Source organism: Denitratimonas tolerans (assembly GCF_037203605.1).
GTDB classification, from domain to species: Bacteria; Pseudomonadota; Gammaproteobacteria; order Xanthomonadales; family Xanthomonadaceae; genus Denitratimonas; species Denitratimonas tolerans.
This window is the reverse complement of the sequence record NZ_JBBDHC010000004.1, coordinates 1-57,671: the sequence shown is the minus strand read 5'-3', so window position 1 is coordinate 57,671 and position 57,671 is coordinate 1. Positions and strand designations below refer to the sequence as shown.

Sequence of the window (57,671 nt, the reverse complement as noted above, 5' to 3'; positions counted from 1 at the left end):
GAAAAGCACAGCGTGATGCCGGTCCATGACACCCAGGCCATCGGCAGCCCGAGGCTTTCGCCGGCGACCTGCACGCAGGCGGCGAGCAGGGCGGCGGAAGCGTAGATTTCCTTGCGCAGGATCAGCGGCAGGCGGTTGAGCAGCACGTCGCGCAGCACGCCGCCGCCGACCGCGCTGACCACGCCGAGCGCGATCGCCACCTGCGCGTTGTGGCCGAAGACCAGGCTCTTGTGTGCGCCGAACACGGCAAAGAAACCCAGACCCAGCGCATCGAACATCTGCACCGGATGGGCAAGCCGCCGCAGTACCGGATAGGCCACGATGGCCAGGATCGAGGCGGTCAGCGCAAGCAGCAGGTAGCGCCAGTCGGCCAGCCCGGCCGGCGGCACCGCGCCGATGCTGAGATCGCGGATGATGCCGCCGCCGCAGGCCACCAGCCAGGCGATGGCGATCACGCCGAACAGATCGAGGTTCTTCTGCCGTGCCGCGAGCGCGCCGCTGATGGCGAAGGCGAAAGTGCCCACCAGGTCGAGCAGGGTGAACAGCGGGATGTCGTCGCTCATGGTGGGGCCGGGGTCTCGGGTGGCGGTGGTGGTTCGGCGTCATTGTGCCGGCGAAGCCCCGCCGCGTGGCGTGCCTGCCCGCGCCCGAAGACGCCCGTATCCGGTGCGCGGCGCAGGCGCGGCACGTGATGTCTGGAATGTGAACCGCGCCTGCCCGACGCCTGGCTTCCTCAATATACTGGCCCCATGACCCAGGACCCGACCCCAGACCCCGGACAGGAGCACGAGGAAGGCTACGGCATCGCGCTGGCTCCGGCGCGGCCGGAGGTGAAACCGCCGCCGCTCTACCGCGTGCTTCTGCTCAATGACGACTACACCCCGATGGATTTCGTGGTGGAGGTGCTGCAGGTGTTCTTCAGCATGAACCGGGAAGGCGCCACCCAGGTGATGCTGCACGTCCACACCCGCGGGCGCGGCGTTTGCGGCGTTTTCACCCGGGAAGTGGCGGAAACCAAGGTGGCGCAGGTGAACGAATTCTCACGCGCGCACCATCATCCGTTGATGTGCACTATGGAGCAGGCATGAGCATCCCCATGTTCAGCCCATTGCGGCCCCGCAGGACGGCCGCCCACGCATAGGGAGATTGCGATGTTCAGCAAGGACCTCGAGTTCACCATCGGCCAGTGCTACAAGCAGGCGCGCGAGAGCCGGCATGAGTTCATGACGGTCGAACACCTGCTGCTGGCGCTTCTGGACAACCCGTCCGCCGCCGGCGTGCTGCGGGTTTGCGGCGCGGATCTTCCGCGCCTGGCCAGCGAATTGCGCAGCGTGATTGCCGAGACGGTGCCGGTGCTGCCCAAGGAGGACAGCCGCGACACCCAGCCCACGCTGGGCTTCCAGCGCGTGCTGCAGCGGGCGGTCTACCACGTGCAGTCGTCCGGCCGGAAGGAAGTCACCGGGGCCAACGTGCTGGTGGCGATCTTCGGCGAGAAGGATTCGCACGCGGTCTATCACCTCAACCAGCAGGAGATCACCCGTCTGGACGTGGTGAACTACATCTCCCACGGTGTCGCCAAGGTGGGGCAGGACGCGCCCAAGGCCGAACCGGAAGCCGGCAAGGAAGGCGAGACCATCGACGAGAAGGCCACCAGTCCGCTCGCCGAGTTCACCAGCAACCTCAACGAGCTCGCGCGCGAGGGCAAGATCGATCCCCTGATCGGGCGCAAGGACGAGGTCGAGCGCACCATCCAGGTGCTTTGCCGCCGGCGCAAGAACAACCCGCTCTACGTCGGTGAAGCCGGCGTGGGCAAGACCGCGCTGGCCGAAGGCCTGGCCAAGCGCATCGTCGATGGCGACGTTCCCGAGGTGCTCAAGGGTGCCACGATCTACGCGCTCGACCTGGGAGCGCTGGTGGCCGGCACCAAGTACCGCGGCGACTTCGAGAAGCGCCTCAAGGGCGTGCTGGCGCAGCTGCGCAAGGAAGACGAGGCGATCCTCTTCATCGACGAAATCCACACCATCATCGGTGCCGGTTCGGCCTCGGGCGGTACCATGGATGCGTCCAACCTGATCAAGCCGGCGCTGGCCTCGGGCGAGCTGCGCTGCATCGGCTCGACCACGTTCCAGGAATACCGCGGCGTGTTCGAGAAGGATCACGCGCTGGCGCGGCGCTTCCAGAAGATCGACGTGGTGGAGCCGTCCGTGGCCGAAGCGGTGGAAATCCTGCTCGGGCTCAAGTCGCGCTTCGAGGAGCATCATCGCGTCGAATACAGCAACGACGCGATCCGCGCGGCCGTGGATCTTTCGGTCAAGCACATCGGCGAGCGCCTGCTGCCGGACAAGGCCATCGACGTGATCGACGAAGCCGGCGCGCGCCAGCGCGTGGTGCCCGAATCCGAGCGAAAGGCCCTGATCGACGTGCCCGAGATCGAGCTGATCGTGGCCAAGATGGCGCGCATCCCCGCCAAGCAGGTGTCGGCCTCGGACAAGGACGTGCTCAAGAGCCTGGAACGCAACCTCAAGATGGTGGTGTTCGGGCAGGACGAAGCCATCGACACGCTCACCGCCGCCATCAAGATGGCGCGCTCGGGCCTGGCCCAGCCGGACAAGCCGATCGGCAGCTTCCTGTTCGCCGGCCCGACCGGCGTGGGCAAGACCGAGGTCACCCGCCAGCTCGCGATGCAGCTCGGGATCGAGCTGATCCGCTTCGACATGAGCGAGTACATGGAACCGCACTCGGTGTCGCGCCTGATCGGCGCGCCTCCGGGCTACGTCGGCTTCGACCAGGGCGGCCTGCTGACCGAGAAGATCGTCAAGACGCCGCACTGCGTGCTGCTGCTGGACGAGATCGAGAAAGCCCATCCGGACATCTTCAACATCCTGCTGCAGGTGATGGACCGCGGCGTGCTCACCGATACCAACGGGCGCGAAGCCAACTTCCGCAACGTGGTGCTGGTGATGACCACCAACGCCGGCGCGCAGCAGGCGGCGCGGCGCACCATGGGCTTCGTCGAGCAGAACCACAGCACCGATGCGATGGAAGTGATCCGCCGCAGCTTCTCGCCCGAGTTCCGCAACCGGCTCGATGCGGTGGTGCAGTTCGGCGGGCTGGATTTCGACCACATCCTGCGCGTGGTGGACAAGTTCATCATCGAGCTGGAAACCCAGCTGCAGGAAAAGCACGTCAGCTTCAGCGTCGATCCCGAAGCGCGGCGCTGGCTGGCCGAGCACGGCTTCGATCCGCAGATGGGCGCGCGCCCGATGGCGCGCGTGCTGCAGGAGAAGATCAAGCGCCCGCTCGCCGATGAACTCCTGTTCGGCGCGCTGGTTGGCGGCGGTCGGGTCGAAGTGACGGTGCGCGACGGCGAGTTGGCGGTCGCGGCCCAGCCCGAACCCGCGCGACTGCTGCCGGCAACGATCGAGGATTGATCCTTGCAGATGGCCGGCGTTGGGGGGGGGGTGGGCCCCCCCCCCCCCCGGCCCGGGCGCCCCGCTGGCGCCCCCCCCCGGGCCCCCCGCGGGGGCCGGGGGGGGGCCCCGCCCCCCCGCCCCCCCCCCCGCCGGGGGCGCGGGCGTCGGCAGGGCCGGTGGGGGGGGGGGGGGGGGGGGGGGGGGGGGGGGCCCCCCCCCCCCCCCCCCCCCCCCCGGGACCGGCCTGAACTGATGCCGCGATCCCGGTGACGCGGCGCTGGTCAAGGCGGGCGCAAGCGCGTACAGTACGCGAAGATTGCTGCGCCGCATCACGCCATCCCGGGCGTTCGGCGCACGGCGCTGCGTACTCTGCGCGCCGCCGACGGCCGATCCCGGCCAGCGCGTTCCGCCCAATCCCTGTCGCGCCACGGTTGCGGGAAACCCGTGGCGTGCGACCCCCAAGGAGTCACCATGTCCTTCACTTCGCTCGGGCTTGCGCCCGGGATCGTCCGTGCGCTGGATGCGCTCGGCTACCAGTCCCCCACGCCGATCCAGGAACGCGCCATTCCGCTGGTGCTGGAAGGCCGCGACCTTCTCGCCGGCGCACAGACCGGCACCGGCAAGACCGCCGCGTTCGCGCTGCCGCTGATCCAGCGCCTGTCGGCCACGCCCGCGCGTCCGCTCTCGCGCACGCCGCGCGCGCTCATCCTCACGCCGACGCGCGAACTGGCCCTGCAGGTACACGAAAACCTGCGCGAATACGCCCGCCATGCGCGCGTGTCGAGCACGGTCATCTTCGGCGGCGTCGGCATGGGACCGCAGACCGAGGCGCTGCGCCGCGGCGTGGACGTGCTGGTGGCCACGCCCGGTCGCCTGATCGACCACGTCGAGCAGCGCCATCTGGACCTGTCGCGCATCGAGGTGCTGGTGCTGGACGAGGCCGACCGGATGCTCGACATGGGCTTTTTGCCGGCGATCCGCCGCATCCTGGCCATGCTGCCGACGCAGGGCCGCCAGACCCTGCTGTTCTCGGCCACCTTCGCCCAGGAAATCAAGGACATCGCCCACCGCTTCATGCGTGATCCGGCGGAAGTGCAGGTGACCCCGCAGAACAGCGTGGTGGCCACCATCGAACACCGCGCCCATCCGGTCGACACGGACCGCAAGCGCGATCTGCTGCTGCACCTGATCGCCGCCGACAGCCGCCGCCAGGCGCTGGTCTTCACCCGCACCAAGCACGGTGCCAACCGCCTGTCCGACTGGCTCGAAAAGGCCGGCGTGCGCAGCGCCGCAATCCACGGCAACAAGTCGCAGAGCGCGCGGGTCAAGGCGCTGGATGGATTCAAGGACGGCGGCGTCACCGTGCTGGTGGCCACCGACATCGCCGCGCGCGGCATCGATATCGACCAGCTCCCGCTGGTGGTCAACTTCGATCTGCCGACGCTGGCCGAAGACTACGTGCACCGCATCGGCCGCACCGGCCGCAACGGCAGCACCGGCGAGGCCATCTCGCTGGTGTCGCCGGAGGAAGGTCCACTGTTGCGCGACATCCAGCGCCTGCTCAAGCAGGACATCACGTTGATGCCGATCGCAGGCTACGAGGCCTCCAGGGCGCTGCAGATGGATGCCTCGCTCAAGGCCGCGCGCCGCCCCGGGCAGCCGCCGCAGCGCGGCCCGCGCCCGGCCGGAAAGCCCGGTTCGCCGCGCTCGGGCAAGCCCGCCTCGCGTCCTGCCCCCAAGCCCGCCCGCAGTGCCGGGCACGGCGGCAAGGACCACCGCGGCCAGGGCGGAAGCCGCGGGCGCGGGCAACAGGCGGTCTGAGGTTCGCGACAGGCGTGGCCTGTCGGCTCCCTTCGGCGAGGCGCGCGGCCGGCGTCCGCGCGCATTGGCGCGCGGCCAAGGCCGTGAGGCGCGATCCGGGAGTCGGCTGCGGCCGTTTGTCGTCAAGAATGCGGGCGGCGCGCCGTCCGGCACCTTGTGCCACGGCGCTGAGGGTTCTTGCCGCGTTTTCGCGTACTGGAGGGGTGCCCTTGCCCAGGAGTTGCCCCGATGCGCCGCAGTCTTGCCGCCACCTGCCTTCTTTCCTGCCTCGCCGCGCCGGCCGGCCATGCTGAAATCATGGTCGGCGGCCTGGGCGCGCCGGAAGGCGCGACGCACCCGCTGAGTGCGTTTACCAGCCTGGCGCAGGGCACGATGACGCCGTATCGCCAGATCGTCGGGCCGAACATCCAGGTCCGCGAGCCGATGTTCGGCAGCTACGAGCCCAACCAGCAGCTGATCTACGTGTCCGACTTTCGCGGGCAGGCGGTCCGGGTGTTCCCGGCGTTCGCCAGCGGTGACGTGGCTCCCATCCGCGTGATCAACCCGCCGCTGATCGGCCAGACCCGCGCCAATGCGCCCGTCTTTGACCACGGCGAACTGGGCGTGATCGTGAGCAACTGCTGCATCGGCACCTATCCGCTGGATGCCAGCGGCGATGCGGTGCCGCGTGTCCGGGCGGTAAGCTGGGGCGGCGGCAGCGGCGGCGTCACCGGGTTGAACAGCCCGCACCACCTTCACTACCTGCCGGCCAGCGACGAATACGCGGTGCTCGACTATGCGCCGGCCCCGTCCTACGCCTCGCGCATCGTGTTCCACCACCGCACCGCGAACGGCAACGTGCCGCCCTCGCGCATGATCACCGGCCCGTTTGTCGCCAACGCGCGCGGCATGGCCTACGACCCGACCTCACGGCGCATCTTCGTGCTGCGCATCACGCCGCAGTCGCCGCCGGCGGGCAACATCGGCCTCATCAGCGTATTCGACGACAGCGCCAGCGGTGATGCCGTTCCGCTGCACACGATCTACAGCAGCCAGCTGTACGAAGATCCGGGATACTATTTCGCCGGACTGGGATTCGACCCCTACACCGACCGCCTGATGGTCAGCATCACGCAGAGCGGCAGCCCGGCCGCCAACCGCCTCATGACGTTCGCTGCGACGGCCGTCGGCTCGACGTCCCCCATCCAGGATCTCAACGGCACGAACCTGAGCCCGTACAGCGTGGGCATTCCCTTCGGCGTGCCGCTGTCGCCGCCCGCGCCCATGCCGCTTCTGGCCGTCGCCCATCCCACCGCGATCGCCTACGGCGGCACCAGTGCGCTGTCATCGCAAGGCGGGCTGGGCGGTGGCGCGGTGGGCTTCAGCGTCACGAGCGGGGCAGGCACCTGCGCAATCAGCGCTGCCACGCTGACGGCCATCGGTACCGGCACCTGCACGGTCACCGCGACCAAGGCGGCGGATTTCCCCTTTCCCGAGCAGACCGCCACCGTCGACCTGAGCGTCGCCCTTGCCGAGCAGGCGGCCCTGACGGCCTTCGCTTCGCCGACCACGCTGCCGGTCGGCGACACCAGCGCACTCACGACCCAGGGCGGTTCGGGCACGGGTGCCGTGAGCTTCCAGGTTTCGAATGGTTTCGGCGCCTGCGCCATCCAGGGCAACACGCTCGATGCGCTGGCACCGGGCAGCTGCAGCCTTTACGCATTCAAGGCCGGCGATGCGCACTATTACCCCGCGATCAGCGCCGAGATCACGGTGACGGTCACGCCGAGCAACGACGTGTTCGCGGATGGTTTCGAGGAGCCGGCACCGGGACGGTGAGGCGGCGGTCGATGGCGTGATCCGCAGTGAACGCGCGGATTCCGGCGAATCGGTGGCCGGGCGCGGCGCGATGACCAGGTTGCGTTGGCCGGGTTTTGCAACGCGCCCGAAAGCTGGCACCATCCAAGTCCCGATGACTGCCGCAAGGAAAGGAACCATGGGACTGTTTTCTTCGATTCTCGACAAACTGGGTCTGGGCGGTGCCAAGGCGGCACCGGCACCTGAACCCGTACCCGAGGTGATCTTCGTCGATCCTGCGGACCTGCCGCCGACGGCTGCGGCCCCCGTGGCGATTCCGGTGGTCGACGTGATGAGCCAGCTGGAAGAAAAAGCCGCCGCCAGCGCGCAGAAGCTCAACTGGAAGACCTCCATCGTCGACCTGCTCAAGCTGCTCGACCTCGACAGCAGCTTCGGCGCGCGCAAGGAAATGGCGAAGGAGCTGGACTGCCCGGAGAAGCTCATGGGCGATTCGGCCCAGATGAACATGTGGCTGCACAAGGAAGTCCTGCGCCGCATCGCCGAAAACGGCGGCAACGTGCCGGCCGACCTCCTGGACTGATCCGGGCCGGCCAGGCAGGACAGCGGAACCGCCTGCGGCGGTTCCGCTCCGCTGCGCCCATGGCTCCGACCCCGCACGGCTCCGATGATCGCATCGGGCGCGACGGCCGGGATCAGGCGAAAACCTATGTTTCCAGCGTCGCCAGATCGCCCTTGGTTTCCAGCCAGGTCTTGCGGTCGGAGGCGCGCTTTTTCGACAGCAGCATGTCCATCAGCGCCGAGGTTTCGCCGCCGTCCTCCACGGTGAGCTGCACCAGCCGGCGCGTATCGGGGTGGATAGTGGATTCGCGCAGCTGCGAGGGGTTCATCTCGCCCAGGCCCTTGAAGCGGGTGACGCTGACCGCGCCCTTTATCTTCTCGCGCTCGATGCGCTCCAGCAGGATGCGGCGCTCGTCCTCGTCCAGCGCGTAGAACACCTGCTTGCCCACGTCCACGCGGAACAGTGGCGGCATGGCGACGAACACGTGACCTTCGCGCACCAGCGCGGGGAAGTGCTTGAGGAACAGCGCGGAGAGCAGGGTGGCGATGTGCAGGCCGTCCGAATCGGCATCGGCGAGGATGATGACCTTGCCGTAGCGCAGGCCATCGAGATTGTCAGAGCCCGGATCGCAGCCGATCGCCACGGCCAGATCGTGCACTTCCTGCGAGGCCAGCACGCCGCTGCTGGCGACCTCCCAGGTGTTCAGGATCTTGCCGCGCAGCGGCAGGATGGCCTGGAAGTCCTTGTCGCGCGCCTGCCGCGCGCTGCCGCCGGCCGAGTCGCCTTCCACCAGGAAGATCTCGGTGCGCGAGAGATCCTGCGAGGCGCAGTCGGCGAGCTTGCCGGGCAGGGCCGGACCCTGGGTGATCTTCTTGCGGACCACCTGCTTTTCGGTTTTCAGCCGCGCCGAGGCGCGCTCGATGGCGAGCTGCGCGATCTTTTCGCCCAGCTCGACGTTCTGGTTGAGCCACAGCGAAAAGGCATCGTGCGCGATGCCCTCCACGAAGCCTGCGGCCTGGCGCGAGGACAGGCGCTCCTTGGTCTGGCCGGAAAACTGCGGATCGGCGAGCTTGGCCGAAAGCACGTAGCTGATGCGGTCCCAGACATCTTCCGGGGCCAGTTTCACACCGCGCGGCAGCAGGCTGCGGAAGTCGCAGAACTCGCGCAGCGCTTCCGTCAGGCCCGAGCGCAGGCCGTTGACGTGGGTGCCGCCCTGGGCGGTGGGAATGAGGTTGACGTAGCTTTCCTGCACCAGTTCGACCGCGCCCGATTCGGGCGGGGGCACCCAGCACGCCGCGAACTCGCAGGCCTCCCCCTCGCGCGCCTGCGCCGCCAGGAACAGCTGCGGCGGCAGGTAGTCCACGTCCGAAAGCATGCCGCGCAGGTAGTCGCGCAGGCCGTCCTCGTAGAACCACTCGTTGCGCTCGCCGCTGGCCGCGTCCAGCAACGTGACGCGCAGGCCGGGACACAGCACCGCCTTGGCGCGCAGCACGTGGCGCAGCTGGCGCAGGTTGAACCTCGGGCTGTCGAAATACTTCGGATCCGGCCAGAAGCGCAGCCGGGTGCCGGTGTTGCGCCGGCCCACGGTGCCCGCCTGGGTGAGGGTGGAGTCAACCAGGCCGTCGCGGAAGGCCATGTGGTGCTCCACGCCGTCGCGCTTGATCCAGACATCCAGCCGCGTGGAGAGCGCGTTCACCACCGAGACGCCGACGCCGTGCAGTCCGCCGGAGAACGTGTAGTTCTTGCCGCTGAACTTGCCGCCGGCGTGCAGCCGGGTGAGGATCAGCTCGACGCCCGGTACGCCTTCCTCCGGGTGGATGTCCACCGGCATGCCGCGCCCGTCGTCGCTTACCTCGCAGCTGCCGTCGGGGTGCAGCACCACCTCGATGCATTTGGCGTGGCCGGCCAGGGCCTCGTCCACCGAGTTGTCGATCACCTCCTGCGCCAGATGGTTGGGGCGCGAGGTGTCGGTGTACATGCCGGGCCGGCGCTTGACCGGGTCCAGGCCGGAGAGGACTTCGATGTCGGCGGCGTCGTAGCGTGAGCTCATGGGGCGGCGGAATCGGGAAAACGGCAGCCGCTCAGGATGGCGGGGAGTGGCGGGGGAATCAAGCCGTGCCCCCGAGACGGAGGCTTCCACAACGGGGTGCTGTCAGACCGTGCGCGAAGGACAAGAATGACCGGACGGCCGGTTCCGGCTGCAGGAGGAGTGTCACAAAACATGAAGATTGGGATCCGTGGAAGCCGTCGTATCGGGGCGGGTGCGGGGGCTGCCTTGGCGGTGGCTTGGCTGGTTTTCCCGATGGGAGTCGTGGCGGGAGAGTCGTTGCCGCGCCTGGTGCTGTCGGATGCAGCCGTCGATCAGCCTGCAACGCTGCGATCGGCAGCCCGGCCGGAATCGTTGGCGAGCGCCCAGCCGGCAGGTGCAAACCGGCTCGCGCGCCGTGCCGGTGCCAGCCCCCTGTTCGCGCAAAATTTCGATGCCGACTGCAGCCAGGTGCCGCCCGCGCCGCCGCCCAGTCCGCCACCGCCCTATGCGACGCCGCTCGGATTCACCGTGCATGACGTGGATGCTCGAACGCCGGCCGCTCCGGTCGGATACGTTACCAACGCATGGATCGTGCGCGAGGATTTCAAGTTCAACGTCAACAACTGCGCCATGTTCAGCACGTCCTGGTACAGCTCGATTGGCGCGGCCGATGACTGGGCGGTGTTTCCCACCCAGGCGGCCGGCCCGATCACGCCATCGGAGCGGACGCGGCTGTCCTGGAATGCCGTTGTCTACGATCCCGCCTTTCCTGATGGATATGAGGTGCGCTACAGCACGGCGGGCACCGCCGTTTCCGATTTCCTGAGCAATCCGGCGCTGGCATCGATCGCTGCTGAAAACTCCGCCTGGACCTCACGCAGCCTCGATCTGGGAGCCTTCGCGGGCACGCCGATCCATCTGGCCTTCCGCAACACCAGCAACGATATGTTCCTGCTTGTGATCGACGACATCCTGGTGGAGGATGTCGCGCAGTACGATCCGGCCCTGGATGGGCTCGTCGAGGAGCCGACGAGCGGATATGCGCGGCTGCCCGCATCGCTGGGGTACACGTTCTCCCTCTCGGCCAAGGTGCGCAACGACGGTACCGACGCGCTTACCGGCGTCGCGGTCGATGCCGACCTGCTGGTGGACGGCGTGCCGGTCGCGACCCTGTCCTCGGCGCCTGTCGCCCTGGCTGCCGGAACCGAACAGCAGGTGGCCCTGGGCGATATGGAGTACGCGCAGCTCGGGCAGTGGACGGCGGAAGCCCTGGTCACCGCTGCGGAAGGCGATGATGACGCCGGCAACTCCGTTGCCACGCGGGTCTTGGCCGAAATCACCGAGGACGAGCTGACCCGCGCGCAGGGTCCGGTTGCAGGCACGCTGGGCATCGGTGCCGGCAACGGGGGCGAGCTGGGGCAGGACTTCTTCGTCCCCGTGACGGCCAAGCTGACGGGGGTGCGCTACACGGTGAACAATCCCGACAACCTGCCGCAAGGACAGACTCCAGGCGATGGCATCGGAGATCTGAACGGCGTCCAGATGCAGGCCACGATCCGCGCCTGGGATCCTCTTCTGAACAAGCCGGGCGACCTGCTGTATACCGCGAGCGTCACGGTACCGGGCGATGCCGCGATCGGCCCTCTCCCGCTGGAACTCCCCGTGCCGGACCTCCTCCTCCCGCCGGGCCGCTACCTGATCGCGGCGGTCGAGCCTACCGAGCCGGTGCCACAGACCCTGGAACTGCACGCCGCGATGGAGCGCTTCACCCTGGGAACGGGCTGGGTCAACTGGCCCACCAGCCCCATGGGTGGATGGGCCAACCTCGAGGACTTCGGCGCCAGCTTCAAGCGCTCGTTCGTCCTCAGTGCGATCCTGCAGCGTGCCGTGCTGGTTCCCGTGGCGCGGGACGATGCGTTCTCCGTTGTCCAGGGCACCACGCTGACCGGCAGTGTCGCCGACAACGACACCCCTTCCGACAATGGCGGCAATACCTGGAGCGTCAGCGTGGCACCCGGATCCGGAAGCCTGGCGATGGGGGCGGACGGGTACTTCAGCTTCACACCGGAGGGGGCGGGCAGCGTCGCTTTCGAGTACGCGCTGTGCGATGTGGATGGCGATTGCAGTTCCGCCACCGCGCAGATCGAGGTGCTTGCGCTGGAGATATTCGACGATTCGTTCGAGGCACCCTGACGGGTCCGGATCGGACGAGGCTTTCGACCCCGGCGGCGTCCGGGTGCGAGTCTCCGGTCCGCCGGTTTTTCGTGATGCGGCGGCGCACCGTCAGCCGCGCAGCCGCATCACGATACGGGTGAAGACCTCGATTGCGGTGCCGATCTCGTCCGCAGTGGTGAAGCGTCCGAGCGAGAAGCGCAGCGATGCCTGCGCCAGCGCGGGCGGCAGGCCCATCGCGGTGAGCACGTGCGAGGGCCGCGGCGTGGCCGAGTGGCAGGCCGAGCCGCCGGAAATGGCGAGGTCGGCGGCCAGCGCCTGCAGCAGGACTTCCCCGCCCACGCCGTCAACGCTCAGGTTGAGGTGCCCCGGCAGGCGCGGCGCACCGGCACCGTTGAGATGGAGGCCGCCCAGCGGCGACACGCCGGCCCAGAGGCGGTCGCGCAGCGCCGCGATGCGCGCGGCATCGGCCTCGCGCTCGCACCGGACCAGTTCGCAGGCCAGGCCCAATCCGACGATCTGGTGCGTGGCCAGGGTGCCGGAGCGCCGTCCGCGCTCCTGCCCGCCACCGTGAAGCTGGGGCTCCAGCTCCAGATCCGCGCGCCGCCGCAGGTACAGGGCACCGATTCCCTTGGGCCCGCAAAACTTGTGCGCGGAAAGGGAAACCAGGTCCACCGGCAGCGCGCGCACATTCAGCGCCAGCGCGCCCGCAGTCTGCGCGGCATCGACGTGGAAGGCGATGGATCGCGCGCGGCACAGCGCGCCGACCGTGCCGATGTCGTTGATCACGCCGGTTTCGTTGTTGGCGTGCATCAGCGACACCAGGAACGTGTCCGGGCGCAGCGCGTCGGCGATGGCATCGGGTTCGACGTCGCCTGAAGGTCGCGGCGTCACGCGGGTGACCTGCCAGCCGCGTGCTTCGAGCTGCGCGCAGGGTGCCAGCACGGCATCGTGCTCGATCGCGCTGGTGACGATGTGCCCGCCGGGATGGCGTTCGGCCAGGCCCTTGATGGCGAGGTTGTTGGCCTCGGTGGCACCGCTGGTGAAGACGATCTCGCGCGGATCGGCATCGAGGAGGGCGGCGACCTGCGCGCGCGCGGCTTCGATGTGCGCGGCGGCCGTGCGCCCGGGCGCGTGCAGGGTCGAGGAGGGATTGGCGAAGTCGCCGTCCAGCCCCAGCAGCGAGGTCATGGCCGGGATGATCCTTGGATCGGCCGGCGCGGTGGCCGCATAATCGAAATAGGGGATGCGCATGTTCGACTCGTGTTCCGGCGCGCGGCGGCGGTTGCGGACGCGCGGCCTTGGCAAGGACGGCGCAGCCGTCCTTCTTCTTTTCCTCGATCAGTGTGCCATCGCGACAGGTGGCGCGGACAGTGCGATGACCCGACAGGACGTACTCATCATCGGCAGCGGTGCCGCCGGTCTCGCGGCGGCCCTGCATCTGCCGCCGGAAGTGGCCGTGACGGTGCTGTCCAAGGGCGCGCTGACTCTTGCCAGCACCTGGCACGCGCAGGGCGGCGTGGCGGCGGTGCTGGACCAGGGCGACACGCTGGAGTCGCACATGCGCGACACCCATGTCGCCGGTGCCGGGCTGTGCCACGACGATGCCGTGCGCCGGACCGTGGAAGGCGGCCCCGAGGCGATCGCCTGGCTGGTCGGGCAAGGCGTCAACTTCAGCCTGTTGGACGAATCCGGGCGCGGCCAGCACGGTTTCCACCTCACCCGCGAGGGCGGCCACAGCCACCGCCGCGTCATCCACGTGGCCGATGCGACCGGGCAGGCGATTTCCAGCGCGCTGATTTCCCGGGTGCGCGAACGCGCCAACGTGACGCTTCAGGAAAACCGCCTGGCCATCGACCTGATCGTGCGCGGTGAAGGCGAGCAGCGCCGCGTGATCGGAGCCTATGTGCTGGACGTGGACAGCGGCCAGGTGGAGACGCTGCTGGCGCGCGCGGTGGTACTGGCCACCGGCGGTGCCGGCAAGGTGTACCTGTATACCTCCAATCCCGACAGCGCCACCGGCGACGGCATCGCGATGGCATGGCGCGCCGGCTGCCGCGTGGCCAACATGGAGTTCATGCAGTTCCACCCAACCCTGCTGTACCACCCGCAGGCGCGCTCCTTCCTGATCAGCGAAGCGGTGCGCGGCGAGGGCGGCCGGCTGCTGCTGCCCGATGGCGAGCGCTTCATGCCGCGCTTCGATGCGCGCGCCGAACTGGCCCCGCGCGACGTGGTGGCGCGCGCCATCGACCACGAGATGAAGCGCCTGGGTATCGACTGCGTGTACCTGGACATCAGCCACCGGCCCGCCGATTTCATCCTGCACCACTTCCCGACGATCTATGCCCGCTGCCTGCAGGTGGGCATCGACATGACCCGTGAGCCGATTCCGGTGGTGCCCGGCGCGCACTACACCTGCGGCGGCGTGGTGGTGGATGGCGATGGCCGCACCGATCTGGCCGGGCTTTACGCCATCGGCGAGGCCTCGTTCACCGGCCTGCACGGTGCCAACCGCATGGCCAGCAATTCGCTGCTGGAATGCCTGGTCTACGGCAAGGCCGCCAGCCGCCGCATCGCACAGCGCCTTGCACATCTGCCCGAGCCGCCGCAGGTGCCGGTCTGGGATGCCTCGCGCGTGAGCAACTCGGACGAGGACGTGGTGATCAGCCACAACTGGGACGAGCTGCGCCGATTCATGTGGGACTACGTCGGCATCGTGCGCACCGACAAGCGCCTGGCGCGGGCCTGGCACCGGGTGCGCCTGCTGCGCCGCGAAATCCACGAGTACTACGCCCGCCACACCGTTTCGCGCGACCTGCTGGAGCTGCGCAACCTGGTCACCGTGGCCGAGCTGATCGTGCGCAGCGCCGCGCTGCGGCGCGAATCGCGCGGGCTGCACTACAACCTGGATTGCCCCGAGGCGCTGCCCGAGGCGCGCGATACCGTGCTCGATCCGGCGTCTCCCGCGCCTGGCGAGGATTTGTTCGTGGCCTGACGGACGCGCCCGGCGGCGGCTTCAGCGGCGGAAGTTGACCATCCGCTCCAGCGGCAGCATGGCGCGGCGGCCCAGTTCCGGATCGACGTGGATCTCCTGGCCCAGGGCATCGTCGGCGCGCAGCACGGCGCGCAGGTTGTCCAGTCCGTTCATCGCCATCCAGGGGCAGTGCGCGCAGCTGCGGCAGGCGGCACCGTTGCCGGCGGTGGGCGCGGCGATGAAGGTCTTGCCGGGCGCTTCCTGCTGCATCTTGTGGAAGATGCCCTGATCGGTGGCCACGATGAAAACGGGATTGGGCAGGCGGCGTGCGGCCGCGATCAGCTGCGTGGTCGAGCCGACCGCGTCGGCGATTTCGATTACCGCGGCCGGCGACTCGGGGTGCACCAGCACGGCGGCGTCCGGATGCACCTTCTTCAGGTCCAGGATGCCCTGCGCCTTGAACTCCTCGTGCACCACGCAGGCACCGTCCCAGTGCAGCATGTCGGCACCGGTCTGCTGCTGGACGTAGTGGCCCAGGTGCTTGTCGGGGGCGAACAGGATCTTTTCCCCGCGCCGGTCGAGGTAGTCCACCAGATCGACCGCGATCGACGAGGTCACCACCCAGTCGGCGCGCGCCTTCACCGCGGCCGAGGTGTTGGCGTAGACCACCACGGTGCGGTCCGGGTGGGCGTCGCAGAAGGGGCCGAACTCTTCGATCGGGCAGCCCACGTCGAGTGAGCAGGTCGCCTCCAGCGTCGGCATGACGATGCGCTTTTCCGGACTCAGGATCTTGGCCGTCTCGCCCATGAAACGCACCCCGGCCACCACCAGCATGTCGGCGGCATGGTCCTTGCCGAAGCGCGCCATCTGCAGCGAGTCCGAGACGCAGCCGCCGGTGTCCTCGGCCAGCTGCTGCACGTCCGGATGGGTGTAGTAGTGCGCGACGAGTACGGCGTTTCGGGCCTTGAGCAAGGCACGGATTTCTTCCCGGCAGGCCTCTTTTTCAGCACCTTCCAGCGCAATGGCGGCGTGCGCCCGCGCCATGTGCAGGTTAACGCGCTCGTCGTTGGCAGCGATCATCGGGAATTCCGTGGATGCGTGGGAACAGGGCCTGGATTGTAGTGGCCGCTGCTACGATGCGGGCCCAGCGTGGCGCTTCCGGGTGTGACGATCCGCATGAACGATTCAGCTGTTTTCCCCGATGGCCCGGACGGCGCGGCGCACGTGGCGCGCGTGGTGCGCTGGCTGGCCGAAGATCTGGGCACGGGCGATGTCACCACCGAGGCGATCGTGCCGCACGACGCACGCGCCGAAGCGCTGTGGGTGGCGAAGTCCGAGGGCGTATTCGCCGGCGCGGACGAGGCGCTGACGGTGTTCCGCGCGCTGGATCCGCGGCTGGAATGGCAGCCGCAGGTGGCCGAAGGCGCGTGGGTCGCGGCCGGCACCGAACTGGTGCGCTTTGCCGGACGCGGGCGCGCCGTCCTGAGCGGCGAGCGCGTCGCGCTCAACATCGCGCAGCGCATGTCCGGCATCGCCACCGCGACCCGCGCCTGCGTCAGGGCGGTGGAAGGCACCGGCGCGCGCATCCTCGATACCCGCAAGACCGTTCCGGGCCTGCGCGATCTGGACAAGAAGGCGGTGGCCATCGGCGGCGGCAGCAACCATCGCATGGGCCTGTACGACATGGCCATGATCAAGGACAACCACATCGTTGCGGCCGGCGGCATCGGCGCGGCGGTCGCGGCCGTGCGCGCGCACGCACCGGGCGTGCCGGTGGAAGTGGAGGTCACCGGTTTCGACGAACTGGAGCAGGCGCTGGCCGCGGGCGTGGAGTGGATCATGCTCGACAACATGCCGCCCGCGCGGATGGCCGAGGCGGTGCGGCGCGTCGCCGGCCGCGCGCGGCTGGAGGCATCGGGCAACGTCAGCCTGGAGACCATTCGCGCCGTGGCCGCGAGCGGCGTCGATTTCATCTCGCTGGGCGCGCTCACCCATTCGGTCACGGCGTTCGACGTCAGCCAGCGGCTGACCGGCCTTCGTCTCGGCTGAGTTTCGGGCCCGAGCGCGTACCGCGTCAGCGCACGCGCTTGACCTTGGTCGTGGTGTTGTAGCCCTCGACCTTCAGCCGCCAGCTGCCGAAAGCGGCGGGCTCGATCAGGACGGTGGGATTCTCCACCTTCACGCCGGTCCATTTGTCGTTGCCGACCTGCTGCCAGACTTGGCCATTGTCCAGCGCAAACACCGTCTTGCCCTGCCAGCCGCGGAATTCGCCCTGCAGCCGGCTGCGCACTTCGCCGGCACCGCCGCTCGGGTCGCTGCCGAAGCCGGTGCGATCCTGCACCGCCGACGGTGCCGCGGTGGCCGAGGCACCGCCCACGTTCTTCTGCAGCCAGGCGTTGAGTGCGGCGAGCTCCTCGGCGCTGAGCTTGTCGAGACCGGCCTCGCGGAACTGCGCGGCACTCATGCGCTCTTCCACGGTGGAAAACGACTGGGCCGAAGCCAACGGCAGAGCCGCAGCGAACAGCAGGCCGGTCACGGCAAGAGGGCGGAGAAATGCGATTGCGCGGGTCTGGATCACGGGCGGAAACCGTCTGGAAAGTCGGGAGGCGAAGTCTAGCGCGGATGGCGGCGGCCGACCCGGATCGATCGCGAAGGATCGATCCGGGGCAAGTGGCGCTGGCGGTCAGCGCCCGCCGCCCGAACGCCCGATCGCTGTGCGATCGGGCCGGGCTTCCGCCGGCAAGGAGGCGTCAGGCGCTCTTCTTCGCCGCCAGCTTGCGCAGCACGTAGTGCAGGATGCCGCCGTGGCGGAAGTACTCCACTTCCTTGGGGGTGAGCAGCAGCACGCGCGCCTGGAACACCTTCTGTGCGCCAGCGGCATCGGTGGCGGTGACGGTGGCGGTCTTGGCGGCACCGTCATCGAGGCCGGTGATGGCATAGGTTTCGGTGCCTGTGAGGCCCAGCGACGCGGCGTTCTGGCCGTCGAGGAACTGCAGCGGCAGCACGCCCATGCCGACGAGATTGGAGCGGTGGATGCGCTCGAAGCTCTCGGCGATGACCGCCTTCACGCCCAGCAGGACGGTGCCCTTGGCGGCCCAGTCGCGGCTCGAGCCGGTGCCGTATTCCTTGCCGGCGATGACCACCAGCGGGGTGCCGTCGGCCTTGTACTTTTGCGCGGCGTCGTAGATCGCCAGCTTTTCCGGCGGATTGCTGCCGAAGTAGAGCGTATTGCCGCCTTCCTCGCCGCCGAAGAACTGGTTCTTGATGCGGATGTTGGCGAAGGTGCCGCGCACCATCACGTCGTCGTTGCCGCGCCGGCTGCCGTAGCTGTTGAAGTGCACCGGCTCGACGCCGCGGCCGACCAGATAGCGCCCGGCCGGGGAATCCTTCTTGATGCTGCCCGCCGGGGAGATGTGGTCGGTGGTGATGGAATCGCCGAAGTACCCCAGCACGCGCGCGCCGTGGATGTCGGTGATGTGCCCGGGGCTGGCGCTCATGCCTTCGAAGTAGGGCGGGTTCTTGATGTAGGTGGAGGCTTCGTCCCAGGCGTAGAGCTCACCATCCGGGGAGGCGATGGCGTTCCAGCGCGCATCGCCCTTGAACACGTCGCCGTAGTTCTTCCTGAACATCTCCGGGCCGATGGTGGCCGCGATGGTCTGCGCGACCTCGCTGCTGCTGGGCCAGATGTCCTTGAGATAGACCGGCGCGCCGTCGCTGCCGGTGCCCAGCGGCTCGGTGGAAAGATCCAGCTCGGTGCTGCCGGCCAGCGCATAGGCCACCACCAGCGGCGGGCTGGCGAGGTAGTTCATCTTCACTTCGGCGTGGATGCGACCCTCGAAGTTGCGGTTGCCGGAGAGCACGGAAACCACGCACAGGTCGCCGGCGGCGATGCCTGCGCTCACTTCCACCGGCAGCGGACCGGAGTTGCCGATGCAGGTGGTGCAACCGTAGCCCACGGTGTAGAAGCCGATCTTCTCGAGTTCGGCCAGCAGGCCGGCCTTTTGCAGGTAGTCGGTGACCACGCGCGAACCGGGCGCGAGCGAGGTCTTGACCCACGGCTTGCGGGTCAGCCCCCTGGCCGCGGCGTTGCGCGCCAGCAGACCCGCAGCCACCATCACCGCCGGGTTGGAGGTGTTGGTGCACGAGGTGATGGCCGCGATGACCACCGCGCCATCCTTGATGCGCACGCTGTGGCCATCGAGCTGGATGTCGGCGATGCCCTTGCCGACCTGCTCGTTGCCCACCGCCGCGCCGCCGCCTTCGGCGATGAAGTTGGAGACATCGCCGTTGCGCTGGTCGCGCTTGGCGGTGAGCTGGGTGATGACCTGGCGGGTGGAGGACTTCATGTCCGAGAGCAGCACGCGGTCCTGCGGGCGCTTGGGGCCGGCCAGCGAGGGCAGCACCGTGCCCATGTCGAGTTCGAGCGTGGAGCTGTACTGCGCCTGCGGCGTATCGGCGTCGTGCCACAGGCCCTGCGCCTTGGCATAGGTTTCCACCAGGGCGATGTGCGCCTCGCTGCGGCCGGAGAGGCGCAGGTAGTTCAGCGATTCGGCGTCGATCGGGAAGATCGCGCAGGTGGCGCCGTACTCGGGCGACATGTTGCCGATGGTGGCGCGGTCGGCCAGCGGCAGTCGCTGCAGGCCCTCGCCGTGGAATTCCACGAACTTGCCCACCACGCCGTGCTTGCGCAGCATCTGGGTCACGGTGAGCACCAGGTCCGTCGCGGTGGTGCCTTCGAGCAGTTTGCCGGTGAGCTTGAAGCCCACCACCTGCGGAATCAGCATGGACGAGGGTTCGCCCAGCATCGCGGCCTCGGCCTCGATGCCGCCCACGCCCCAGCCCAGGATGCCCAGGCCGTTGACCATGGTGGTGTGGCTGTCGGTGCCGAAGAGCGTGTCGGGAAAGGCCCAGGTGGTCCCGTCGATCTCGCGCTCCATCACCACGCGGGCGAGGTACTCCAGATTCACCTGGTGCACGATGCCGGTGTTGGGCGGTACCACCTTGAAGTTCTCGAACGCCTTCTGGCCCCAGCGCAGGAATCCGTAGCGCTCGGCGTTGCGCTCGAACTCGATGCGACCGTTGACGTCGAGCGCGTCCGGGCGCGCGAACACGTCCACCTGCACCGAGTGGTCGATCACCAGCTCCGAGGGAATCTGCGGATTGATCTGCTCGGGCCGGCCGCCCAGCTTCACCACCGCGTCGCGCATCGCGGCGAAATCCACCACACAGGGCACGCCGGTGAAGTCCTGCAGGATCACGCGCGCCGGCATGAAGGCGATTTCGGTATGCGGCACGTCGGCGGGCTTCCAGCGCGCCGCCGCCTCGATGTGCGCCGGCAGCACGGAGATGCCGTCCTCATGGCGCAGCAGGTTCTCCAGCAGGATCTTCATGGAGTAGGGCAGGTGCGCCAGCGCTGCGGCATCACCCAGGCGCTGCGCCAGGCGCGGCAGGCTGGCGTAGGTGTAGCTGCGGTCGTTGACCTTGAGGGTGTCGCGGGTCTGGAAGCTGTCGTTCATGGGAGTGCTCCGGTGACGGGCCGTGCGGCCGAACCCGTCCATTCTGCTACGGATGCGGGAGAAAGCCCAAAGCGCGGCGGGTTTCGGACGGGCGGGTACCGGCATTCAGCGGCGAGCCGGTATGCCGCTTCAAGTATGCATGATTCAGTATGTATAATTCGTTTGGATCAACTTCATGGAGGCCGCCATGGAAGCCACCGTTGCCGAACGCGGGCAGATCACCCTGCCCAAGGCCGTGCGCGATGCGCTGGGCCTGAGCAAGGGCTCGGTCCTCAAGGTCGAGCTGGACGGCGGGCGCATCGTGCTGTCCAAGCACGTCGATGACGCGATTTCCCGCGTGCGCGGCAAGTTCGCGCTGGATGATCCGGGCCGGGGCCAAGGCCCGTGATCGCTGTCGATGCGGCCGTCCTGATCGAACTTTTGGCCGATGGCGCGCGCGCCGATGCGGCCGAAGCCACGCTGCGGCAGGCCCTGCGCGGTGGCCGCGTGGTGGTGTGCGATGCGGCTCTGGCCACGCTGTCGGCGGCCCTGCGCGGCGGCGCGGAAGCGATGTCGGCGCTGGAGGAGATGGGCGTGACCTACAGCATGGTCGAAGCCAAGTCCGCGCTTCGCGCCGGCGAAATGCAGCGCCGCCAGCGCCAGCACGGCGAGGGCGTGGAGCCGGTTTCCCGCTTCCTGATCGGTGCGCACGCGCTGTTGCAGTGCGATGCCCTGATCACGTTCGACCCCCAGTTTTTCCGCGACTACTTCAAGGGCCTGAGGCTGATCGTTCCCCGCGTCGGCCCCTGATTCGTCGCTTTCACCCGTTCCTGCCACTCACACCCACGAGAGACGCCATGTTCCTTGACACCTACCGCCAACACCTTGCCGAACGCGCCGCCCTCGGCATTCCGCCGCTGCCGCTGACCGCGCAGCAGACCGCCGATGCCATCGAACTGCTGAAAAACCCGCCGGCGGGCGAGGGGGAGTTCCTGCTCGACCTGCTGGTGAACCGCGTACCGGCCGGCGTGGACGATGCCGCCAAGGTCAAGGCCAGCTACCTGGCCGCGCTCGCCTTCGGCAGCGAGAAGAACGCGCTGATTTCCCGCGCGCGTGCCACCGAACTGCTGGGCACCATGCTGGGCGGCTACAACGTGGCACCGCTGGTGCAGCTGCTGGACGACGCCGAAGTGGGCGGTGCGGCAAGCGATGCGCTCAAGCACACCCTGCTGGTGTTCGATGCCTTCCACGACGTGCAGGAGAAGGCCAGGGCCGGCAACGCCAACGCGCAGGCCGTGCTGCAAAGCTGGGCCGACGCCGAATGGTTCACCAGCCGCCCGGAAGTGCCGCAGAGCCTGACCATCACCGTGTTCAAGGTGCCGGGCGAAACCAATACCGACGACCTCTCGCCGGCACCCGACGCCACCACCCGCCCGGACATCCCCATGCACGCGCTGGCGATGCTGAAGAACAAGCGCCCGGACGCCCCGTTCGTGCCGGAGGAGGACGGCAGGCGCGGCCCGATCGGCGACATCCTCAAGCTCAAGGAAAAGGGCCATACCGTGGCCTACGTCGGCGACGTGGTCGGCACCGGCTCCAGCCGCAAGTCCGCCACCAACAGCGTGCTGTGGTGGACCGGCAACGACATCCCCCACATCCCCAACAAACGCGATGGCGGCGTGTGCCTGGGCGGCAAGATCGCGCCGATCTTCTACAACACCATGGAAGACGCCGGCGCGCTGCCGATCGAGCTGGACGTGAGCCAGATGAATCACGGCGACGTGATCGAGCTGCGCCCCTACGAGGGCAAGGCGCTGAAGGACGGCAAGGAAATCGCCGCCTTTGCACTCAAGTCCGAAGTGCTGCTGGACGAAGCCCGCGCCGGCGGCCGCATTCCGCTCATCATCGGCCGCGGCCTCACCGCCAAGGCGCGCGAGGCGCTGGGCTTGCCGACAACCGATCTGTTCCGCCTGCCGGTGGTGCCGCCGGATACCGGCAAGGGTTTCACCCTGGCGCAGAAGATGGTCGGCCGCGCCTGCGGTCTGCCGGAAGGCCAGGGCATGCGCCCGGGCACCTACTGCGAGCCGAGGATGACCTCGGTCGGCAGCCAGGACACCACCGGCCCGATGACCCGCGACGAGCTCAAGGACCTGGCCTGCCTCGGCTTCTCGGCGGATCTCGTCATGCAGTCGTTCTGCCACACCGCCGCCTACCCGAAGCCGGTGGACGTCAAGACCCACCACACCCTGCCGGAGTTCATCTCCACCCGCGGCGGCGTCTCGCTGCGCCCGGGCGACGGCATCATCCACAGCTGGCTCAACCGCATGCTGCTGCCCGACACCGTCGGCACCGGCGGCGATTCGCACACCCGTTTTCCGATCGGAATCTCGTTCCCGGCCGGTTCCGGCCTGGTCGCGTTCGCCGCCGCCACCGGGGTGATGCCGCTGGACATGCCCGAGTCGGTGCTGGTGCGCTTCAAGGGCAAGATGCAGCCGGGCGTGACCCTGCGCGATCTGGTCCACGCGATTCCGCTGTACGCGATCAAGGCCGGCCTGCTGACGGTGGAGAAGAAGGGCAAGAAGAACATTTTTTCCGGCCGTATCCTCGAAATCGAAGGCCTGCCGGACCTCAAGATCGAGCAGGCCTTCGAGCTGGCCGATGCCTCCGCCGAGCGTTCCGCCGCAGCCTGCACGGTGCGCCTGAACAAGGAGCCGGTGATCGAGTACCTCAACAGCAACATCACCCTGTTGCGCTGGATGATCGCGCAGGGCTATCAGGATGCGCGCACGCTCGAACGCCGCATTGGGAAGATGGAGGCCTGGCTCGCCGACCCGCAGCTCATGGAAGCCGATGCCGACGCCGAGTATGCAGCAGTGATCGAGATCGACCTCAACGACATCATCGAACCCATCGTCTGCTGCCCGAACGATCCGGACGATGCCAAAACCCTGTCCGACGTCGCCGGCGCGAAGATCGACGAGGTGTTCATCGGCTCGTGCATGACCAACATCGGCCACTTCCGTGCCGCCGCCAAGCTGCTCGAAGGCAAGCGCGACCTGCCTGTGCGCCTGTGGATCGCCCCGCCCACCCGCATGGACGAGGCCAAGCTCACCGAAGAGGGCCACTACGGCACCTTCGGCGTGGCCGGTGCGCGCACCGAAATGCCCGGCTGCTCGCTGTGCATGGGCAATCAGGCGCAGATCCGCGAAGGCTCGACCGCCATGTCCACCAGCACCCGCAACTTCCCCAACCGCCTCGGGCGCAACACCGACGTCTATCTGGGTTCGGCGGAACTGTCGGCGATCTGCGCGACCCTCGGCCGCATCCCGACCCGCGAGGAATACCTCGCCGACGTCGGCGTGATCAACGCCCAGGGCGACCAGATCTACCGCTACATGAACTTCGACCAGATCGAGGAGTACCGCGCGTCGGCCTGAGCGCTGGCGACAGTCGATTGACCCGCACGAGCCCGGCAGCGATGCCGGGCTCGTGTCGTTTGCGGTCGTGCCTGTCGAACGTTCGGCTTCGAACAAGGTGACTTCGTCCGCGGCAAGATCCCCCAACTGGACGCGGCCACGAACCCGCAGGTTTGCACTCGGCTTGATTTCGGGAATTGGCGACGACTGGCTTCCGACGCCGCCGCTGCAAGGTCCCGCGAGATTCCGGAATTCCACTCATGGACGTCCGATCCGCGCTCAATGCCGCGCCCGGGGCAGACGCTTGCACGACCGCAGCCTACCCGGCAGACCGGCAGAACGGCCGGGAAACGGCGTTTGAACTTCCTATACGGGCAATTCACGCAGTCAAACCTGACGGAGTTCCTTGGTCGGCCCTTCCTTCGCCTGGCCGGCCGAATAGACCAGGTGCCGCTACTCCTTGGGCAACTCCGAATCGAAAAGCTGGAGGCTCTCTTGGCCGAAGATGACGCTCCAGTGCCCTAGTATTTTCGGCCTAGCGTTGATCTTGGGTGTCGCTGCCTACGAGATCTAGTTGCATTCAACAATCGTTGCATGTACCCTACATTTCACATATGTAGGAACATGGTGTCCCGCGTGTCCGATAAACGAAACAAGCGAGAGCGTTTCATAGACTTGGGGCAAGCGCGGGTCAGGAAGGCGACTCAGCTGCTTAGGCTCATCGGAAACCTTTCAAATACAAGCAATTACGAGTACTCGGCCGAGGACGCCCAAAAGATCCTAGGCGCGTTGGAAGTTGAGATGAAGCATCTCAGGGCCAAATTCCAGGCCGGAATTGCTCGACGGACCAAAGACGAGTTCAAGCTGGGCTAAAGCACGGGAGAAGGACGCAAATGAGCTGGGTGTTCCATGAAAGCGATCCGATGGGCGGCGCGGCGGGCGAGGCCTATGCCAATACGCTGAAGTCTCCGGGCATGCAGCCGGAACATGTGCTTGCTCGCGAGGCAATCCAGAACTCGGTCGACGCGGGCCTCGGTTTCCCCAAGGTCACCGTGCGCTTCCGGCTTCGGAGTCTTAAAGGGGATGCCAAGGCGGGGTTCGTTCAAGCTGCAGAACTCGGTGCGCAGGAAGTCCGAAAAGACGCCTTGGAGCTGTCGTCCCCCAATTGCTTGGAATCGCTGAACAGCCCCAGCAAGCCGCTTGAGCTGTTGTACGTTGAAGACTACGAGGCCGAAGGGCTCTCGGGCGACGCCCACGATAAGGGGTCCAACTTTTATCGGTTGCTGCTTTCGCTTGGAGACAGGTCTAAGGCGCGAACCGAGAAAGGCACTGGCGGGTCCTACGGATTCGGAAAGTCGGTTTATTCGTCCAGCTCTGCTATCCAGACCATTTTCGCCTATACCCGATTCAAGGACGAAGACGGCGCTGAAAAGACTCGACTTTTTGGATGCGGCTACTATAAAAGCCATGAATATCGCGGTAAGAGCTACAGCGGTCGAGCTTGGCTTGGTACTGGCAAGAGACAGGATGACCAAGGCCGCACTATCGTCGATCCCCTGGATGGAAAGAAGGCGGACAACCTTGCCGCGAAGTTGGGTTTCCATCTCCGAGGCGAAGGCGAAACGGGAACAACCATTCTCATCGTGGATGCCTCGGTAAATCTTGCGGACATCATCATCGGTGTGGAGGATTGGTGGTGGCCCCGCCTGATCGAACACAAGCTTGATGTCGAGGCAATCGATGCGAGTGGCCAGGTGTTCGTGCCGAGGCCCCGCCGAAACGAGCAGCTGCGGCCATTCATCGAATCGTTCGAGATCGCCCGTGGTGTGGCGACTCCGAAGGCCGGAACTCAGAAGCTTAATCCGTTGAATAGACTCGGCGATATCAACCTGGGTACCTGCGGTTTCGTGGTTTCCCCCCTAAACGCACTAGGTGCTCCGATCGTCAGGGCTGATCGGTGCAATACGGTCGCGCTCATTCGCGCGCCGTTGATGGTGGTGGCCTACAAGCCATTTTCGGAAACTGCGCCTGTTGTGGTCGGAGCCTTTATGGGGTCTGAAGACATTGACCTGGTCCTGAAGAAGAGTGAGCCGCCGGCGCACGATCGGTGGGATCCCGACTCGCAAAACCTTCGCGATGTTGACGGAGCAGGTAAAGGGGTGGTCAACGCGGTCCTCTCGCGCGTGAAGGCCGGTCTGAAACGATTTCAGAGCGAGGCCGCTCCTCCCGCGCCGGCCAAACAGAAGCGTCTGTCGATCCTTGAGCGTGCGTTGGGAGCCTACTTTCGTCCAACGGGCTCCGGTGCAAAACCGCCGCCGGATCCGACCAGCTCCCTTGTTCACCTTGAGTTCAACAAGCAACCTCATGCGACCGCGACTAAAGACGGGCAGCTCCAGCTCGCGAGTTCCTTCAAAGTCTTCCTTGACCCGAAAGCAGATGACGAACCGGTATGTCTCCGAGTTCGTGTCAGCTGCCCGGTGCTTGAGGATGAAGGCCAAGAGGGAGAAGACCTAAGGTTGTCTATCCAGGTGAGCGGCGTCGACGCAAAGCCCGATCCAGACGACCACCGCCTTTTCCGGTTCAAGATGTCAAAAGGGGATAAGGCCCACTTCGGCGTGGTGTCCGAAGGGTACGACCCAAGTTGGACCGTACGTCTTCGTCCCGAAATCGACGAAGAGGTTGAAGCATGAGTTCTTCTAAGTATAACAAGTCGGCTACGAAAGATGTTCGGCCGTTCTTCGAAGCAGCGACGCTTGAAGAGTCGCTAGAAGCAACGCAAATCCGACTCTACGAAGATCAGCCCTTCACGGACGTAACCTTGTTCACGGTCGAGGCACAGGATCAGAGCCGGTTGGCAATCGTCGTTCGACCGAGCATCACGGAGGCAGTGCTCGCATCGGCCTCAATCGCTCGGTCGAAGCTTGTACTGGCTGTCACGGCCGTCAACCCGTTTCTAAAGCGCACCGATGTTGTACACAGGATGACCTTGAAGGACGACGTGCCGGCCGACATTGCGATCGGTAGTGAAGTGCTAGAGCGCCTCGGCGGCGGGGCGAACGTGACCATTGAGGTCGCGCTGTGCCTCGCGACCCCGCTCAAGAAGGAGGCAGGCAAGCCCTTCATGCCAGGTCATTGGCTCTCAAAGAAGACATTCGAACTTCGGCCGCCCAAGCCCACCGAAGATTTCGACGTGGAGCCATTGGGAGACGAAGGCTGGAAAGCGATGGGATACCCAGCAAAGACGCTGTACCACGTGGATTACTACGCAGGATTCAACGAGCCTGTCGACAAGACCCGCCCGATCGCAAAGGTTCGCATCCACGAAGACGTGCACAAGAAGTTGGCGGCGGAGAATCTTCCCGCCATGAGCAGACCAATGATGGCGTTCTTGGCGGCGGAAATTCCTTGCCAGCTATTGGCTGCCAGCCTCAACGAGTGGAAGGACGCGGAGGCGCCGGAGCCAAGGAGCCCACTTGAAGCCTTCTACAAGCGGCTAAAGAGAGTTGAGCCCCAACTGACCATGACCGAGCTTTCGCGTTGGGCTGGGCAGCCGGGCATGCCCCGCATTCGCGCCTTGCTGCACGCGGATCAAGAGTCGGTACGAAAGGTCGTGGAGGCCTAGCACATGCGCTATCCAATCCTTACGACAACCGACGCTTCGATTTTTTTCATCAGCAAGCGCGCCGGAACCCCAGTGGAGCTTGATCGCCTGGTGAAATCGCGTGGCGAAGGCCCCGAACTCCCCCAGAGTTTCGTGAATGATCTTGTCGCGGAACTTGCCAGTATCAAGTCCCGCTTTCCGGAGGGTTTGAAGAGCGCGAAGAATGCGAACGCCTTCGAAGCGCTGGCAGCGCGTGCTATCCACACGAGGGTGCAGGTAGGCGTAGAGATCCTGGCGGATCCGGACTTTTGGCTGTGGCTGGCAGCCGTCCACTTTTCCGACATCGTAGAGTGGAGATACGGAAACCCTCCGGGCGGCACAGGCGCAGCAAATTACGGAGTCGGTGCCCGCTCGGAAAACCTGCTTTATCGCCTATGGCTCCGCGCTGAGCTCGTGCTCGACGAGGAGGCCCAGGACCGATATCATCTATGCGACCACGGCCAGATCGACTTTTACCGGAGCCACCTGTTCCGGCAGGGTTATGCAAACGCTCGAAATTTTGCCCGTGCTCTGCTTAGGTTTCAGTACCCCGACAAGAACGATGTCACTCAGCCGTTCTTGAAGGTCGATCAGATCCGGGAACTCGTCAAGCGACTCCGGCGTTTGCGAACCAACTTGTTCATGGAGATTCTTGATGAAGGCGAGTGTCGAAAGGTCATCGACGACGAACTCCGCATGGTCCCAGAAGCAGCATGACGTAATCGCATGAGCGGCACCGAGCTAGAAAGCTACGTAATTGAGAACGGCCGAATCATCCGGGAACTCTCGTTGGGCGGCAATGTTTGGCGGTCTGAGATTGAGAACGTCGCCGACGACGGCGCGGTTGGCCACGCGGCTTGGTGGCAGAGTTTTCTCCGCGGCGCTGAAGTTAAAACGAAGAACTCGTCGGATCTTCCGACAATTCGGTCAGTTGACGCTTTCTGCGGCTGCGGCGGGCTCACCTTGGGCGCAGCTCAAGCTGCAATGGCTGTCGGACGAAAGTTCGAGTCTGTAGCGGCGATTGACGTCGACGACTCAGGGCTTGAGGTCCATCGGGCGAATTTCGGAACGAAGTACGCACTTCACACAAGCGCATCCAGCCTAGTGGATTTCCACGTCAGCGGAACTGGGAGCGAGTCTAGATTTGCTTACGATCCAGAAGTGATAGATGCGGCACTGGCAGCGGAGGCGGGGAATATTGACCTCTTTCTGGCCGGCCCTCCCTGCCAGGGCCATTCAAATCTCAACAACAAAACGCGGCGAGAAGATCCTCGCAACCTGCTCTACTTGACCGCAGTCGCGCTAGCTGTGGGCCTCAAGGCGCGCATGGTGGTGATAGAGAACGTCCCGGACGTCGTGAACGACAAGAGTGGCGTTGTCGTTTCGGCCAAGGCATTGCTCAAGGCTAGCGGCTACAAGTTCATTGACAGCGGTGTGCTCGCCGCGAACGAGATGGGCTGGGCCCAAACGCGCAAGCGATTTTTTCTGATTGCTGCCAAAGTCGGTTCGCGAAGAGCTTCGCTAACGCTCAATGGTGTTGTAGCGGGCCTTAAGAGGGACGCTCTCCACCTGGGTTGGGCCATTGGCGACCTTGCGCGTGGGAAGCGTGAGGGTGCGGGGGCCGGCGTAATGGACACCGTGCCGGCACTTTCAGAAGAGAATCGCGCTCGAATTAGTTGGCTCTTTGCTAATGACAAGCACGAGCTTCCTAACCACGAACGCCCTGACTGTCACAAGGACGGGCACTCGTACCCCTCCGTATACGGGCGAATGTTCTGGGACAAGCCAGCGCAAACTATCACGACCGGCTTTCTTACGCCAGGTCGCGGTCGCTACATTCATCCTAGAGAGCCTCGCGTCATAACGCCACATGAGGCCGCGAGAATTCAGGCGTTTCCAGACAGCTTTCGCTTTGTAGTAAACGGACATGACCCTGCGCGTAGTGCAGTCTCCAAGTGGATCGGAGACGCGGTGCCTCCAGTGCTCGGGTACGCCGCTTTGTTGCCCCTACTCGCACTAAGCGAAGATGCCTAGTCGTCGCGGCTGGGGCGCTCCCTTGGCATTGGGCCTTCTAGCAGTCCCGCAGCAACCACTGGGCGTTTCAGCTCGCACTGCCAAAAGACAAGTACAGTCCACCCCAGCCTCTGAAACTCGGCGATAGCCTGAGCATCGCGTTCAACGTTGCGAGGAAGCGTCTCATTCCAGTACTCGTATCGGGGGCGGATTCAACCGCGAAGTGCAACGCGTGAGTGGTGAAAGAATACCTCGGACGGGGTAAGGAATCGGTGACGTTTTCGGGGTCGGTTGTTGAGCGCGTCCTGGGCGCACTGTATTTCCTCCGGGAGGATGGTCGAAAAGTTGCGCTTGCGCGGGAAGTACTCGCGCACCAGGCCGTTGAGGTGCTCATTGCGAGCTCGTTGCCAGGGAGCGTGGGGGTCGGCCATGTACATCGTGGTCTCCAAGGCCAGTTCGATGAAGTCGCCGTCCGCGAACTCGCTCCCCCGGTCGCTGGTCAGGGTGTGGACGTGGGCGCGCCAGGGCATCAGACATGCCGCCACCGTATCGGCCACATCTTCGGCCTTGCCCGTGGCGCTCCATCCCAGGCACAGCAGGCCGCTGAGCCGCTCGTTCATCGTCACCAGCACGCCACCTCCCTTGCTGGGGCGCACCGTATCCACTTCCCAATGCCCGAACTGGCTCATGTCCTGGACGGCGTGAGGGCGTTCGCTGATCGGGGTGCGGTCGGCAAAGCGCTGGGTCCGATGACGACCATAGCCACGCCGCCGCTTGGGCAGGCGCAGGCGATGGCGCAAGCCGTGCCGGTGGAGGTAACGGTAGATGGTGGTGTGGCTGGGCACGGCGATCCCCAGCAGTTGACAACGGCCCTGAATCTGCACCGGACTCCACCGCTGGCTCACCCCCTGCTCAATCTGGGCGAAGGCTTCGGCCGGCAACTGGGGACGCGAGCTGGCCTGGTGACGGCGGGTCTGGGCCACCTTGTGTGCAGGCGTGGCGCGATAGGCCCGCTCGCCCGCGTTGCGCCGTCGCTCCCGGCCGATGGTGCTGGGGTGGCGGCCAAGCTGTCGGGCGATGGCGACATTGGAGAATCCTGCACTCAGCAGGGCGGCGATCTGGTAGCGTTCTTCCTGGGTCAGGTGTCGATAGGACATGGCAGCTTCGCTTGGTCGTGGAGCGGCCAGCCTACGGCACCTGGCCCGCCTCGGTTCAAGGAAATTGCACTTCAGGGTTGAATCCGCCGGGTTTTCGACGTAGTTGCGACTACATGCATTTCGATGTTTCAGCCTTTCTCCAAGCGCAACTGATTGAATTGCTTGGGTCAGCTGATGCTCCTAGGCCGAAAACTGGTGGCGAAGTGCGGAACTTCGGGGGCGCTCTACCCGGACCTTCGCGCGCGACTTGCCGCGGAAGATCGCCCGCTGCCCGAGTACGTGCGCGAGGCGTTCAATGCCTACCTGCGCTGTGGGGTGCTTGACCACGTCTACCTGTTGGTGCTGTGCGAGATGCCAGGCCAGGGGTTTCTGCGGTCGCATTATCGGGGTCATGTCAAGTGCATTCACGGTTTCGCCAGGAATGAGGCCGCGGCGCCTGGCATGGCGGGCGCGCGCCCAAGCCTCAGGACGGCGGGTTTTCCAGCAGTGCGCGCCGTACCGCTTCCGGTGGCAGCGAGCCGACCGATGAAAGATGCCCGGAATCGAGCATCTCCGGCAGACGGTGCCGCCAGTCTGGCGGCAGCGCCGTGCTCTTTTCACAGGTCAGGCCGACCCTGCCGTTTCGACCGCCGCGCTTGGCCGCATAAAGCGCGAGATCGGCCATTTCCACGACGTCAGTCCAGCTGGTCTGGTGCGGGAAGCAGGGCTGAAGCGGAAACACCGCGTGGCCCAGCGAGCAGGAGCAATACAGTCGGCGACGGTCCGGCAACTCGAAGGGCGTGGCGGCGATGGTGCGGACCACCCGATCAGCCAGCTCGGCGGCATGCTGACGTGTCATATGGCGGGCAACGACGAGGAATTCCTCACCACCCCAGCGCACCAGGTGGTCGCTGTCACGGAAGCAGGCGCGCAAACGATCGGCCACTTGCATCAGCACCGCATCGCCGGCCGCGTGGCCATAGACGTCGTTGACCTGCTTGAAATGGTCGATGTCGATCAGGAAGAACAGCAGGTCGGCCTGTCCGGAGCGGCTGCCATCGGCGAGGGCGGTTTCGTGGCGGCGGAGCGATTCGGCCACGTCGCCCTCGATATGGGCGGCGAAGTAGCGTCGGTTGCGCAATCCGGTGAGTGGATCGGTGAGGCTGGCTTCCTCCAGCGCCTGGGATTTTTCGCGCAGCGTGATGGATACTTCCTGCAGTTCGCGGGTGCGCGTCGCGACGTGACGCTCGAGCTCGTGCTGGCGCTTGCGCAGCCAGCGGGTGCGCTGGTGGATCAGCGTGTTCACCAACGCGCCCAGCAGGATCACGGCGCCAATCCGTGTCCACCAGGTTTGCCACCAGGCCGGCTCCACCCGCAGCGGTATCGACAGGGAACGATTGTCGAAGCGTCCGGAGCGGTTGCTGCTGCGCAGCTCGAAGCGGTAATCGCCCGGCGCGAGATTGGCAAAGGTCGCGACACGGTAGTCGGCATCCACTTCGGTCCAGTTCTCACTTTCGCCCAGCAGGCGATAGGCGTAGCGGATCCGGTCGGGGGCGTTGTAGTCGAGCGCGGCAAATTCGATGGCGAGGCTGCGTTGGCCCGGGGTGAGGATCAGCCCGTCCTGTCCGTATGCCTGGGGAGCGGCGACGCCGTTGATGCGCAGGTCGGTGATGGCAAGCGGTGGGGTGTTTTCGGAGAAGTGGAACTGCTCGGGCAGGATCGCCAGAAGGGACTGGGTGCCACCAAACAGCAGGATGCCGTCGCGGGTCTTGGCGTAGGCACGGAACCAGGGCGAGCCCAGCTCCGCGCCATCGCTTGGGCCCAGCGTGAGGACCCGGCCGAGGGTGGAATCCAGGACATGGTTCTGGGTCCACAGGCGGCTCTGGGCATCGTGCAGAAGGTTGGCTCCGAAGGGGCGGCCCGGCAGGTCGTACTTCTGGCTGATGGCCTCGACCCGTTCGTTCCCGTCGGCATCGATGCGCACGCGGAACAGGCCCGATGGCGTGTCGAACCAGACGCTGTCTTCCGCAGCGACAAGCAGGCCGAGTACATCCGGGTTGTATCCGCGTGCCGGGTGAGCGGCCAGGACCCGGCGGGGCTCCGCCTCCGGGGTGTCGAGCAGGGCGAGGCCGGACTCACCGCCGATCCACAGGCGTCCGGCTGAATCGAAGGACAGTGCGTTGATGTCGCCGCGCAGCGGGGTGTTCACACCGCCGTGCTTGCGTTCCAGTTGCGTGGCGCCGGGTCGATGCCGCCACAGGCCGTCTTCGGTGGCGAGCCACAGGCCGCCAGCGGGGTCGGCGAGCAGGCGCCGCACGCGACCACCCTCCAGTGCGAACGATTGCAGCGGAGCACTCTCGGTGGCACGGCGGAACACGCCGGCGTCGCTGCCGATCCACAGGGCACCATCGACGGTTTCCGCCAGGCCAGTGATGCGGACGCCGCGCAGTAGCGGCTGTCCGCTCGCATCATGCAACGCACCGAGGGGGCGCAGTTGGGCGTCGAGCACCGCGATGCCCCGGTCCTGGGTGCCCAGCAGGATACGTCCGTCGGCGAGCACGGTGATGGCGCGCACGTTCAGATCGTCGGGCGCGTTGTCCACCTCGGCAAAGGCAAGACGGTCGCGCAGCCGGAAGGCCGTGTTGAGCGAATTGTGTCGCTGCACGCCGCCGCCGTAGCTTCCCACCCAGAACTGTCCGCCGCGATCGCGCAGCAGGGCGTGGACTTCACCGCTGGCCAGCGAGACCGGGTTGCCGGGCTGATGCCGCAGGCGGTACAGCAGGTGACCATCGCTGGCGGCACGGACTTCCACACCGCTGGCGCGGCCGATCCAGAGTTGATCCGGGCTCGCCTGGAGCATGGCGTACACCGAGGCGGCGCTGGTTTCCGGCGAGTCTGGCGTCACTGCCTGCGGTGCGAGGCCATCGGCGGGAGTGCGCCAGAGCCGACCTTCGCGGGTGCCGATCCACACATGCCCGTCATCGGCTTCGAACAGCATGGTGACGCTTGTGTTCGACCCGTCGAGCGCAATGGGTGCAAGCGTTGTTTCGCCCGGGGCGAGACGTGCCAGCCCACCCCAGCTGCCCACCCACAGCGTACCGTGGCGGTCGATCAGGAGGCATTCGATGCGGACTTCCGGCAGGCCCTCCTGACCACTGAGGGCAACCCGTTTCAATTCTCCGTCGCGGCTGCGCACGAGCAAGCCCTGATCATCGGTACCGATCCACAGCTGGCCTTGCGAATCCATCGCCAGCGCGTTGACCGAGAACGAGGCCGGCATCACTGCGCTGGTATCGACCGGCAGCAGGCGATCAGTGCCCGGTTCGTAACGGGCCAGGCCGACGAAATCGGTGCCGACCCACAATGCTCCGTCGCGGTCGGCCAGCAGCGAGCGCACGAACAGCGAGGTTTCGTCCGGGGCGGTGCTCCAGCGGTTGCCATAGAGGCGGAAGCGGTGGCCATCGAAACGCACCAGGCCGCGCGCCGTTCCCATCCAGATGAAGCCAGTACTGTCCTCGGCCAGCGCCGTGACAACGCTGCTCGGCAGGCCGGTGCCTGCGGTCGCAAAACGTGGTGGGTCAGCGGGAATGTCCTGCGCCAATGCCGTCAAGTACGGCAGCAAGGCCAGCAGGAGCAGAGCGAGAACACGTGAAGTCATGCTGCATGGTATCGCCTCGACGCATGCCGCGGATCGCCCGGCACGGCCGGCCATCCGACGTGCCGGAGAGGGCGGCAACCAGGCGGGGTTAGTGTCGTTCGACAACCAACCTCGTTCTCGCAGGCCACCAACCAGGTCGAGATCGCGGCCCCCGGCGTCGGCGTGCTCAGCACCTATCCCTTCCGCGATGCCTCGATGAGCGTCGGCGGCGCCAGCTTCATCGTCTCGCCCATCGAAGGCACCATGCAGGGCAATGCCAGCGGCCAGCTCGCCGATGGCGGCCTGTGCACCAGCGCCGGAAGCTGGGGCGGCAAGGTGGTGATGTGCGAGCGCGGTACGACCAGCTTCGCCGACAAGGTCGCCGCGGCGCAGGCCGGTGGTGCCTCCGCCGTGGTGATCTACAACAACGTCCCCGGCGGATTCGCCGGCACCCTGGGCACCGGCACGTCGTCGGTGCCGGCGCTCAGCATGAGCCAGGAGGACGGCCAGGCCCTGGTGGGCGGCTCGCTCGGCCAGACCGCCTCGGTCAGCTCGGTGCCTCAGTCCAACGCCAGCGGCTACGCTTACCTCGACGGCACCTCGATGGCGACCCCGCATGTCTCCGGTGGCGCTGCAGTCGTCTGGAGTGCCAATCCTTCGGCCAGCAATCAGCAGGTGCGCGCCGCGCTCACGTCCACCGCGCTCGATCTGGGAACGGCCGGCCGCGACAACTACTACGGCTACGGCCTGATGCAGGTGTTCGCCGCGGTCGAAGCGCTGGTCGGTGGCGGTGGTACCGGCCCCGGCCCCGGCCCCGTTGCGGCACCCTCGTCCCTGACCGCGTACAACTACGGCACCATCAAGGGTAACGTGGAGTTCGGGCTGCAGTGGAGTGGTGGCGACGTGAAGATTGACGTTTACCGGAGCGGAAGCAAGGTCGCTTCAGGCGTCGGCAACACCGGCAGCTATACCGATCGCGTGAAGGTGAAGAAAAACACCAGCGGCACCTTCACCTACCAGGTCTGCAATGCCGGCACCAGCGACTGCTCCGCCGGAGCCAGCGTCGCCTATTGACATCCCTTCGCTTCGCGTCGGGAATCCCAAAGGGCCTGCCAGTCGGCAGGCCCTTTTTTCATGTGCGTCCGGCACGGGCGCACTCTTGGCCCCGATGGCGCGAGGCTCGTCGATGCTGGCGACAGCGCGCGCCGCGGTCGGACAGAAGCCGCGTTTTCACGTGCAGTGGAGCGGGCGTGATCTGGTCTCGCCGCCAGCAGCTCCCGTGCGGCTCCCGCAACTCCCGGGAAGTGCAGCATGTTGAGGCATGTCATGTTCCTGCGCGAAATCGTGTGTTGCTTGTATGGACGCCATTCATACCGTGTCCTCCATGCAAACCGAGAACTCAAGCAGGAGCTGACAAAAATGCAGATTCAAAGCATGTGCTGGGCTGGCGTTATCCTGATGCTGGCCATGATCGGCAGGGCGCAAGCCATCGATGTCAACGAGCCTTATGCGGTTGATGCGACCTTCGGCATCAACGGTGCGGTGCTTGATCCGCTGGTGAACCTTGCCCCTGCGGCTCCGCCGCGCGCGTCGGGACAACGCATGGCGCTCGATGAGGATGGCAGCACCATCGTCGCCGGCATGGCCACGGTGAATTTCTTCGGTGACCTCAACTATCTGGTGGTGACGCGCTACAGCGCGAGTGGCCAACGCCTGACGTGGTCGAATCCGACGGCCGGATACACCGATGAACTGCATCAATACCTGCTCGTGCAGCCGGCAACCCAGCCGGAAAACCTGCGGATCCGCGACGTCCGCGCCGTCTCGATCGGTTCCTATGGCCATATTTACGTGCTGATCGATGCGCTGGAACCGGGCAGCTCGACGCGGACAGACTCGCTGCTGGTGACGTTTGCTCCCGATGGTGCCTACAAGGGCATCGTCACCAACATGGCCACGCCCAACGCAGATGACATCGGTGCCGCCATCATCCTGCTCAACGACTGGATGTACCTGGCCAGCTCGTCCGGTACCCTGGTGACCTTGTCGCGCTTCACGCTGCCCGCACCTGATCGGACGCCGGTGCTGGATACCGCCTGGGCCACCTCAGGCAGGGAAATGCGCGTGCTGCCGGGCTGCAAGCACTATGTCGGCGGTCTCGGGGAATTGCCGATCAACTGCCTCGTGCGTGCCGAGCGCGGCGTGATCAGTTACAACGCGCCCACGCCGATCTACATCGCCGGCGAGTTCATCAACGAGCAAGGCCTGTCCGGCACGCAAGGTGATCTGTTCATCATGCATTTCGATCCGTACACCGGCAGCAGTGATCCGCACTATCCGGTCAAGGACGGTTACATAGGGACCGATGACAACGTGCGTGGACTGGTCTTTCGCAGCAAGTTGCGCAATCCGCAGGGCGATGAAAACCGGCTGTATGTCCTCAACACGTTTGCGCGCCCCTGCCGCAACGGCTTCAGCGTATTCCAGTTCAATGCCGACACAGGCTCGATTGGTACACGCACGTTTGTGAAAGGCGGTAGCAACAATGCCGACCCGGCGGCGTGTTCGTTGACGACTTCCATGGAGGCCACGGACATGACCCTGGCACAGGACTACGTGTCGGCGGATCGCTACCTGGCAATTGTCGGCAGCCAATACACCAGCGAACCGTTCACGGGTCGCAATGGCTTCCTTGCGCTGGCCGATACCGAGCACATGAATTGGACGGTGCAGTCACAGGAGTTCACCCACACTGGTGGCCAGTATCCCGACGATGCCGGCTTCCAGGCGATCGTCGGAGATTTCGCCACGCGTCGCTATACCGTAACCGGCACGCAGAGCAACTACGACGGTGATGTATCTAGCGCACTCAGCATGCGCATGCGCGCGGACCACCACATCTTCGGCGATGGTTTTGAAGTGCAGTGATGGCGGCATGACGGCCACGGGAGTAGTGGCCGCCATGGCGTAATGCATCGGCTTTGCCCTGCAACCGGTCTACCAGCCGTTAAACAGGCGGCATCTCCGACAGCTGCGACATCACCGCGACCATCGATGCCGCCTACCCGGGCCTCGGCAACGGCAGGCCGTGCCTGACCGCCGCCGCCCGCCTCAGCCCGTCATTCGAAACCGTCGGAGAAGATTTCACCGCCGCAGGTTTCCGCCTGCGCCGGGTTCACCAGCACGTTGAACTGGGTGCCCGAGGCCATGCCGTTGTAGTCGAAAATCCGCCAGTAGCCGAGATCCGCACGGTATTCCAGATCGAAGTTGCTGCCATCGGAGGGGATGAGCATACGGGTGACCACCGGCTGGGCGCAGGGATTGCCGTCGAGCAGCGGATGATCCAGGCGCAGGATGCTGCCGGAATGGTTGCCTTCGGTCGCGGTGACCCGGAACACGTTGGGACTGGGCAACTGCGCGTAGATGCTGAAACCCACGCCAATCGGCATGTTCTGGGCGGAATCCATGTTTCCCACCAGCCAGGTGCCGGGCCCGCCGAAAGCAAAGTACAGGACGCCGGTCTGGTGCGGGTTGCTCACCGCGCCGGTGTTGTAGTTCTGCATCGCCAGCACGATCAGGTCGGGATTGTCGGCCAGTGGCAGCTGGCTGTAGGCACCGGTGACGCTTCCGGCGGTCGTCACATGGCGCGACGCACCGCCGCCGGCTCCTGCGGCAAACACGTGATACCCGGCACCAAGCGGCATCGGGATGAGGGAACTCTTGTTGTACAGGCTCCATACGCCGCTGAACTCCCAGCTGCCGACCGGTTGACCGGCGGCGACGCCGGTGAAGCGGGGCGTGACGAACAGGTTGGCATTGGACTGGTTCTGGATCGCCGGATGGTTGAGGGCGGTGATGTAGGAGCCGGAGCCGGTATTGGCGCTGCTGGTGATGTGCGAAAAGCTGAAGTCGCCGTATTCGTAGGCACCGATGTCGACCTTGGCCGAACCGGCGGTGGCAGGAGTCTTCTTCTTGTAGCGGCCCAAGCCGTCGGCGTCGGCATTGGGCAGGGCGTTGAAGATCACGCCAAAACCCAGAGAGGTATTGTCGCCGGCGTCGATGGCCGGCGAGTCCGGGGCCGGACGCGCGTCGATGCGGCTGATCAGGCGCGCCGGCGCGGTGATGGTTCCGGTGCCCATGGTCATTCCGGCAACCCCACCGTTGACCAGATTGTGGGAGTTCGTCATTCCCGCCACCACGGCGGACTCCATGCTGAGGGCCTGCTGGCCGACCAGGAGGTTGTTGTGGAGCGATCCATTGATCGTGCCACTCGTGGCACCGGAGCTCCAGAGGCCCCCGGCGACAGCGTAGTAGTGGCGGGTAACGGTGTTGTTGAGCAGTTGCGCGTCGAGCTGGCCGTTGGTGACGCCCAGCCTGATGCCATGGCTCCACTGCCGGTCGACACCGATCACCACGTTGTTGTAGAGGCGCGTGCTGAAGCTGCTGGTCAGCCCCGGAGATTCTGGCGCGCCTTCGGCGACAAGGATGCCGGCGGTGGCGAAATCTCCGCGCACGGTGTTGCCATGCAGTTTCACCGTGCCGGTGGTTCCGGTTCCAGCGTAGTTGACAAAAATGCCTGCCCCGGTGCCATCCCCACGCGGCTCGCGGGTGATGCGGTTGTAGAATGCTTCCACATCCAGCGTTGCTCCGTTCGTGGCGTGCAGAGCGAGCAGACCGCTCCAGATCGGGGTCGGGCCGCCGCTGATCCGGTTGTCGTACAACGTTGCCGTGACGCTTCCCCCGGACGCCGTCACGGCGATACCGGCCTTGCCCGGAGTCGCGGTCATCTGCAGTTCGCGGGCTTCGAAGCTTGCCGTGCCCGTGCCCGAATAACTGACCGAGACATGGCTGCTATCGAAGTGGAGCTTGTGCAGGTGCAGCCCGACAGCGCCGTTGAACCCGCTGTTGTTGTATGCGGCCACAATGGTGTTCCGGAATACCGGGCGAAAGCCATCCGCGGCGCGCAGGGTCAGGCGCTTGTCGACCACGCCGGCACCGGTGGTGATGGGTGTGTTGGTTGCGATCAGGATCTGGTCGCCGTCGCTGGCGTGATCAACGCAGGCTTGCAGGACGCCGGCGCAAGGTGCGGGGCCGGGCCAGGTGAGGGTGGCGGCACCGGCCGGTGCCGCCAGCAGCGACAGGATCAGCAGGGCGACGGCGGGCGGCAGGATTCGCAGCAGGGACATGGCGGTTCTCCACGGGCAGGGGGTGTATTTCCTACAATCGGGAAAAGTCCGAAAAATTGGCCACCTGATCCGCAAATCCATTCGCCCCGGCGGCCGCTGCGGCATCGCGCGGCCTTGAGACGGCCCCGTTTCGAACCCATGTTCGGCATGATGCGTCCGGGCCGCACATCGTCCGGCACCACTTTTCACGAGGCTTTCCCCGAATGACGTCTTCCCTGGCCTTGGCGCAGTCGCGCCTGCTGGCACCCGCCGGCCTTGCCGCCTCCGACCTCGAACGTGCTTTCGGTCGCCTCATGGGGCCGGGCGTGGACGAGGCGGATATCTACTTCCAGAATTCGCGCCAGGAAAGCTGGGCGATGGAGGACGGCATCGTCAAGAGCGGCAGCCACGCGATCGAGCAGGGCGTGGGCGTGCGGGCGATTTCGGGAGAAAAGACCGGCTTTGCCTATTCCGACGAGCTGCGCCTGCCGGCGCTGCTGGAAGCAGCCGGCGTGGCGCGCGCGATCGCGCACAGCGGTCGCACCGTTCCCGGCGCGGGACTGTCGCTGCGCGAAGCGCGCGCGCTGTATCCGCCGATCGACCCGGTCGAAAGCCTGGACAGCGAGTCCAAGGTACGGGTGTTGCGCGAGCTGGATGCCTACCTGCGCGCCGCCGATCCGTGCGTGGTGCAAGTGATGGTGAGCCTGGCGGCGACGCTCGATACCGTACTGGTGGCGCGCTCGGATGGCGTGATGGCCGGCGACGTGCGGCCGCTGGTGCGGCTCAACGTCAGCGTGATCGTGGAGCACGCCGGCCGGCGTGAGCAGGGCTACGCCGGCGGCGGCGGGCGCTACGGCTACGACGAACTGCTGCGCGACCGCCGTGCCTTCGCCATCGCCGATGAAGCACTGCGCCAGGCGCGCGTGGCGCTGGAGGCCGTCCCTGCGCCCGCCGGCTCGATGCCGGTGGTGCTGGGGCCGGGCTGGCCGGGCGTGATGCTGCACGAGGCGGTCGGCCACGGGCTGGAAGGCGACTTCAACCGCAAGGGCACCTCCACCTATGCCGGGCGCATGGGGCAGAAGGTGGCCTCCGAGCTGTGCACCATCGTCGATGACGGCACCCTGCCGGGCCGACGCGGTTCGCTGAGCGTGGACGACGAAGGCACCATGACCCAGTGCACCACCCTGATCGAAAAGGGCCGGCTGGTCGGCTACATGCAGGATCGGCTCAACGCGCGCCTGATGGGCGTGGCATCCACCGGCAACGGCCGGCGCGAAGCATTCTCGCGCCTGCCGATGCCGCGCATGACCAATACCTACATGCTGGCCGGCAGGGACGATCCGGCCGACATCATCAGGAGCGTCAAACGCGGCCTCTACGCGGTCAACTTCGGCGGCGGGCAGGTGGACATCACCTCGGGCAAGTTCGTGTTTTCCGCCACCGAGGCCTATCTCATCGAGGATGGGAAAATCACCGCGCCGGTGAAGGGTGCAACCCTGATCGGCAACGGTCCGGAAGCGATGACCCGGGTCAGCATGGTCGGCCATGACCTGGCGCTGGACGAGGGCGTGGGCGTGTGCGGCAAGGAAGGCCAGAGCGTGCCCGTGGGCGTGGGCCAGCCGACGATGAAGATCGACCAGATGACGGTCGGCGGCACGCAGGCGGCCGGGGAATAGGGCGTGGTGAATCGGGAGTCGGGCCTGGATTGTGCCGCAGCGCGCCCGATGCGATCGGGTGGTACCGCCCGCGCATCGCTGCCGATTGCCCGTGAAGCCAGCTATGCCCCGATGTTTTCGTCGTCGATGTCGTCCTCGCCGTGCGCGCGATCGTCCGATGGCGCATCGGCGATTTCACCTTCCCCGGCCATCAGCGTCTTCAGCACCCGAAACAGCTCGCGGAACGCGCGCGGCGGGCGCTGCTTTTCGCGCTCCAGGCGTGCGTTGCGCACCAGCTGGCGCACCAGCTGGCGGTCGGCGGCGGGGTACTGGTCGAGGAGTTCGGCCAGCGCCTCGTCACCGTCTTCGAGCAGGCGCTCGCGCCAGGCTTCCAGCCGGTGCAGCTCGGCGGTTTCGCGCCGCGACTGGTCGCGGCCCTTGTCCAGCGCGCCGCGTATCGCATCGAGGATATCGTCCTCTTCGCGCCGCATCGCCTTGGCGAGGAACTGCAGCTGGCGCTTGCGCGCGATCTGCGCGGTGATGCGGCGGCTGTCGCGCACCAGTTCGCGCAGGTCGTCGGGCAGGGCAACGGCGGCGAGCTGGCCATCGGGAAGTTCGACCAGGCGCTCGGCCAGGGCCAGCACATCAAGCGCCTCGCGCCGCTTCTGGCTGCGGCTGGGGGAAAGGAATTCGCCGGTTTCGGGATCGCGTCCGCGCATGGGTCAGGAGCCGGGATTGGGGATCGGGAATTCGGGATTCGGTGGGAGCGGAGAGGCCAGCGGCCGATGCTCCAATCCCGAATCCCGATTCCCGCAAAACACAAAGGATAGTGCAGATGACGAACGAACTTGAGCGCGACGACGCCGGGCAGACGCAGGCGCGGCTGGCCGATCTCGCCCGCGAGGTGCTGGCGCGCTGCCGCGCGCGCGGCGCGAGCCAGGCCGAAGTGGACCTGAGCGACGAACGCGGCCTGTCGGCCGGCGTGCGCATGGGCGAGGTGGAAACGATCGAATACACCCGCGACCGCGGCCTTTCGCTGACGGTGTATTTCGGCACCCGCAAGGCCAGCGCCAGCACCGCCGACCTCGATCCGGGCTCGATCGAGGCCACCATCGAACAAGCCTGCGCCATCGCCCGCCATACCGAGGACGATCCCTGCGCCGGACTGGCCGACGCCGCGCGCATGGCCACGCGCTTCCCCGACTTCGACCTCTGGCACCCGACGCCCCTGGATGCCGACGCCGCCATCGCGCGCGCGATGGCCTGCGAGGCGGCCGGGCGCGCCGCCGATGCGCGCATCACCAATTCGGAAGGTGCCAGCGTCTCGCAGAGCCAGAGCATCGGCGTCTACGCCAACAGCCACGGCTTTCTGGGCGCGGAGTGCGGCACCAGCCACGGCCTGAGCCTTTCGCTGATCGCAGGTGAAGGCGAGGCGATGCAGCGCGACTACTGGTACGACGGGCACTGTCACCCCGACGCGCTGGCGTCGCCGGAAACCGTGGGCCAGCGCGCCGCCGCGCGGACCGTGGCGCGGCTGTCGCCGCGCGCGGCGCCGACGGGCAGCTTTCCGGTGCTCTACTCGGCCGAAGTGGCGCGCTCGCTGATCGGGCACCTGCTGGGCGCGGTGTCGGGAGGCGCGCTGTACCGGCGCGCCTCCTTCTTGCTCGATCACCTGGGCCAGCCGGTGCTGCCGCGCGGAGTCCATCTGATCGAGCGCCCGCACCTCCTGCGCGGACATCGGTCGGCGGCCTTCGATGCCGAGGGCGTGGCGACCGTCGAATCGGCGCTGGTCGACGACGGCGTGCTGGTGCGCTACCTCCTGGGAAGCTATTCGGCGCGCAAGCTCGGCATGGAGAGCACCGCCAACGCCGGCGGGGTCCACAACCTCGAGATCAGCACGGGCCGCGACGACCTGCCGGCGCTGCTGCGCGGCATGGGGCGCGGGCTGCTGGTCACCGAGCTCATGGGGCAGGGCGTCAACGCCATCACCGGCGACTACTCGCGCGGCGCGGCGGGATTCTGGGTGGAAGGCGGCGAGATCGCCTACGCCGTGGACGAGGCCACCATCGCGGGGAACCTGAAGGAAATGCTGCTGGGAATCGAGGCGATAGGCTGCGATGTCGATCCGCGCTCGCACATCGCCACCGGATCGATCCTCATCGGCCGGATGACCGTCGCCGGCGGCGAGTGATCCGCGCGTCACAATGGCCGCATTCGTGCATTCTGGTGTAACGTGGCGGATGCGCCACGTTCGTGGTTTCCAGTCGACCCCGCATGGGGCGAGGCGACCGGGAAGCCACCCATCAGGAGTCCCAGCATGAGTGACATCATTGATCCGCCCCCCGTGCCCAGCGAAGCCGAAGCGCCCTCTGCCGAGGCGCGCCAGTGGGCCCTGTTTGCGCACCTGTCGGCGCTGGCAGGGATCCTCATTCCCTTCGGCAACATCCTGGGGCCGCTGATCATCTGGCAGATCAAGAAGGCGGAGATGCCCTTCGTCGATGACCAGGGCAAGGAGGCGCTCAACTTCCAGATCACCGTGGCCATCGCGATGATCGTGAGCATGATCCTCATGCTGGTACTGATCGGCGTGGTGCTGATGTTCCTCGTGGGCATCGCCGCGCTGGCCTTCACCATCATCGCCGCGATCAAGGCCAACGAGGGCCAGTACTACCGCTATCCCTTCACGCTGCGGCTGGTGAAGTAGGACACGGCCTTTCCCTTCGCGGAAGCGCAACGGCGCGGCTGGAAACGGCCGCGCTTTTTTTTTGCCGCTTCGCGCGGACTGGACGTTTTCCGCCGCGCCCGCGACGATTCCGCCCTGGAAGCCGGCACGCCGCCGCGCGCATGATGGATGCTTCATGACGACCTTCGACTTCATCGATTCCCACACCGGCGGCGAGCCGACGCGCCTGGTGTACGGCGGCTTTCCCTCGCTGGGTGAGGGCAGTCTCGCCGAGCGGCGCGCGCGCCTGGCCGGCGAGTTTGACCACCTGCGGCGCGCCATCGTCTGCGAGCCGCGCGGCTCCGAGGTGCTGGTCGGCGCGCTGCTGGTGCCACCACGCGATCCTGCGGCCGTGACGGGCGTCATTTTCTTCAACAACGTCGGCGTGCTGGGCATGTGCGGGCACGGTGCCATCGGTGTGGTGCGCAGCCTGCAGCACCTGGGCCGCATCGGGCCGGGCGAGCACCGTCTCGAAACACCGGTCGGCACCGTCAGCACGACCCTGCACGAGGATGGGCACGTTTCGATCCGCAACGTGCCGGCGTACCGCCACGCCCGCGGCGTCGAACTGACAGTGCCCGGCTACGGCACGGTGCGCGGCGACGTGGCCTGGGGCGGCAACTGGTTCTTCATCACCAAAGACACGCCGATCGCGCTGGAGCTTGGCCACTGGCGCGCGCTGACCGCCTTCACCGCGGCGCTGAAGAACGCGCTGGCCGCGCACGGCATCACCGGTGCGGACGGTGCCGAGATCGATCACGTCGAGATCAACGCCGCTTCGCCCGATGGGCGCGCCGATGCGCGCAATTTCGTGCTGTGCCCGGGCCTTGCGTTCGATCGTTCGCCCTGCGGCACCGGCACCAGCGCCAAGCTGGCCTGCCTTGCCGCCGATGGCGAACTTGCGCCGGGCACCGTCTGGCGGCAGGAGAGCATCCTGGGCAGCGTGTTCGAGGCCAGCTACGCACCCGCAGCGGACAACCGCATCCTTCCCGTCATTACCGGCAGCGCCTACGTCACCGCGCGCGGGCAGCTGCTGTTCGATCCCGCCGATCCCCTGCGGGACGGCTTCAGTCCGTGATGCGCCGCGCCCGGGTATCGCGGCAGGCTCACTGGCCGTCGGGGTTGATCGGCTGGATGGAGGACTACCACTCCATCGACAGGCTCACGCTGAAGTTGCGTCCCGGGCTGGTGTAGAAGCCGATGCTCTCGTCGTTGGCGGCGAGGTTGCGCACGTCGGCCTCCAGGCCGCGCACCGTGGCCCATTCCCAGTAGCGCCGATTGCCGAGGTTGAACAGGCCGGCGTTCACGCGCGCGCCGCGCCATGGTTCGAACCAGGCGTAGAGGTCGAAGCGGGCGTAGCCGGGCGAGGCGAAGAGTTCGACCGTGCCGTGGTCGATGTCGGTTTTTCGGCGCACGGCCACCATGGCCAGCTCGCTGCCCCAGCGGTTCGAGTCGGCGTCGAAGCGCAGGCCCAGGGTGGCGCGGGCCGGGTCGATGGTGTTGAGAGGCACATCGCGGCGCGTGTCGTCGCCCTGCGACCAGGCCATCGCGCCGCGCAGCTGCCAGCCGCGCAGGCCCGGGAAGCGGCGGTCGAGGTGCCAGAGCAGGTCCGATTCCACCCCGCGGATCCGCGCCCGGTCGCGGTTGATCGACTGGAACACCAGCGCGCCGGTGGTTGGATCGATGCCGAGATTGGCGCGCGATTCGATCAGGTCGCGGAAGCGGTTTTCGTACAGCGACACGCTCGCGCGCAGGGTTTCGCCCACATGCCGCCAGCCCAGTTCCAGGCCGTGGCTGCTTTCCGGACGCAGCTCGGGATTGGCGCGCACCTCGTAGTTGAAGACCGGCAGGAACAGGCCGATGTTGACATCGCCGAAGGGCGCGGCGCGAAAGCCGCGCGCGTACTGCGCGAACAGGCTGTGGCCGCCGCCCAGCGACCAGCGCAGCGCCAGGCGCGGCGTGGTTTCGCGCTCATTCACGTCGACCGGACTGGCGTCGGGAAAGTCCTCGGTGAAGATCGCGTCGGGCTTGGGCCGCAGGCGGTACCACTCGGCGCGCAGGCCGGGAATGAGCGCCAAATGCTCGCCCAGGCGCATTTCATCCTGCCAGAACAGCGCCAGGCTGGTGGCGTCGCTGTTGGGGAAGTCGCGCACCGGCAGCGGCTCGCCGAGCACGGTGGAGGTGGTTTCGCCGGTGACGAGATTGGTTTCCACGCCGTCGCGCAGCCCCTCGTAACGGTGCCGGGAGACGTCGATGCCGAACACCTGCCAGTGGCCGATGCGCCCGCCGTCATGGCGCGCCTGACCCACAAGCGACAGCCCGCGCGCCTGGGCGTCGTAGTCGAACCGCCGCCAGCGCAGCGACTCATAGGGCGTGGCGCGGTCGGCCAGGCGGTGCTGGTCGCTTTCCTGACGCACCGTGGTGTCCTGCGCGTAGATCTGGGCGTCGAGCGTTTCCAGCCAGGCCAGACCGGGGTGCCACTGGCCGGAAAGACCGATCCGGCCGCGCCGGTCGCGGTCGTCGCCGTCGAGCCGGTAGGTGGTGCTGTAGCGTCCGGCCCCGAAGCGCAACGAGTTCACCGCGGTCTCGCGTCGCTGCCGGCTGGCGTCGAAGGAGAGCGTGTACTGGCCGGCGGTACCGGCATCGTGCACCAGCTTGGCGAGCGCACCTTCGCGCCGGTAGTCGACGGGATTGGGCGCATCCGCCGCGCGCCAGGCGCGATTGTCGGCTTCATGGCCATCGCGCCGGCTGATCGCGGCCATCGCCTGCCAGCGCCCCGACGCCGATTCCCCGGCCCAGTGCCCGGCCACCAGGTGGCTGTCGTCGATGCCATCCCAGGCGCTGCGCGCGCCGAAGGCGTGCGCAGCGCTGGCGAACGCGAGCAGATCGCCGGGATCGCGGGTGCGGAAGGCCACCACGCCAGCCAGCGCGTCGCTGCCGTAGAGCGTGGATGCCGGTCCGCGCAGGACTTCCACCCGCTCCAGCATTTCCATGTCGACCATGTCGCGCCCGGCCGAGGCGAACTGGCCGATGCTGTAGGCATCCGCCAGCGGGATGCCGTCCACCAGGATGCGCACCCGGTTGCCTTCCAGCCCGCGGATGGCAAAACCGTTGCCGCCGAAGCGGTGGCCTTCGCGCGGAACGCTCACACCGGGCACGTAGCGGACCAGGCCATCGAGGTCGTGCACCAGGTACTGGTCGAGCTCGGCGCGCTCCACCTGCGCCACGCTGGCAACGACCTGGCTCAGCGGCTCGGCCGCACGGCTGGCGACCACCACGATGCTGTCGAGCGCCGTGGCTTCCTCGGCATTGGCATCGGCATCGGGCGGTGGGGCGGATTGGGCGAGGACGGGGCAGGAGAACGCTGCCAGAATGGCAAGGGACAACAGGCGGAGAGTCATGGGAAGGGCACAATCTTCATGCGAATTGTTCTCATTGTAGCCGAGCTTTGCCCGAACCTTTTGACTGGCGTCAATTGTCCGGGCGCGAGGGGTTTTGATCCTGGTCAAAGCGAAAAAAACGCCAATCGGGGATAATCACGCATGGAACCGCTATTGAACCAACGCCAAATCACCCAACCGGAGTATCCACCCCATGAAACGAACCACCCAACTGCTGCTGGCGGCGCTGTCGCTCGGTGCGGGCCTTGGCTTCGCATCGGTCGCAGTCGCCAGCGAGGACAGCGGCGAGGCGATCTACCTGCAGAACTGTTCCGCCTGCCATCAGCCGGACGGCAAGGGGCTGGCCGGCGCGTTCCCGCCGCTGGCCGAGTCCGACTGGCTCAGTGGCAAGACGCCCAAGGAAGTCGCTGCGACCGTTCTGCGGGGTCTGCAGGGCGAGGTCGTGGTCAACGGCGTGACCTACAACAGCGTGATGCCGGCGCAGAGCCACCTGACCGACGCCGAGATCGCGAAAACGATCACTTACGTGCTTTCGTCCTGGGGCAACAAGGGCGGCAAGCTCAAGACGTCCGAGGTCAAGGCGCTGCGCGCCTCGCTCGAGGTGTCCACCGACCCGGCGCAGGGCGAGCTGCATCCTGGCACCAGCAAGGCGAAGGCCGCCTATGAGGGCGCGCCGGTTGCCATGTCGGGCAAGGACATCAAGCAGGTGCGCACGCCCGGTGCCCCGGACATGACCGAAGACGAGTTCGCCGCAGCCAGCGAGATCTTCTTCCAGCGCTGTGCCGGCTGCCACGGCGTGCTGCGCAAGGGCGCCACGGGCAAGCCGCTGACGCCTGACCTGACCCAGCCGCGCGGCACCGACTACCTCAAGGCGCTGATCACCTATGGTTCGCCCGGCGGCATGCCGAACTTCGGCACCGGCGGCGAACTGACCGCCGATCAGGTCGACCTGATGGCGCGCTTCCTCCAGCACACCCCGCCCAATCCGCCGGAGTGGGGCATGGCTGAAATGAAGAACACCTGGAAGGTCAAGGTTCCGGTGCAGGATCGCCCGACCCGCCAGATGAACAGGTACAACCTGGACAACATCTTCTCGGTCACCCTGCGCGACGCGGGCCAGGTGGCGCTGATCGACGGCGATACCAAGGAAATCATCAACATCGTAGAAACCGGCTATGCGGTGCACATCTCGCGTGTCTCGCACTCGGGCCGCTACATCTATGTCATCGGTCGCGACGCCAAGATCGACCTGATCGACCTGTGGATGGAGAAGCCCGACGTCGTGGCGGAAATCAAGATCGGCATGGAAGCGCGTTCGGTCGAGACCTCCAAGTTCAAGGGCTACGAGGACAAGCTCGCCATTGCCGGTGCCTATTGGCCGCCGCAGTACGTGATCATGGACGGCCCGAGCCTGGAGCCGCTCAAGATCGTCTCCACCCGCGGCACCACGGTCGACACGCAGGAATACCACCCCGAGCCGCGCGTGGCCGCCATCGTCGCCAGCCACGAGCACCCCGAGTTCATCGTCAACGTGAAGGAAACCGGCCGCATCCTGCTGGTCGACTACAGCAACCTCGATGCGCTCAAGGTCACCACGCTGGATGCCGCGCGCTTCCTGCATGACGGCGGCTGGGACGTCACCAAGCGCTATTTCCTCACCGCGGCCAACAACTCCGACAAGATCGCCATCGTCGACTCCAGGGAGCAGAAGATGGTCGGCCTCGTCGATGTGGACAAGATCCCGCATCCGGGTCGCGGCGCGAACTTCACCCATCCCAAGTACGGGCCGGTGTGGGCCACCTCGGCGCTGGGCAACGAGAAGATCACCCTGATCGGAACCGATCCGGAGAACCACCCGCAGTACGCCTGGAAGGCGGTGGAAGTCCTCAAGGGGCAGGGCGGCGGTTCGCTGTTCGTCAAGACCCATCCGAAGTCGCGCAACCTCTGGGTCGACACCACCCTGAACCCGACCGCCGCGGCCAGCCAGTCGATTGCCGTGTTCGACATCAAAAACCTCGACAAGGGCTACAAGGTGCTCCCGATCGCCGAGTGGGCGAACCTGGGCGAAGGTCCCAAGCGCGTGGTGCAGCCCGAATACAACAAGGACGGCACGGAAGTGTGGTTCTCGGTGTGGAACGGCAAGGACCAGAAGAGCGCGATCGTGGTGGTGGACGACAAGACCCGCAAGCTGAAGAAGGTCCTGAACGATCCGCGTCTGGTCACGCCGACCGGCAAGTTCAACACCTACAACACGGTCAATGACGTTTACTGATCCCGGTCAGTCTCCGGATCGGCCGAGTTGATGAAATCCCCGGCGGGAGCCACTCCCGCCGGGGATTTTTTTTACGCCGCGATGGGGCAGGGTGGGGAAGCCGCGCCGCGGCCTGATCGGATGCCGGATCGGATTTCGAATCGACGGGTTGGCGCAGGGCCACCGGCTGCGCAACGGCGTCCAGGGAAGGCCCGAACAAGTCGCTTCCGTCGTTCCAGCGCAGGCCGGAGCCCATTCTGAAGCAGCAACATGGGCCCCGGCCTTCGCTGGGATGACGTCTTGTCCAGAGGTTCCCTAGACTTCGCGCAGCGCGCTGCTGTCGTCCTTCTTCGGGCGCGGCTGCGTCGGCTGCTGCCCGCGCACCAGGTACTCGACGTTCTCCGCGATGTTGGTGGCGTGGTCGCCCACCCGCTCGATGTTCTTGATCACGAAGAGCAGGTGCGCCAGGTCGAACATCGGTGCCGCATCTTCAACCATCGCACCCACGATGTCGCGGAACAGCATCGTGTGCAGCACGTCGATCCTGGCATCGTGTTCCCAGACCCAGCGCGCGCGTTCGGCGTCGCGGGCAAGGTAGGCCTCCATGGCGCCGTGAAGCTGGAGCTGGGCCAGCTCGCCCATGCGCTGCACGGGATCGGAAAACACCTTGGGCAACAGGTCGGGGGCCACGGCCAGCGCGCGTTTGGCGATGTTGCCGGCCAGATCGCCCACGCGCTCCAGGTTGGAGGCGATGCGGATGGCTGCCATCACGTGGCGCAGGTCCACCGCCAGCGGCTGCCGCCGCGCCGTCAGTCCGATGGCATCGCCTTCGGTTCGGGCCGCCAGCTCATCGAGCTGCGGATCCCGGGCGCGCACCGCTTCGGCCAGCGTCGTATCGGCGTGGCACAGCGCCTGGATCGAATCGGCGAACTGTTTTTCGGCCAGCGCGCCCAGTTCGCTGATCTGTTCGGTGATGGCATTGAGCTCGGCGTCGAACGCCTGCACGATATGTTCGCTCACGGGAGGACTCCTCATCCAAAGCGGCCGGTGATGTATTCGTGGGTTTTTTCGTTTTTCGGGTTGGTGAAGAACTCCAGCGTGGAACCGTACTCGACCATGTGGCCCAGATGCATGAAGGCGGTGAAGTTCGAGATGCGGGCGGCCTGCTGCATGTTGTGGGTCACGATCACGATGGTGTAGTCGCGGCGCAGCTCGTCGACCAGCTCTTCGATCCGGGCGGTCGCGATCGGGTCCAGCGCGGACGTCGGCTCGTCGAACAGGATCATTTCCGGGTTCGGGGCCAGCGCGCGGGCAATGCACAGGCGCTGCTGCTGGCCGCCGGACAGTCCGTAGGCCGACTGGTTGAGGCGGTCCTTGACCTCGTCCCACAGCGCGGCCTGACGCAGCGCCAGCTCCACCCGCTCTGCCACCACCTTGCGGTTGCTGATGCCGCGGATCAGGAGGCCCGAAGCCACGTTGTCGAAGATCGACTTGGGAAACGGATTGGGCTTCTGGAACACCATGCCGATGCGCAGCCGGATCTGCATGGGATCGACCTCGTCGCCGACGATGTTGAGGTTTTCCGGATACAGCTGGATCCGCCCCTCATACCGGTTGCCCGGATACAGGTCGTGCATGCGGTTGAAGCAGCGCAACAGCGTGCTCTTGCCGCAGCCCGACGGGCCGATCAGCGCGGTGACCTGCCGATCCGCGATCGCCAGATTCACATCCTTGAGCGCCTGGAACGTGCCGTAGTGGAAATTCAGTCCTTCGACCACGGCTCGATGGCTCACCTCGACACTCGAGGCCGGCTGCGACACGGCGAGGGCAGGGGGCGGAGGGGAGAAGGCACGATTCATGGAATCTCCAGGCATGGGGTCAGCGCAGGTTGCGGCGCAGGCGATAGCGCAGCCAGATGGCAAAACCGTTCATCAGCAGCGTCATCGTGAGCAGGATAAGGCCCGTGGCTGCGGCGTTGACGTGGAAGCCGGCTTGCGGGCGGGAGATCCAGTTGAACATCTGGATCGGCAGCACCGTGAACGGCGAGTTGAGCCAGTCGAAGTTGACGAACGGGAACGAGTCCTGCACCGGCGACGGCGGCAGGAACGCGATGAAGGTGAGCGCGCCGATGGTGATGATCGGGGCGGTTTCGCCGATCGCGCGGGACAGTCCGACGATGGCACCGGTCAGGATGCCGGGACGCGCCGCCGGCAGCAGATAGCCGCTGACGGTTTGCCATTGGTCGGCACCCAATCCGAACGCCGCTTCGCGGATTTCCTGCGGAATGGCGCGCAGCGATTCGCGCGTGGCCACGATCAGGATCGGCAGGATCAGCAGCGCCAGGGTGATGCCGGCGACCAGGATGGTCTGGCCCATCGCCAGGGTCTGCACGAACAGGCCCAGGGCCAGCAGGCCGAAGATGATCGAGGGAACGCCGGCCAGATTGGTGACGTTGATCTCGATGAAGTCGGTGAGCCGGTTTTTCGGCGCGTATTCTTCCAGATAGATTCCGGCGGCGACGCCTAGGGGCACCGCCAGGGCGGCGGTGACGATCATGACCAGCGTGGTGCCGACCCAGGCCGACAGGATTCCCGCATCGCCCGGGCGGCGCGACGGATAGCTGGTCAGGAAGTCGCGGTCGATGCGACCGGCACCATCGGCGATGAAGTCGCCGACCAGCGCGCCCAGCACCGCCAGGGACAAGATGAGCACCGTCACGCCCAGCACGGCGAACACGCCGTCGGTCCACTTTGCGCGACGCAGGAGGCTGGCTTCGCCGTAACCTTCGATCGGGCGTGTCGACAGGGGAGTGGTGGGCATCAGTAGGCTTCCCGGTAGCGGCGGCGCAGCCAGAACGCCAGCAGGTTGAACGCGAAGGTCAGCAGGAACAGCGTCAGGCCGGCGGCGAAGATCGTCAGATAGGCGATCGAGTCATGCGGCAGGTCGCCCATGCTCAACTGCACGATGTAGGAGGTGATGGTGGCTGCGCCTTCCAGCGGATTGGTGGCCAGTTTGGCCTGCTGGCCGGCCGCCACCGCCACCACCATCGTCTCGCCCACGGCGCGCGACATGCCGAGCAGGAAAGCGGCCGTGATTCCCGAAAACGCGCCGGGAACGACGACCCTGAGGCCCGTCTGGAGTCGGGTGAAGCCCAGCGCGAAGGCCCCCTCGCGCAAACTGTCGGGCACGGCGCGCATGGCGTCTTCGCTGACCGAAACGATGTACGGCAGGATCATGATGCCGATGACGATGCCCGGCACCAGCAGGTTGAACGTGGCCAGGCCCGGAATGAACTTCTGGAAGATCGGCGTCAGGAACAGCAGGGCGAAGTAGCCGAATGCCACCGTCGGCACGCCCGCAATCAGCTCCAGGAACGGCTTGACCGTCTCGCGCACGCGCGGACGGGCAAACTCGCTCAGGTAGATCGCCAGGATCGTGCCCGCCGGCACCGCGACGACCAGGGCGATCAGCGTCGTCATCAGGGTGCCCGACAGCAGCGTGATGATGCCGAAGTGCTTGTCTTCGAACACCGGCGTCCACTGCGTGTCGGTCAGGAAATCCCACAGCGGCACCTGTCGGAAGAAGGTCACGCTTTCGCTGACCAGCACGTAGATGATGCCGGCGGTCACCAGCACCGACAGCGTCGCGGCCAGGAACAGGACCAGCCGCATGCTCTGATCCATCAGGCGGCGTCTGCGCAGGAAGGCTGTCGTCGGCACCAGTCGGGCGGCGTTCGGGGGGCCTGACGGCGGCAGGGCGAATTGGGTGTTCATGCGTGCGTCCGGGAAGGAGCAGCGATCAATAGACCAGCGTTTCGTTCAGCAGATCCTCGATCGAAATGCCGATCCTGGAGCCGGAAAAGCCGGTGCCGATCTCGCGCTTGGCGAAGCGCTCGCGAAACGCGGCCTGGGCGTTCTCCGGCAGCGGCACATAGCCCACCTCGTCGACCAGCTCGGTCGCGTTGCGTGAATCCAGGTAGAACTCGATGAAGCTTGCGACCTGCGGCTTGGTGTCTGCGGCGCTCCTGTTGACGTAGATGAAAATCGGTCGCGACAGCGGCTGGTAGGTGCCATCACGCGCGCTCTCCACGCTCGGCCCGACGGCCGGTGCCTCGGCCGTGGCCTTGATAGGCACGGCCTTGAGCATGTTCTGGTTTTCCTCGAAGTAGGCAAGGCCGAAGAAGCCCAGCGCATTCACATCGCCCGATACGCCCTGGACCAGCACGTTGTCATCTTCCGACGCGGTGAAATCGCCGCGGCTGGAGTGTTCCTTGCCGACGATCGCCGCGGTGAAGTAATCGTAAGTGCCCGAGTCCACGCCCGCGCCATAGAGCACCAGCGGCGCGTCCGGGAAGCTGCCGCGGATCTGGTTCCAGCGCGTGATCTTGCCCTGCGCCTCCGGCTCCCACATCGACCGGAGCTCGTCCACCGTCAGCTCGGTCGCCCAGGTGTTCTGGGGATTCACCACCACCGTCAGCGCGTCCAATGCCACCGGCAGCTCGATGTATTCGACGCCCGCCGCCTTGCAGGTCTCCTTTTCCTCGGCCCTGATCGGGCGCGAGGCGTTGGCGATGTCGATTTCGCCGCGGCAGAACTTCTTGAAGCCGCCGCCGGTGCCGGACATGCCCACCGTGACCCGACTGCCGGGGTTGGCCTTCTGGAACTCCTCGGCCATGGCTTCCGTGACCGGGAACACAGTGGACGAACCGTCGGCGGTGATGAGGCTCCGGCTGGCCGATCCGGCGCTGCGCGGAGCGTTTTCAGCCGACGGCGCGGATTCATTGCCGCAGGCTGCCAGAGTGAGCACGGCCACCGCGAGCACGCTGCAGGTTTTCAGGTTCATGGAAGTCTCCGGAAGTGGGGAAAGAGGCTTGAGGATCGCGCTGGCCGACGCGGTGCGCCCAAGCCGGTCGTGATGAAGCGCGCCGGCGCGGCAGGTGGTGCCGCAGCCGCGACGTCCACCGCCGATGGGATGGAGCGGCCGTGCACGCCTAAAAGATGGAGCGGGACGCTGTGGCGTCGGGCCATGTTTTCGCCCGCCGCGCCGAAAGGGCCACGCTCCGCAATGGCTCCGCCCCCGGATCCGCCGGGACCGGGGCCAGCGGACCACGGTTCTCCGGAAACCCGGGAATTTCGTCGTTGGTCAGGGCACAATCGGCCACGGCGCGAGCTCTTGCAGGTGATGAGGGGGCCGAATTTCCGCCTGGGCGTCGGCAGATCGACACTTTGCGCCACCTGTGTGACAGGAATATGACAATCGCCCTGCGGGGAGGCAGGCGGCTGAGAGCAGGTGGACCGAGGGGGCAGGCGACGATGCGCGACATCGGTCCGACACCGTTGCTTTCAATGACTGGAAGTGGCTGGATGCCCGCCTGCGCGGGCATGACGGAATTGTCCAGAGGTTCTCAAGCGCCTTGGTCGGACGGTCCGCGTGGTATGGGCACTCGCGGAGAGCGGCACCGATGAAGACAGCCGATGCGCGGGTGACGGGCACGCTTGTACCTGCGCATACTGGGCGCGATGAGCCGCACCGACGCCCCCGCCGATCCCGTTTCACCGACGCCCGGCGCAGCGCTGTGCGCTTTTGCCGTGGCCCAACTTGATCGCTGCCTCGCCCAGCTGGCGCGTAGCGGTCGCGCCCATCATGCCGGCATCCACCAGGCGCGCAAATCGCTGCGCCGTACGCGCGCAGCGCTGGCCCTGACCGATGGCCGACTGGGCGTGCGTGCCGAGCGCCTGGATCGCCGCCTCAAGCAAGAGTGCCGTTCGCTGTCCGAACTGCGCGACGCGCAAGCCGTGCTGGACACCCTGGCGCGCGCTCGCGCGACCATGCCGACAGCCGCACGCCGCATGCTGCGCACCGAACTGGACGCCGTCCGCAGTGCGCTGCAGGCGCGCCGTGACGCGCTGCTGGCCGAGAGCCTGGCGCGCGATCCGGAATTCGAAAGCCTGCGCGATCGCGTGATCGGCTGCCGAATCCAGCTGGAATCCCTGCCTTGGGGGCGGGTCGGCGAGGCGGACATCAAGAGCGCGCTCAAGCGCAGCGCGCGCCGAGTCCGGCGTGCCGCAGACTCGGCGCGGCGCAGCGGGGAAAGCGAGGAACTGCACCGCTGGCGCCGCCGTCTGCGCCGCGTCGGGCAACAGCTCAATGCCCTGGCCAGCGCCGGACTGGGGCAGGGCGATGCGATGTCGCCCAAACCGACGCAGCTGGATCAGCTCGCCTGGCGGCAGGACCTCCGCGTGCTCCTGGTTGCCGTATCCACACTGGAATCGATCGATCCGGCGCAGCGCCATGCGGTCGAGGCAGCCGTACGCGCGGTCGCGAACCTGTCCGCCGCGAGCTGAACCCGGCATCGATCCCATGCGCATCCTGATCGTGTGTCTGCCGCGGAGAATGTAGTCATCGCTAAGTCCTTGACTCATAAGACATGCCTGTCGCCATAAGGTTCCCGTATCCGCGCTTGGGAGCGGGGACAACTCAATGCCACGGCGATCAAGTACAAATATCTCCCCGCCATGGCCGCCAATCCGAGGAAAACGTGCGGCCATGGCGCACTGGTGCGGACAATCAGACGCCATGACCGCATCGTTTACTGATCGTGCTGCCGCGTCCACACAATTCTGGCGGACGCGCACTCGTCTCCGAAGTTCAGGGCCACCCAGGGGAAGCGGCGAACGGGCCGAGTACACCGGCTCCGATACAAGTCGGGGTCAACCTGCCCTAGGACCTGACGACATCCATCCGCATAGCTCCTGCTGAGGAGGCGTCGGAGCGCCTGGGAGATCAGGGTAGGCCCAAGAGGATGCTGTTTTACGATGCGCCGAAAGTCTCGCCGCGCGTGTGCATCACCAATCGATAGCGGTTTCTTGCAGATGCCGTCAGCGAGCGCACCCATGACCTGCAAGGATGCGCCTTCGATGACCCCCGTATGCAAATATGTGGCTTGCGCCACCACCGATGGGCGCAAGCGAAGCAGGCCGTAGCGCGTTCGATCGGGGTCGGTGCGTCCTCCCCCGGGTGGGGAAGGAACGCCAAGCGCCCCCAATTCGACATCGGACAGTAAGCCCTCGGACGGCATCTGAGCCGCGCGTTGCAGTATGGCGCGCAGTGCAGGTTGCCACGTGGCCGGCAGCTTGGCCACCGTGGGCCGAGACTGCTCCAAGCCGCTATCAGGGAGGATTAAGGACTGATGCTCGTCGCTAGTGTTCATGACGCGAATCCGGTCCAATGTGCACCCGCCGCCTGCGTTGCTGGATAGAGGGGCAGGGTGTGCGGTGAGCATCCGCAGTGCCTCCAAGGCGTGCTCGTCCCAGATGCCAGGCCCGATCAGCCACGAGCAACAGCGCTGCGCCTTGAACGTACGACGAAACATCTCCAACGCGTGATGCCGCGCGCTTGTGGCTGATTGATCGCCTGTGATGCAGCGCAAAGTGTCTTGCAGATGATCATGTCCGCAGGAGCATTGCAGCATTTCCAGGCCGAAGTCGAAGCCATCGAGAAGTGGCTTGCCACACCGGTGGCAGCCCTCCAACAAGCGCACCCGATGCCAAGGACACACGTCCACGCCTGGCACCTGGAAGAGCATGGTGTGGTACCCGTATTGCGCGCATGCCGGACAAATGCGCAAGCGTGCGGTCATCAGATCTGATTCAGGCTCGGATCCGAACGGCCACCAGGTGCTCAGCTGCCAGTCGGTCACGAACGATTCGTCAAACCCTTGCACGGACGCCAGGGTGGTTTGCCGGTCGGATGCGCACAGTAGTCTCAGCAAGTTGAGTTTGCGACGGATCGTCAAGCCAAGGCTTCTACGGATATCGCCGCTCTCCAGAAAGTTGAGTCGTGCAGCCCTGATCACGACCCCAAGTGCCGAGCATCCTTCGTACCCGCTCCAGTCCTGACCGACCAAACGAGGGCGCAAGGTGGCCAACACATCCATCGATTCGTCCATCACGCCCCCTGCACAGTCGGACGATAGGTCTCGCGCGACAGTTCCAGTTCCACATACCCTGAAGCCAAGATCGCCTCCATGAGCTCGGCATCGGAGAACTCAGTGAAATCGGCATTGCGCGGGGCGATCGTGGTCAGTAGATACGCGATCACACCCTCGAAGGACTTCATGGGCCACGTCCATACCTGTGAGAGGCGATTCTCGGTACGAAGGTTTGCGGCGATCTCCCAGAGCCTTGCGGCGTGTAGGGCCAGGCGCCAGCCCGACTTGAACGACTTTGGTGCGAAATGCTCACTGAAACTGACGCCGGATCCTGCGGGGTGTTCAGTGAAGACGTCATAACGACCCATTGAACCGCCCCGGGAATCCCGGAGACTCGTTGGTGTGAGTCACGCCGCCATGGCGAGCTCACGGGTCTGCTGATAGT

The 57,671-nt window shown here is 66.3% G+C and carries 41 protein-coding genes (1 of these 41 running past the window's edge); 23 read left to right on the top strand and 18 right to left on the bottom strand.

Annotated elements, in window-relative coordinates; all coding sequences use genetic code 11:
* On the bottom strand, positions 1 to 563 hold the 5' portion of the coding sequence (locus WB794_RS03860) for a trimeric intracellular cation channel family protein (RefSeq protein ID WP_337334532.1). 64 nt of this gene lie to the left of the window's left edge; 563 of the gene's 627 nt are visible here — the first part of the coding sequence; the start codon lies at positions 561 to 563; its stop codon lies beyond the left edge, outside the window.
* Positions 564 to 749: 186 nt separating this feature from the next.
* On the opposite strand from WB794_RS03860, the gene clpS reads away from it, so the two are divergent.
* From clpS to WB794_RS03835, 5 genes are all read left to right on the top strand, one after another.
* Complete coding sequence (clpS, locus tag WB794_RS03855) at positions 750 to 1,088, top strand: ATP-dependent Clp protease adapter ClpS (RefSeq protein WP_337334531.1); 339 nt, start codon at positions 750 to 752, stop codon at positions 1,086 to 1,088.
* A gap of 63 nt (positions 1,089 to 1,151) precedes the next feature.
* Positions 1,152 to 3,431 (top strand): ATP-dependent Clp protease ATP-binding subunit ClpA, encoded by a 2,280-nt coding sequence (clpA, locus tag WB794_RS03850; RefSeq protein ID WP_337334530.1) that lies wholly within the window; start codon positions 1,152 to 1,154, stop codon positions 3,429 to 3,431.
* A 453-nt stretch (positions 3,432 to 3,884) separates the two neighbouring features.
* Positions 3,885 to 5,234: a DEAD/DEAH box helicase gene (locus tag WB794_RS03845; protein WP_337334529.1), complete on the top strand. Its 1,350-nt coding sequence runs from the start codon at positions 3,885 to 3,887 to the stop codon at positions 5,232 to 5,234.
* Positions 5,235 to 5,462: 228 nt separating this feature from the next.
* A complete protein-coding gene (locus WB794_RS03840) occupies positions 5,463 to 7,052 on the top strand; it encodes a hypothetical protein (protein WP_337334528.1) in 1,590 nt (529 codons plus the stop codon).
* A 157-nt stretch (positions 7,053 to 7,209) separates the two neighbouring features.
* Positions 7,210 to 7,611 carry a DUF3597 domain-containing protein gene (locus WB794_RS03835; RefSeq protein WP_337334527.1) on the top strand — a complete coding sequence of 134 codons (402 nt, stop codon included), beginning with the start codon at positions 7,210 to 7,212 and terminating at the stop codon, positions 7,609 to 7,611.
* Between the two features lie 124 nt (positions 7,612 to 7,735).
* On the opposite strand, the gene parE is transcribed toward WB794_RS03835, so the two are convergent.
* Complete coding sequence (gene parE, locus WB794_RS03830; protein WP_337334526.1) at positions 7,736 to 9,640, bottom strand: DNA topoisomerase IV subunit B; 1,905 nt, start codon at positions 9,638 to 9,640, stop codon at positions 7,736 to 7,738.
* Between the two features lie 171 nt (positions 9,641 to 9,811).
* Between parE and WB794_RS03825 the strand changes: the two genes are divergently transcribed.
* A complete protein-coding gene (locus WB794_RS03825) occupies positions 9,812 to 11,812 on the top strand; it encodes a choice-of-anchor J domain-containing protein (RefSeq protein WP_337334525.1) in 2,001 nt (666 codons plus the stop codon).
* A 90-nt stretch (positions 11,813 to 11,902) separates the two neighbouring features.
* Here WB794_RS03825 and WB794_RS03820 read toward each other — a convergent pair whose 3' ends face one another.
* On the bottom strand, positions 11,903 to 13,045 hold the full coding sequence (locus WB794_RS03820) for a cysteine desulfurase family protein (RefSeq protein ID WP_337334524.1): 1,143 nt from the start codon (positions 13,043 to 13,045) through the stop codon (positions 11,903 to 11,905).
* 124 nt (positions 13,046 to 13,169) lie between these two features.
* Here WB794_RS03820 and nadB point away from each other — a divergent pair, with 124 nt between their 5' ends.
* Entirely contained in the window at positions 13,170 to 14,786 is a 1,617-nt protein-coding gene (nadB, locus tag WB794_RS03815; RefSeq protein ID WP_337334523.1) for an L-aspartate oxidase, read from the top strand.
* Positions 14,787 to 14,807: 21 nt separating this feature from the next.
* On the opposite strand, the gene nadA is transcribed toward nadB, so the two are convergent.
* Positions 14,808 to 15,845 carry a quinolinate synthase NadA gene (nadA, locus tag WB794_RS03810; RefSeq protein ID WP_337334522.1) on the bottom strand — a complete coding sequence of 346 codons (1,038 nt, stop codon included), beginning with the start codon at positions 15,843 to 15,845 and terminating at the stop codon, positions 14,808 to 14,810.
* Positions 15,846 to 15,941: 96 nt separating this feature from the next.
* Here nadA and nadC point away from each other — a divergent pair, with 96 nt between their 5' ends.
* Positions 15,942 to 16,814, top strand: coding sequence for a carboxylating nicotinate-nucleotide diphosphorylase (gene nadC / locus WB794_RS03805; RefSeq protein ID WP_337334521.1), 873 nt, complete (start codon positions 15,942 to 15,944; stop codon positions 16,812 to 16,814).
* A gap of 25 nt (positions 16,815 to 16,839) precedes the next feature.
* Here the strand turns inward: nadC and WB794_RS03800 are convergent, their stop codons facing one another.
* Both WB794_RS03800 and acnA read right to left on the bottom strand, forming a co-directional pair.
* Positions 16,840 to 17,343, bottom strand: coding sequence for a hypothetical protein (locus WB794_RS03800; protein ID WP_337334520.1), 504 nt, complete (start codon positions 17,341 to 17,343; stop codon positions 16,840 to 16,842).
* A 172-nt stretch (positions 17,344 to 17,515) separates the two neighbouring features.
* Positions 17,516 to 20,281 carry an aconitate hydratase AcnA gene (gene acnA, locus WB794_RS03795; RefSeq protein ID WP_337334519.1) on the bottom strand — a complete coding sequence of 922 codons (2,766 nt, stop codon included), beginning with the start codon at positions 20,279 to 20,281 and terminating at the stop codon, positions 17,516 to 17,518.
* 187 nt (positions 20,282 to 20,468) lie between these two features.
* Between acnA and WB794_RS03790 the strand changes: the two genes are divergently transcribed.
* The 7 genes from WB794_RS03790 (at position 20,469) to WB794_RS03760 (ending at position 29,350) form a co-directional block, all read left to right on the top strand.
* Positions 20,469 to 20,669 (top strand): AbrB/MazE/SpoVT family DNA-binding domain-containing protein, encoded by a 201-nt coding sequence (locus WB794_RS03790; RefSeq protein ID WP_337334518.1) that lies wholly within the window; start codon positions 20,469 to 20,471, stop codon positions 20,667 to 20,669.
* On the top strand, positions 20,666 to 21,070 hold the full coding sequence (locus WB794_RS03785; RefSeq protein WP_337334517.1) for a type II toxin-antitoxin system VapC family toxin: 405 nt from the start codon (positions 20,666 to 20,668) through the stop codon (positions 21,068 to 21,070). The genes WB794_RS03790 and WB794_RS03785 overlap by 4 nt, the downstream gene beginning before the upstream one ends.
* A gap of 47 nt (positions 21,071 to 21,117) precedes the next feature.
* Complete coding sequence (acnB, locus tag WB794_RS03780; RefSeq protein WP_337334516.1) at positions 21,118 to 23,697, top strand: bifunctional aconitate hydratase 2/2-methylisocitrate dehydratase; 2,580 nt, start codon at positions 21,118 to 21,120, stop codon at positions 23,695 to 23,697.
* An 872-nt stretch (positions 23,698 to 24,569) separates the two neighbouring features.
* Positions 24,570 to 26,366, top strand: coding sequence for a hypothetical protein (locus WB794_RS03775; RefSeq protein WP_337334515.1), 1,797 nt, complete (start codon positions 24,570 to 24,572; stop codon positions 26,364 to 26,366).
* A complete protein-coding gene (locus WB794_RS03770) occupies positions 26,363 to 27,298 on the top strand; it encodes a hypothetical protein (protein ID WP_337334514.1) in 936 nt (311 codons plus the stop codon). The genes WB794_RS03775 and WB794_RS03770 overlap by 4 nt, the downstream gene beginning before the upstream one ends.
* A 3-nt stretch (positions 27,299 to 27,301) precedes the next feature.
* A complete protein-coding gene (locus WB794_RS03765; protein WP_337334513.1) occupies positions 27,302 to 28,033 on the top strand; it encodes a DUF6339 family protein in 732 nt (243 codons plus the stop codon).
* Positions 28,034 to 28,042: 9 nt separating this feature from the next.
* A complete protein-coding gene (locus WB794_RS03760) occupies positions 28,043 to 29,350 on the top strand; it encodes a DNA cytosine methyltransferase (RefSeq protein WP_337334512.1) in 1,308 nt (435 codons plus the stop codon).
* A gap of 191 nt (positions 29,351 to 29,541) precedes the next feature.
* On the opposite strand, the gene WB794_RS03755 is transcribed toward WB794_RS03760, so the two are convergent.
* Both WB794_RS03755 and WB794_RS03750 read right to left on the bottom strand, forming a co-directional pair.
* The gene (locus tag WB794_RS03755) at positions 29,542 to 30,486 is read right to left on the bottom strand and encodes an IS30 family transposase (protein WP_337334511.1); all 945 of its coding nucleotides are present in this window, start codon (positions 30,484 to 30,486) and stop codon (positions 29,542 to 29,544) included.
* A 463-nt stretch (positions 30,487 to 30,949) separates the two neighbouring features.
* The gene (locus WB794_RS03750) at positions 30,950 to 34,123 is read right to left on the bottom strand and encodes a ligand-binding sensor domain-containing diguanylate cyclase (RefSeq protein WP_337334510.1); all 3,174 of its coding nucleotides are present in this window, start codon (positions 34,121 to 34,123) and stop codon (positions 30,950 to 30,952) included.
* Between the two features lie 162 nt (positions 34,124 to 34,285).
* On the opposite strand from WB794_RS03750, the gene WB794_RS03745 reads away from it, so the two are divergent.
* Both WB794_RS03745 and WB794_RS03740 read left to right on the top strand, forming a co-directional pair.
* Complete coding sequence (locus tag WB794_RS03745) at positions 34,286 to 35,176, top strand: PA domain-containing protein (RefSeq protein ID WP_337334509.1); 891 nt, start codon at positions 34,286 to 34,288, stop codon at positions 35,174 to 35,176.
* Positions 35,177 to 35,428: 252 nt separating this feature from the next.
* Positions 35,429 to 37,030, top strand: coding sequence for a hypothetical protein (locus WB794_RS03740; protein WP_337334508.1), 1,602 nt, complete (start codon positions 35,429 to 35,431; stop codon positions 37,028 to 37,030).
* Positions 37,031 to 37,221: 191 nt separating this feature from the next.
* On the opposite strand, the gene WB794_RS03735 is transcribed toward WB794_RS03740, so the two are convergent.
* On the bottom strand, positions 37,222 to 39,288 hold the full coding sequence (locus WB794_RS03735; RefSeq protein ID WP_337334507.1) for a DUF7452 domain-containing protein: 2,067 nt from the start codon (positions 39,286 to 39,288) through the stop codon (positions 37,222 to 37,224).
* 203 nt (positions 39,289 to 39,491) lie between these two features.
* Between WB794_RS03735 and tldD the strand changes: the two genes are divergently transcribed.
* A complete protein-coding gene (gene tldD, locus WB794_RS03730; protein ID WP_337334506.1) occupies positions 39,492 to 40,943 on the top strand; it encodes a metalloprotease TldD in 1,452 nt (483 codons plus the stop codon).
* Between the two features lie 101 nt (positions 40,944 to 41,044).
* On the opposite strand, the gene yjgA is transcribed toward tldD, so the two are convergent.
* The gene (yjgA, locus tag WB794_RS03725; protein ID WP_337334505.1) at positions 41,045 to 41,641 is read right to left on the bottom strand and encodes a ribosome biogenesis factor YjgA; all 597 of its coding nucleotides are present in this window, start codon (positions 41,639 to 41,641) and stop codon (positions 41,045 to 41,047) included.
* 116 nt (positions 41,642 to 41,757) lie between these two features.
* Here yjgA and pmbA point away from each other — a divergent pair, with 116 nt between their 5' ends.
* The 3 genes from pmbA (at position 41,758) to WB794_RS03710 (ending at position 44,722) form a co-directional block, all read left to right on the top strand.
* The gene (pmbA, locus tag WB794_RS03720) at positions 41,758 to 43,113 is read left to right on the top strand and encodes a metalloprotease PmbA (protein WP_337334504.1); all 1,356 of its coding nucleotides are present in this window, start codon (positions 41,758 to 41,760) and stop codon (positions 43,111 to 43,113) included.
* A gap of 126 nt (positions 43,114 to 43,239) precedes the next feature.
* Positions 43,240 to 43,626 (top strand): DUF4870 domain-containing protein, encoded by a 387-nt coding sequence (locus tag WB794_RS03715; protein WP_337334503.1) that lies wholly within the window; start codon positions 43,240 to 43,242, stop codon positions 43,624 to 43,626.
* 154 nt (positions 43,627 to 43,780) lie between these two features.
* Positions 43,781 to 44,722, top strand: a complete 942-nt coding sequence (locus tag WB794_RS03710; RefSeq protein ID WP_337334502.1) for a proline racemase family protein — start codon at positions 43,781 to 43,783, stop codon at positions 44,720 to 44,722.
* Between the two features lie 64 nt (positions 44,723 to 44,786).
* On the opposite strand, the gene WB794_RS03705 is transcribed toward WB794_RS03710, so the two are convergent.
* Positions 44,787 to 47,030 (bottom strand): TonB-dependent hemoglobin/transferrin/lactoferrin family receptor, encoded by a 2,244-nt coding sequence (locus WB794_RS03705; protein ID WP_337334501.1) that lies wholly within the window; start codon positions 47,028 to 47,030, stop codon positions 44,787 to 44,789.
* Between the two features lie 208 nt (positions 47,031 to 47,238).
* Between WB794_RS03705 and WB794_RS03700 the strand changes: the two genes are divergently transcribed.
* The gene (locus WB794_RS03700; protein WP_337334500.1) at positions 47,239 to 49,317 is read left to right on the top strand and encodes a cytochrome D1 domain-containing protein; all 2,079 of its coding nucleotides are present in this window, start codon (positions 47,239 to 47,241) and stop codon (positions 49,315 to 49,317) included.
* A gap of 294 nt (positions 49,318 to 49,611) precedes the next feature.
* Here the strand turns inward: WB794_RS03700 and phoU are convergent, their stop codons facing one another.
* The 5 genes from phoU to WB794_RS03675 are packed head-to-tail and all read right to left on the bottom strand — an operon-like array spanning position 49,612 to position 54,138.
* A complete protein-coding gene (gene phoU / locus WB794_RS03695) occupies positions 49,612 to 50,316 on the bottom strand; it encodes a phosphate signaling complex protein PhoU (protein ID WP_337334499.1) in 705 nt (234 codons plus the stop codon).
* Between the two features lie 11 nt (positions 50,317 to 50,327).
* A complete protein-coding gene (gene pstB, locus WB794_RS03690) occupies positions 50,328 to 51,155 on the bottom strand; it encodes a phosphate ABC transporter ATP-binding protein PstB (protein ID WP_415926637.1) in 828 nt (275 codons plus the stop codon).
* A gap of 19 nt (positions 51,156 to 51,174) precedes the next feature.
* Entirely contained in the window at positions 51,175 to 52,116 is a 942-nt protein-coding gene (gene pstA / locus WB794_RS03685; RefSeq protein ID WP_337334497.1) for a phosphate ABC transporter permease PstA, read from the bottom strand.
* The gene (gene pstC / locus WB794_RS03680) at positions 52,116 to 53,069 is read right to left on the bottom strand and encodes a phosphate ABC transporter permease subunit PstC (RefSeq protein ID WP_337334496.1); all 954 of its coding nucleotides are present in this window, start codon (positions 53,067 to 53,069) and stop codon (positions 52,116 to 52,118) included. The genes pstA and pstC overlap by 1 nt, the downstream gene beginning before the upstream one ends.
* A 25-nt stretch (positions 53,070 to 53,094) precedes the next feature.
* Positions 53,095 to 54,138: a PstS family phosphate ABC transporter substrate-binding protein gene (locus tag WB794_RS03675; protein WP_337334495.1), complete on the bottom strand. Its 1,044-nt coding sequence runs from the start codon at positions 54,136 to 54,138 to the stop codon at positions 53,095 to 53,097.
* 677 nt (positions 54,139 to 54,815) lie between these two features.
* Here WB794_RS03675 and WB794_RS03670 point away from each other — a divergent pair.
* Entirely contained in the window at positions 54,816 to 55,640 is an 825-nt protein-coding gene (locus tag WB794_RS03670) for a CHAD domain-containing protein (RefSeq protein ID WP_337334494.1), read from the top strand.
* A 245-nt stretch (positions 55,641 to 55,885) separates the two neighbouring features.
* Here WB794_RS03670 and WB794_RS03665 read toward each other — a convergent pair whose 3' ends face one another.
* Both WB794_RS03665 and WB794_RS03660 read right to left on the bottom strand, forming a co-directional pair.
* Positions 55,886 to 57,244 carry a hypothetical protein gene (locus WB794_RS03665; RefSeq protein WP_337334493.1) on the bottom strand — a complete coding sequence of 453 codons (1,359 nt, stop codon included), beginning with the start codon at positions 57,242 to 57,244 and terminating at the stop codon, positions 55,886 to 55,888.
* Positions 57,244 to 57,414, bottom strand: a complete 171-nt coding sequence (locus WB794_RS03660; RefSeq protein ID WP_337334492.1) for a hypothetical protein — start codon at positions 57,412 to 57,414, stop codon at positions 57,244 to 57,246. Before WB794_RS03660 ends, WB794_RS03665 begins: the two co-directional genes overlap by 1 nt.
* Positions 57,415 to 57,671 lie beyond the last annotated feature (257 nt).

Bases quoted from the DNA above. Each gene is read 5' to 3' on its own strand.
- WB794_RS03750 (WP_337334510.1), bottom strand. From the start codon at position 34,123: ATGACTTCACGTGTTCTCGCTCTGCTCCTGCTGGCCTTGCTGCCGTAC.
- WB794_RS03760 (WP_337334512.1), top strand. From the start codon at position 28,043: ATGAGCGGCACCGAGCTAGAAAGCTACGTAATTGAGAACGGCCGAATC.
- parE (WP_337334526.1), bottom strand. From the start codon at position 9,640: ATGAGCTCACGCTACGACGCCGCCGACATCGAAGTCCTCTCCGGCCTG.
- WB794_RS03770 (WP_337334514.1), top strand. From the start codon at position 26,363: ATGAGTTCTTCTAAGTATAACAAGTCGGCTACGAAAGATGTTCGGCCG.
- nadA (WP_337334522.1), bottom strand. From the start codon at position 15,845: ATGATCGCTGCCAACGACGAGCGCGTTAACCTGCACATGGCGCGGGCG.
- WB794_RS03665 (WP_337334493.1), bottom strand. From the start codon at position 57,244: ATGGACGAATCGATGGATGTGTTGGCCACCTTGCGCCCTCGTTTGGTC.
- WB794_RS03740 (WP_337334508.1), top strand. From the start codon at position 35,429: ATGTTCCTGCGCGAAATCGTGTGTTGCTTGTATGGACGCCATTCATAC.
- clpA (WP_337334530.1), top strand. From the start codon at position 1,152: ATGTTCAGCAAGGACCTCGAGTTCACCATCGGCCAGTGCTACAAGCAG.
- pmbA (WP_337334504.1), top strand. From the start codon at position 41,758: ATGACGAACGAACTTGAGCGCGACGACGCCGGGCAGACGCAGGCGCGG.
- WB794_RS03670 (WP_337334494.1), top strand. From the start codon at position 54,816: ATGAGCCGCACCGACGCCCCCGCCGATCCCGTTTCACCGACGCCCGGC.
- WB794_RS03845 (WP_337334529.1), top strand. From the start codon at position 3,885: ATGTCCTTCACTTCGCTCGGGCTTGCGCCCGGGATCGTCCGTGCGCTG.
- WB794_RS03790 (WP_337334518.1), top strand. From the start codon at position 20,469: ATGGAAGCCACCGTTGCCGAACGCGGGCAGATCACCCTGCCCAAGGCC.
- WB794_RS03660 (WP_337334492.1), bottom strand. From the start codon at position 57,414: ATGAAGTCCTTCGAGGGTGTGATCGCGTATCTACTGACCACGATCGCC.
- nadB (WP_337334523.1), top strand. From the start codon at position 13,170: ATGACCCGACAGGACGTACTCATCATCGGCAGCGGTGCCGCCGGTCTC.
- WB794_RS03765 (WP_337334513.1), top strand. From the start codon at position 27,302: ATGCGCTATCCAATCCTTACGACAACCGACGCTTCGATTTTTTTCATC.
- WB794_RS03700 (WP_337334500.1), top strand. From the start codon at position 47,239: ATGAAACGAACCACCCAACTGCTGCTGGCGGCGCTGTCGCTCGGTGCG.
- WB794_RS03675 (WP_337334495.1), bottom strand. From the start codon at position 54,138: ATGAACCTGAAAACCTGCAGCGTGCTCGCGGTGGCCGTGCTCACTCTG.
- WB794_RS03710 (WP_337334502.1), top strand. From the start codon at position 43,781: ATGACGACCTTCGACTTCATCGATTCCCACACCGGCGGCGAGCCGACG.
- pstB (WP_415926637.1), bottom strand. From the start codon at position 51,155: ATGAATCGTGCCTTCTCCCCTCCGCCCCCTGCCCTCGCCGTGTCGCAG.
- yjgA (WP_337334505.1), bottom strand. From the start codon at position 41,641: ATGCGCGGACGCGATCCCGAAACCGGCGAATTCCTTTCCCCCAGCCGC.
- WB794_RS03820 (WP_337334524.1), bottom strand. From the start codon at position 13,045: ATGCGCATCCCCTATTTCGATTATGCGGCCACCGCGCCGGCCGATCCA.
- acnB (WP_337334516.1), top strand. From the start codon at position 21,118: ATGTTCCTTGACACCTACCGCCAACACCTTGCCGAACGCGCCGCCCTC.
- WB794_RS03825 (WP_337334525.1), top strand. From the start codon at position 9,812: ATGAAGATTGGGATCCGTGGAAGCCGTCGTATCGGGGCGGGTGCGGGG.
- pstA (WP_337334497.1), bottom strand. From the start codon at position 52,116: ATGCCCACCACTCCCCTGTCGACACGCCCGATCGAAGGTTACGGCGAA.
- tldD (WP_337334506.1), top strand. From the start codon at position 39,492: ATGACGTCTTCCCTGGCCTTGGCGCAGTCGCGCCTGCTGGCACCCGCC.
- WB794_RS03775 (WP_337334515.1), top strand. From the start codon at position 24,570: ATGAGCTGGGTGTTCCATGAAAGCGATCCGATGGGCGGCGCGGCGGGC.
- clpS (WP_337334531.1), top strand. From the start codon at position 750: ATGACCCAGGACCCGACCCCAGACCCCGGACAGGAGCACGAGGAAGGC.
- WB794_RS03735 (WP_337334507.1), bottom strand. From the start codon at position 39,288: ATGTCCCTGCTGCGAATCCTGCCGCCCGCCGTCGCCCTGCTGATCCTG.
- WB794_RS03835 (WP_337334527.1), top strand. From the start codon at position 7,210: ATGGGACTGTTTTCTTCGATTCTCGACAAACTGGGTCTGGGCGGTGCC.
- pstC (WP_337334496.1), bottom strand. From the start codon at position 53,069: ATGAACACCCAATTCGCCCTGCCGCCGTCAGGCCCCCCGAACGCCGCC.
- WB794_RS03715 (WP_337334503.1), top strand. From the start codon at position 43,240: ATGAGTGACATCATTGATCCGCCCCCCGTGCCCAGCGAAGCCGAAGCG.
- WB794_RS03755 (WP_337334511.1), bottom strand. From the start codon at position 30,486: ATGTCCTATCGACACCTGACCCAGGAAGAACGCTACCAGATCGCCGCC.
- WB794_RS03840 (WP_337334528.1), top strand. From the start codon at position 5,463: ATGCGCCGCAGTCTTGCCGCCACCTGCCTTCTTTCCTGCCTCGCCGCG.
- acnA (WP_337334519.1), bottom strand. From the start codon at position 20,281: ATGAACGACAGCTTCCAGACCCGCGACACCCTCAAGGTCAACGACCGC.
- nadC (WP_337334521.1), top strand. From the start codon at position 15,942: ATGAACGATTCAGCTGTTTTCCCCGATGGCCCGGACGGCGCGGCGCAC.